Source organism: Pseudomonas sp. R-28-1W-6, assembly GCF_009799925.1.
In the GTDB taxonomy this organism is placed as follows: domain Bacteria; phylum Pseudomonadota; class Gammaproteobacteria; order Pseudomonadales; family Pseudomonadaceae; genus Aquipseudomonas.
Genome location: NZ_WELK01000015.1, coordinates 1 through 57,671, shown reverse-complemented (window position 1 = coordinate 57,671; position 57,671 = coordinate 1). Strand labels below are relative to the sequence as shown.

58 protein-coding genes (1 of these 58 running past the window's edge) are annotated in these 57,671 nt (G+C 53.7%); 4 read left to right on the top strand and 54 right to left on the bottom strand.

From position 1 onward, the window contains the following. The 4 genes in view from F3I62_RS19030 to F3I62_RS19015 are tightly spaced (each overlapping or abutting the next) and all read right to left on the bottom strand, a layout consistent with a single transcriptional unit that may run on beyond the window. Positions 1–525, bottom strand: partial view of a hypothetical protein gene (locus F3I62_RS19030; RefSeq protein WP_160491222.1) — the 5' portion only. It extends 12 nt beyond the left edge of the window; the window shows 525 of its 537 coding nt (coding positions 1–525); its start codon is at positions 523–525; its stop codon lies off the left edge, out of view. Then, complete coding sequence (locus F3I62_RS19025) at positions 512–1,159, bottom strand: hypothetical protein (protein WP_160491221.1); 648 nt, start codon at positions 1,157–1,159, stop codon at positions 512–514. The genes F3I62_RS19030 and F3I62_RS19025 overlap by 14 nt, the downstream gene beginning before the upstream one ends. Beyond that, on the bottom strand, positions 1,159–1,545 hold the full coding sequence (locus tag F3I62_RS19020; RefSeq protein WP_160491220.1) for a hypothetical protein: 387 nt from the start codon (positions 1,543–1,545) through the stop codon (positions 1,159–1,161). The genes F3I62_RS19025 and F3I62_RS19020 overlap by 1 nt, the downstream gene beginning before the upstream one ends. After that, entirely contained in the window at positions 1,532–2,113 is a 582-nt protein-coding gene (locus F3I62_RS19015; RefSeq protein WP_160491219.1) for a hypothetical protein, read from the bottom strand. Before F3I62_RS19015 ends, F3I62_RS19020 begins: the two co-directional genes overlap by 14 nt. Before the next feature lie 113 nt (positions 2,114–2,226). Here F3I62_RS19015 and F3I62_RS19010 point away from each other — a divergent pair, with 113 nt between their 5' ends. Continuing rightward, positions 2,227–2,643 (top strand): hypothetical protein, encoded by a 417-nt coding sequence (locus F3I62_RS19010; RefSeq protein ID WP_160491218.1) that lies wholly within the window; start codon positions 2,227–2,229, stop codon positions 2,641–2,643. A gap of 52 nt (positions 2,644–2,695) precedes the next feature. Here the strand turns inward: F3I62_RS19010 and F3I62_RS19005 are convergent, their stop codons facing one another. Then, positions 2,696–2,941, bottom strand: a complete 246-nt coding sequence (locus F3I62_RS19005) for a hypothetical protein (RefSeq protein ID WP_160491217.1) — start codon at positions 2,939–2,941, stop codon at positions 2,696–2,698. A 61-nt stretch (positions 2,942–3,002) separates the two neighbouring features. Further along, positions 3,003–3,443, bottom strand: a complete 441-nt coding sequence (locus F3I62_RS19000; RefSeq protein WP_160491216.1) for a hypothetical protein — start codon at positions 3,441–3,443, stop codon at positions 3,003–3,005. 95 nt (positions 3,444–3,538) lie between these two features. Between F3I62_RS19000 and F3I62_RS18995 the strand changes: the two genes are divergently transcribed. Continuing rightward, entirely contained in the window at positions 3,539–4,069 is a 531-nt protein-coding gene (locus tag F3I62_RS18995; protein ID WP_160491215.1) for a hypothetical protein, read from the top strand. Between the two features lie 52 nt (positions 4,070–4,121). On the opposite strand, the gene F3I62_RS18990 is transcribed toward F3I62_RS18995, so the two are convergent. The 48 genes from F3I62_RS18990 to F3I62_RS18755 form a co-directional block, all read right to left on the bottom strand. After that, positions 4,122–4,346: a hypothetical protein gene (locus F3I62_RS18990; protein ID WP_160491214.1), complete on the bottom strand. Its 225-nt coding sequence runs from the start codon at positions 4,344–4,346 to the stop codon at positions 4,122–4,124. A gap of 13 nt (positions 4,347–4,359) precedes the next feature. Continuing rightward, positions 4,360–5,280: a hypothetical protein gene (locus tag F3I62_RS18985; RefSeq protein ID WP_160491213.1), complete on the bottom strand. Its 921-nt coding sequence runs from the start codon at positions 5,278–5,280 to the stop codon at positions 4,360–4,362. Positions 5,281–5,356: 76 nt separating this feature from the next. Continuing rightward, positions 5,357–5,905 carry a hypothetical protein gene (locus tag F3I62_RS18980; RefSeq protein ID WP_160491212.1) on the bottom strand — a complete coding sequence of 183 codons (549 nt, stop codon included), beginning with the start codon at positions 5,903–5,905 and terminating at the stop codon, positions 5,357–5,359. Next, positions 5,892–6,185 carry a hypothetical protein gene (locus tag F3I62_RS18975; RefSeq protein WP_160491211.1) on the bottom strand — a complete coding sequence of 98 codons (294 nt, stop codon included), beginning with the start codon at positions 6,183–6,185 and terminating at the stop codon, positions 5,892–5,894. Before F3I62_RS18975 ends, F3I62_RS18980 begins: the two co-directional genes overlap by 14 nt. A gap of 14 nt (positions 6,186–6,199) precedes the next feature. After that, complete coding sequence (locus F3I62_RS18970; RefSeq protein ID WP_160491210.1) at positions 6,200–6,577, bottom strand: hypothetical protein; 378 nt, start codon at positions 6,575–6,577, stop codon at positions 6,200–6,202. 78 nt (positions 6,578–6,655) lie between these two features. After that, complete coding sequence (locus tag F3I62_RS18965; RefSeq protein WP_160491209.1) at positions 6,656–7,147, bottom strand: hypothetical protein; 492 nt, start codon at positions 7,145–7,147, stop codon at positions 6,656–6,658. 24 nt (positions 7,148–7,171) lie between these two features. Further along, positions 7,172–7,663 (bottom strand): hypothetical protein, encoded by a 492-nt coding sequence (locus F3I62_RS18960; RefSeq protein ID WP_160491208.1) that lies wholly within the window; start codon positions 7,661–7,663, stop codon positions 7,172–7,174. Between the two features lie 104 nt (positions 7,664–7,767). Then, positions 7,768–8,586: a DUF4116 domain-containing protein gene (locus tag F3I62_RS18955; RefSeq protein WP_160491207.1), complete on the bottom strand. Its 819-nt coding sequence runs from the start codon at positions 8,584–8,586 to the stop codon at positions 7,768–7,770. Between the two features lie 65 nt (positions 8,587–8,651). Next, positions 8,652–8,936, bottom strand: coding sequence for a hypothetical protein (locus tag F3I62_RS18950; RefSeq protein ID WP_160491206.1), 285 nt, complete (start codon positions 8,934–8,936; stop codon positions 8,652–8,654). Positions 8,937–8,972: 36 nt separating this feature from the next. Next, positions 8,973–9,149 carry a hypothetical protein gene (locus F3I62_RS18945; RefSeq protein ID WP_160491205.1) on the bottom strand — a complete coding sequence of 59 codons (177 nt, stop codon included), beginning with the start codon at positions 9,147–9,149 and terminating at the stop codon, positions 8,973–8,975. 159 nt (positions 9,150–9,308) lie between these two features. Continuing rightward, complete coding sequence (locus tag F3I62_RS18940; protein ID WP_160491204.1) at positions 9,309–9,932, bottom strand: hypothetical protein; 624 nt, start codon at positions 9,930–9,932, stop codon at positions 9,309–9,311. A gap of 77 nt (positions 9,933–10,009) precedes the next feature. After that, positions 10,010–10,537: a hypothetical protein gene (locus F3I62_RS18935; protein ID WP_160491203.1), complete on the bottom strand. Its 528-nt coding sequence runs from the start codon at positions 10,535–10,537 to the stop codon at positions 10,010–10,012. Positions 10,538–10,697: 160 nt separating this feature from the next. Next, positions 10,698–11,681, bottom strand: a complete 984-nt coding sequence (locus F3I62_RS18930) for a hypothetical protein (protein ID WP_160491202.1) — start codon at positions 11,679–11,681, stop codon at positions 10,698–10,700. Positions 11,682–11,879: 198 nt separating this feature from the next. After that, positions 11,880–12,212, bottom strand: coding sequence for a hypothetical protein (locus F3I62_RS18925; protein WP_160491201.1), 333 nt, complete (start codon positions 12,210–12,212; stop codon positions 11,880–11,882). Further along, positions 12,209–12,493 carry a hypothetical protein gene (locus F3I62_RS18920; RefSeq protein WP_160491200.1) on the bottom strand — a complete coding sequence of 95 codons (285 nt, stop codon included), beginning with the start codon at positions 12,491–12,493 and terminating at the stop codon, positions 12,209–12,211. The genes F3I62_RS18925 and F3I62_RS18920 overlap by 4 nt, the downstream gene beginning before the upstream one ends. A 106-nt stretch (positions 12,494–12,599) precedes the next feature. Then, positions 12,600–12,938, bottom strand: coding sequence for a hypothetical protein (locus F3I62_RS18915; RefSeq protein ID WP_160491199.1), 339 nt, complete (start codon positions 12,936–12,938; stop codon positions 12,600–12,602). A 147-nt stretch (positions 12,939–13,085) separates the two neighbouring features. Then, a complete protein-coding gene (locus F3I62_RS18910; RefSeq protein ID WP_160491198.1) occupies positions 13,086–14,945 on the bottom strand; it encodes a hypothetical protein in 1,860 nt (619 codons plus the stop codon). 156 nt (positions 14,946–15,101) lie between these two features. Further along, a complete protein-coding gene (locus F3I62_RS18905) occupies positions 15,102–15,647 on the bottom strand; it encodes a DUF4116 domain-containing protein (RefSeq protein ID WP_160491197.1) in 546 nt (181 codons plus the stop codon). Positions 15,648–15,664: 17 nt separating this feature from the next. Next, positions 15,665–15,979 (bottom strand): hypothetical protein, encoded by a 315-nt coding sequence (locus F3I62_RS18900; RefSeq protein ID WP_160491196.1) that lies wholly within the window; start codon positions 15,977–15,979, stop codon positions 15,665–15,667. Positions 15,980–16,147: 168 nt separating this feature from the next. Then, positions 16,148–16,498: a hypothetical protein gene (locus F3I62_RS18895; RefSeq protein WP_160491195.1), complete on the bottom strand. Its 351-nt coding sequence runs from the start codon at positions 16,496–16,498 to the stop codon at positions 16,148–16,150. Between the two features lie 220 nt (positions 16,499–16,718). Further along, positions 16,719–17,459: a histidine phosphatase family protein gene (locus tag F3I62_RS18890; protein WP_160491194.1), complete on the bottom strand. Its 741-nt coding sequence runs from the start codon at positions 17,457–17,459 to the stop codon at positions 16,719–16,721. Continuing rightward, on the bottom strand, positions 17,452–18,681 hold the full coding sequence (locus tag F3I62_RS18885; protein WP_160491193.1) for a hypothetical protein: 1,230 nt from the start codon (positions 18,679–18,681) through the stop codon (positions 17,452–17,454). Before F3I62_RS18885 ends, F3I62_RS18890 begins: the two co-directional genes overlap by 8 nt. A 1-nt stretch (position 18,682) precedes the next feature. Beyond that, complete coding sequence (locus tag F3I62_RS18880) at positions 18,683–19,927, bottom strand: hypothetical protein (RefSeq protein ID WP_160491192.1); 1,245 nt, start codon at positions 19,925–19,927, stop codon at positions 18,683–18,685. 8 nt (positions 19,928–19,935) lie between these two features. After that, entirely contained in the window at positions 19,936–20,193 is a 258-nt protein-coding gene (locus tag F3I62_RS18875) for a hypothetical protein (RefSeq protein WP_160491191.1), read from the bottom strand. A gap of 9 nt (positions 20,194–20,202) precedes the next feature. Beyond that, a complete protein-coding gene (locus F3I62_RS18870) occupies positions 20,203–21,225 on the bottom strand; it encodes a DUF4116 domain-containing protein (RefSeq protein ID WP_160491190.1) in 1,023 nt (340 codons plus the stop codon). 79 nt (positions 21,226–21,304) lie between these two features. After that, positions 21,305–22,294 carry a DUF4116 domain-containing protein gene (locus F3I62_RS18865; RefSeq protein WP_160491189.1) on the bottom strand — a complete coding sequence of 330 codons (990 nt, stop codon included), beginning with the start codon at positions 22,292–22,294 and terminating at the stop codon, positions 21,305–21,307. Positions 22,295–22,409: 115 nt separating this feature from the next. Next, the gene (locus F3I62_RS18860; RefSeq protein WP_160491188.1) at positions 22,410–24,428 is read right to left on the bottom strand and encodes a DUF4116 domain-containing protein; all 2,019 of its coding nucleotides are present in this window, start codon (positions 24,426–24,428) and stop codon (positions 22,410–22,412) included. 120 nt (positions 24,429–24,548) lie between these two features. Continuing rightward, the gene (locus tag F3I62_RS18855) at positions 24,549–26,126 is read right to left on the bottom strand and encodes a hypothetical protein (protein ID WP_160491187.1); all 1,578 of its coding nucleotides are present in this window, start codon (positions 26,124–26,126) and stop codon (positions 24,549–24,551) included. Between the two features lie 107 nt (positions 26,127–26,233). Further along, positions 26,234–26,419 carry a hypothetical protein gene (locus F3I62_RS18850; protein WP_160491186.1) on the bottom strand — a complete coding sequence of 62 codons (186 nt, stop codon included), beginning with the start codon at positions 26,417–26,419 and terminating at the stop codon, positions 26,234–26,236. A gap of 172 nt (positions 26,420–26,591) precedes the next feature. Beyond that, positions 26,592–26,747 carry a hypothetical protein gene (locus F3I62_RS18845; protein WP_160491185.1) on the bottom strand — a complete coding sequence of 52 codons (156 nt, stop codon included), beginning with the start codon at positions 26,745–26,747 and terminating at the stop codon, positions 26,592–26,594. Between the two features lie 4 nt (positions 26,748–26,751). Then, positions 26,752–27,204 carry a hypothetical protein gene (locus F3I62_RS18840; RefSeq protein ID WP_160491184.1) on the bottom strand — a complete coding sequence of 151 codons (453 nt, stop codon included), beginning with the start codon at positions 27,202–27,204 and terminating at the stop codon, positions 26,752–26,754. Continuing rightward, a complete protein-coding gene (locus F3I62_RS18835; protein ID WP_160491183.1) occupies positions 27,131–27,577 on the bottom strand; it encodes a 3'-5' exoribonuclease in 447 nt (148 codons plus the stop codon). Before F3I62_RS18835 ends, F3I62_RS18840 begins: the two co-directional genes overlap by 74 nt. Next, a complete protein-coding gene (locus F3I62_RS18830; protein WP_160491182.1) occupies positions 27,558–27,935 on the bottom strand; it encodes a hypothetical protein in 378 nt (125 codons plus the stop codon). The genes F3I62_RS18835 and F3I62_RS18830 overlap by 20 nt, the downstream gene beginning before the upstream one ends. Before the next feature lie 591 nt (positions 27,936–28,526). Then, positions 28,527–28,895 (bottom strand): hypothetical protein, encoded by a 369-nt coding sequence (locus tag F3I62_RS18825; RefSeq protein WP_160491181.1) that lies wholly within the window; start codon positions 28,893–28,895, stop codon positions 28,527–28,529. Between the two features lie 126 nt (positions 28,896–29,021). Further along, positions 29,022–30,710, bottom strand: a complete 1,689-nt coding sequence (locus F3I62_RS18820) for a hypothetical protein (RefSeq protein WP_160491180.1) — start codon at positions 30,708–30,710, stop codon at positions 29,022–29,024. A 70-nt stretch (positions 30,711–30,780) separates the two neighbouring features. Continuing rightward, on the bottom strand, positions 30,781–31,230 hold the full coding sequence (locus F3I62_RS18815) for a hypothetical protein (protein WP_160491179.1): 450 nt from the start codon (positions 31,228–31,230) through the stop codon (positions 30,781–30,783). A 16-nt stretch (positions 31,231–31,246) separates the two neighbouring features. Further along, positions 31,247–34,327, bottom strand: coding sequence for a TraM recognition domain-containing protein (locus tag F3I62_RS18810; RefSeq protein WP_160491178.1), 3,081 nt, complete (start codon positions 34,325–34,327; stop codon positions 31,247–31,249). A gap of 12 nt (positions 34,328–34,339) precedes the next feature. Beyond that, positions 34,340–36,856 carry a hypothetical protein gene (locus F3I62_RS18805; protein WP_160491177.1) on the bottom strand — a complete coding sequence of 839 codons (2,517 nt, stop codon included), beginning with the start codon at positions 36,854–36,856 and terminating at the stop codon, positions 34,340–34,342. Between the two features lie 181 nt (positions 36,857–37,037). Continuing rightward, the gene (locus F3I62_RS18800; protein ID WP_160491176.1) at positions 37,038–37,649 is read right to left on the bottom strand and encodes a hypothetical protein; all 612 of its coding nucleotides are present in this window, start codon (positions 37,647–37,649) and stop codon (positions 37,038–37,040) included. 2 nt (positions 37,650–37,651) lie between these two features. Next, entirely contained in the window at positions 37,652–38,401 is a 750-nt protein-coding gene (locus F3I62_RS18795) for a hypothetical protein (protein WP_160491175.1), read from the bottom strand. A gap of 47 nt (positions 38,402–38,448) precedes the next feature. Next, positions 38,449–43,509, bottom strand: a complete 5,061-nt coding sequence (locus F3I62_RS18790; protein WP_160491174.1) for a hypothetical protein — start codon at positions 43,507–43,509, stop codon at positions 38,449–38,451. 97 nt (positions 43,510–43,606) lie between these two features. Further along, complete coding sequence (locus F3I62_RS18785) at positions 43,607–45,403, bottom strand: hypothetical protein (RefSeq protein WP_160491173.1); 1,797 nt, start codon at positions 45,401–45,403, stop codon at positions 43,607–43,609. Positions 45,404–45,428: 25 nt separating this feature from the next. Further along, positions 45,429–46,838, bottom strand: a complete 1,410-nt coding sequence (locus tag F3I62_RS18780; protein ID WP_160491172.1) for a hypothetical protein — start codon at positions 46,836–46,838, stop codon at positions 45,429–45,431. 71 nt (positions 46,839–46,909) lie between these two features. Further along, entirely contained in the window at positions 46,910–47,797 is an 888-nt protein-coding gene (locus F3I62_RS18775; protein WP_160491171.1) for a hypothetical protein, read from the bottom strand. 117 nt (positions 47,798–47,914) lie between these two features. Then, positions 47,915–48,391: a hypothetical protein gene (locus tag F3I62_RS18770; protein WP_160491170.1), complete on the bottom strand. Its 477-nt coding sequence runs from the start codon at positions 48,389–48,391 to the stop codon at positions 47,915–47,917. A gap of 88 nt (positions 48,392–48,479) precedes the next feature. Further along, complete coding sequence (locus F3I62_RS18765; RefSeq protein WP_160491169.1) at positions 48,480–49,877, bottom strand: hypothetical protein; 1,398 nt, start codon at positions 49,875–49,877, stop codon at positions 48,480–48,482. Between the two features lie 497 nt (positions 49,878–50,374). Then, positions 50,375–51,478 (bottom strand): hypothetical protein, encoded by a 1,104-nt coding sequence (locus F3I62_RS18760; RefSeq protein ID WP_160491168.1) that lies wholly within the window; start codon positions 51,476–51,478, stop codon positions 50,375–50,377. A 1-nt stretch (position 51,479) separates the two neighbouring features. Beyond that, a complete protein-coding gene (locus F3I62_RS18755; protein WP_160491167.1) occupies positions 51,480–51,923 on the bottom strand; it encodes a hypothetical protein in 444 nt (147 codons plus the stop codon). Positions 51,924–52,030: 107 nt separating this feature from the next. Between F3I62_RS18755 and F3I62_RS18750 the strand changes: the two genes are divergently transcribed. Beyond that, the gene (locus F3I62_RS18750; RefSeq protein WP_160491166.1) at positions 52,031–54,583 is read left to right on the top strand and encodes a DNA topoisomerase; all 2,553 of its coding nucleotides are present in this window, start codon (positions 52,031–52,033) and stop codon (positions 54,581–54,583) included. 179 nt (positions 54,584–54,762) lie between these two features. Next, on the top strand, positions 54,763–55,080 hold the full coding sequence (locus tag F3I62_RS18745) for a hypothetical protein (protein ID WP_160491165.1): 318 nt from the start codon (positions 54,763–54,765) through the stop codon (positions 55,078–55,080). Positions 55,081–57,671 lie beyond the last annotated feature (2,591 nt).

Genomic DNA, 57,671 nt, shown 5'->3' with positions numbered 1-57,671 from the left:
ATCCGCTTCCAACCAGTGCCTACGCAGTCGTGCTGGCAGCTTATCAAGCGCGTTTTCTGCCCTGGCGCGCAACACCCGCTCTTTTTCTCTGAAGACGTTGTAGCTGTCATTCAGCGTCTCGCTGAAGCTCTCATAGACGTGCCATGTGTGCAGCAGTTGGCGCAATCTGCGGATGTTCATCTCGGGCTCAACAACAGGAACCACCGACCCCGGCAGGATCAGCTCCAGCATTTCCAGGCGGGACTTCCACGGGTCTTCCAGGCCTTTGACCGGCTGCTCATCGCGTGCGGCCTTGATCCTTAGCATCATCGAGCGAGTCGTGATGCCGGCCTGTTTGCCAAGCGGGTGTCTTTTGTCCAGGCGCTCGATCATGCGCAGGACAACCATGTCCTCCCGCGTTGTGTCGTTTTTATCGAGTCGGTTGATCACATAGAAGCGCAGGCGCTCGCGGATGTGCAGGTTGTCCCTGGCATCCTTCCTGAGCCCGCGCAGTGCGGCGAGAGAGCTTCCTTCAATCACGACCATTTTTCTCCAGGTCTTTCATGAGCGCCTTTCGGTACTCAGGATCATTGAGCAGTAGGTTGTTCAGGTGAGGAATGTCAGTGGGGCAATCGCCACGCTTCGCACACTGTGCGGCTATCGCCTCGAAGCTGTGCCCCAGCCCTCGATCCTGGCTGAGTCGAAGCTCCTGACCCCACCAGATATCAGCCCCGTCAGACTGCTCTTGGTCAGCATGCGACAGCGCCAGGAAGTAGGCCCCCACAAAGGCCTCCGCATGGGTGTTGCGCAGGGCCTCGACTGGGGGTTCATCCCCGCCATGGGTTTTCTGGTACTGCATAGCCAGGGTGACCAGCTGATTCAGGCTGGCGTACAGCACGGGTGCGTGGTTGCAGTGCACGAGCTCGTGCATCATCGTCTGCTCGTAGAACGCTTCTGCTGACGCATAGCGGTACTGCTGATAGTCACGCTCAACCAGTGCCTTGTTGATCTCGATGCTGCATGTGCCACGCCCCATGGCCATGCCTTCCGGAGAGATGCGGATCGAGCCGTAGGCCCCCTCCCCAGCACCTTCTCCGATAGAGATATCCATCCCCGCAGCCCCGCCCAGCACCTGGCCAAACGGCAGCAGGCAGGCGATCAACAGGGCTGCGCGCCGCATTACTCAGCCACTCCGACTTGGGCTTCCAGGTGCACCTGGCAGACGACATACATCCGACCAGCAATCACCGATCTGCTCGCTTTCGCTGAGCAGACGCGGCAAGTTTGTGTCGACTCCAGCACGAGACTCTCGACGATCCGGATCACCTGGTCGTCATCGTCGGCGGACAAGAACACCTTCATCTGCCCGCCCTTTTCGTTGACACCAAAGATCTTGGCCACCGGCTTCCCACTGGCCTGACTGTGCTCTTCAAGCAGCACGCACAAGCGATTCAGCAGCGGAAACCAGCCAGCCGGGATGCTGAGACGAAATGGCGTCAGATCAGCCAGGACGCCGGGATGGGCATCCTGGATCAGACGGAAGTGCTTGAGGTCACTGAGGGACACGGGTGAACACTCCCGCAGCGACTTCCTTGCCTTCGGGGGTGTACTCGTGATCCGAGATGCGCAGCGTGCCGTCATCTTGCGGCGCTACGCGCAGAAAGCCTTCGCCGCACACGCCACGGTAGCCGGGCCAGTCAGGGAATTTGCGATAGATCACCGTGCCATCTTGCAGTGTTGTGATGTACGCAAAGCCCATGGCGCAGGTGTTTTGCACCGCCATGATGTTCAGCTCGCCTTCTTTCAGGCGGGATTTTTTGGTGCTGCCGCTGATGTAGATATTGGCAGCGCGCTTGGTGTGCGTGCTGTCGTTGTTTTCCATCACGCCCTGCCACTTGCCCTTCATCGCAGGAAAAATCGACCCTTCGGGCAATGCCTGGAAGTTGGTGCCCAGATTCAGCGAAACGGCGCGACCAAGCCCGGCAGTGCGATACGGGCTAAAGCCCATGAAGTCACGGGCCATCCCCGTAGTTTGCTGGCCGCTCATGCCCTGGTAACGCAAGCCATCGCCGGTACAGCCGGCGACGGAGAGGGCGATGCTGCCGAGGATGAGGGCTTTCTTGAGTGCGTTCATGGGCTTCTCCTGTGCGCCTGACTGCCAGGCCAATTGAGCGAGAGTATATGAGATATACATTGCAATGGCAAGCGGCTATACTTTTCTCAAACAGGTAGTCAGGAGCATGAATCATGCTGAAAAAGATGGTGTGGGTTGGGGTGTTGGGGTTGGTAGCGAGCGCACTGGCTCAAGCGGAAAGCTGTGACCAGGTGTGCCAGCTGGGGAGTACCCTGGTGAAGCGTTCGACCCCTGTAGATCACATGGGCATTCGGCTGGGTGAGGTGTCTCTGTCGGGCCATCAGCTGCTCGTGCAAGCCCTGGTCTATGGCGATGAGAGTGATGCGGCGTACCGCGAGATCATGGGCAATCCGCAGCAGAATGCAGCTTCGCAACGGATGACGCGTGACGAAGTGGTCAAGGTGGTTTGCAGCTCCCCGCTCTATCGCGACTTTCTGAAGGCCGGTGGCGTTGTGCGTCACGAGATCAAGCTTCAGCGCGACGGCGTGATCTTCTATCAAAACGTAATGCGCGAGTGCCCGAATGCTTGACCAGGACGCAATGAAAAAGCCCCGCAGTGCGGGGCTTTTTTGTAGCTATCGACTAGAAAAGTTGGGTGATGAGGTGAACCGCCAGGCCGCAACAGACTAATCGAGCGGCTTCAGCGGCATATCCCAGCCAGCGAGTGACTTTGCAGTAGGCCTCGGCAGCTTCAATCGCCAGGGGCATGTGGTCTTCGGGGATCTTCGGGGACAGCAGGACGCCCTGTTCGCGATCAAAGTTCGCCAGGCCCATCTCCTGCATCACATTGAAGAGCGCGATAGCGCAGACGTAGTAGCGAATTTTCATGGCAGGGCGTCCTTTTCAAGCTGAGTGAAGGGCCAACACCAGGTCGGCCCGCTGGATCGAATCAGGCGCTCGGGCACTCATCGATCTCGATCTCGAAATACTGCTCCTGGGTCTTCTCGTAGTTGATCTCGTAGCTGATCGAACCACCGACCTTCAGGAACTCACGGAACGCCGGGATCGAGCAGTTCATCAGGGTGACGCCCATGAGCATGTCGCGCTTCATCTGCTTGTCGAGCTCGGGATTCTCGACGATGGCCTGGCTGAATTTCTCGATGTTCGGCCCAGTCAGGTGCATGGTCACGTTGACATCTGGGCCATCGGCCACGGCACCGGCCAAGGCCACTGCATCGTTGTAGCGAGTGCCAGTCTTGGCCAGCTCATTGAGCTTGTCGGCCATCATGTCAGCGGTTTTACAGGCTTGGGTTTCGCACTTCGACGGTGCAAAAGTCGAGCAGCCGGTCATGGCAATCAGGGCACTTACGATCAGGGTTTTCTTCAGCATGGCGAGCCTCGCGCTAAGTGATTCCGGTGTTTTCCGGTTGACGTGAGAATGTATATCTCATATTATATCCTTCGTCAACTACCCGGAGATACACGATGGACATCGCGAAGTACGCTCAAGACCTGGAAGACCTGATCGCCCGCCTCCCCGGCTTCATCCGCGACCAGCAGGATGAGCTGCGTTCAACGGGTCGTGATGCTGGGCGAGCAGAGCGGAGCCTGAAGTTCTCCAGCGACCTGAAGGCCCTGAACAACAACCCGTTCGTTTCAGGGCTCTTCCCGTTTGTGATTTTTGGTCAGGACGGCGAAGAGTCTCTGACTGAGGCCCAGATCGAGGGTTTGCTGGACGATGCCCGCAGTTACGGCGTGTCGGATCACGTGATGATCGTTCATCGTCACCAGCACTCCCTAGTCGTTTTCGACTACGCCGCTGAGCCCTACATGCGACCCTCTGTCGAGCTTCGCGGGCTGGTTTTCACGAACATGGGCGGTGATGGCCTTGTAATGAAAGACCTGGTGCTGCTCGGTCTTTTTTCGGCGCCAGAGCTTACGCTGCGCTCTTACGCTAAAGACGCAGAAAAGTTCATCAGCGCACGCCAAGGCCAGAGCCAGAGTCAGGGCCAGTAAGCGACCGTCCATGAAAAAGCCCCGCACTGCGGGGCTTTTCTTTGCCTGGTGTTTAGCTCAGCGATGAGAGCACGCGCTGAAGCGGGCTGGCCGTGATCGCATCGAGCATCATTGGCCTGATGTCGACCGGCTCCACACCCTCTACGCCACGCTCAGCAAAGTACCGGCAGACGTCTTCGTCGGTGACGTAGCCCTGCCCTGCCAGCCTCTGCCTCTTCTCCTGATACACCTGCTCTGCCTGCTCATTCCAGGCCCATTCACGGCGTGCACGGTACATATAGATCCCTCCATTATTTGGCACGAGCGAAGTTCGGCGATTTCTTGGTGATCGCTATGGCATCCATCACGACAGCGCGCATGACAGCGGGATCGCTGGATAACTGGGCATTGAGCTGCTCCAGGTTTGCCGAGCAATCACCCGGCTTGGCACAGCGCTTGGCGATAGCCGCGAAGCTACCGGCATAACCCCGCCACTTGCTCTCCTTCAGCTCGCTCTTCCAACCGTCGAGAGAGATTTCGTCCAGCAGCACGCTTTGACCAGGCTGCTGGGCATTGGTCAGGTAGTAGGCCCCGACAAACGACTCCATAAAGACAATGCTGGAGAGACCCAATAACTTCTCACGATTGCCAACAAAGTCCTGCTCATCAATGAGCCGATTGATCACAGCATTGAAGCGGTTTTCCATCTTGTGCAGTGCCGCCGCTTGACCGCAATGAATGGTCTCGTGAGTGATGACCATAAACCTGTGTCGTTGCACACCTAAATTGCGCAGTCCGGCTGACTTGTCCAAGTTGGTGGGATTGAGATTGATCGCGCACAGATTAATTTTGTTGACCAGGCTGCTTTGAACGTAGCCGTTCAGTATTCCGCCTTCGCTGTGGCCAGGCCCGCCCCACCGATATTTATCACTCAGGTAGAAGCGCAGATCCTCTCGATCCGGGTCTTTTAGCTCTGCTGGGAATGCAGGTCGCCCCTCTTCTCGATGCACCAGGTAGATCAGCTGCCCAGGTGCAATCAGGCTTAGCTGCTCAGAGACGAAGTGCAGGATGGAATCCTCTTTGAAGAGATTTTCCTGCTTGAAGCGAACAGGGGGTTTGGGCTTGACAGGATCAGATGTCCAGACCATCAGCACCAGGCAGGAGATTAGAACCCCGATAGCAACAAGGGCCCATTTCAGGCCCAGTTTTACCCACCGCACAACGCTGTCCATTTGACCGCTCCACTGACGTTCCGTTACTCGAATATAACGGAGATATACATTTTGTCAAGGGCGATAAAAAGGCAGGCTACATCTCCAACTGCTCCTCCCGATGACGGGATGGCTTGACTGGTTTGGCGTGCTTCTTGAGCTCAGGCTCGGGGAAGTCGCCGTCCAGGATGCCCACCGGCTGGTCTTCCCTGCCGGGAATGCAGATGAAAACGAAGCGGTTGTCCCAACCTGTCAGAGGATTGCTTTTGCCCTCATGGTCATACGTTGCAGTTAGCTGCTCAATCGGCACACCGTGCCTGGTCGAGTACCATTTCAGCAGATCCGCCTCGCTCTTGAGAAACAGGCGGCAGGCGAAGTCCTTGGAGAAGTCGCCGCTGATGAAGGGCATGAAGGCTACCAGGCGCTCACCGTCTTTCTCATGAGTGTGCTTTGGCTTGCACTCAGACATGATCAGGCAAGCCTGCAAATGGGTCTGGTTGTTTGGCGCATGGCCATGCTCCATGAGTACCCTCCATATCTCTTTCAAGACCTCCTGATCATCTTCAGGCCGAACAGCGCTATTGCGAGCCTGCTCATAGATGTCGCGCTCCATGCCCGTCACATCCGCCACTTTAGGGGTTCGCATGGCGAGCACTCCGGTTTTTGCGGATATTCAGAATGATGTACGCAGGGATCATGAAAAAGAACATGGGGAAACCGCCAAGCAGAATTAATCGAACGAGCGGTAGGCTTTCTGCACTCCCCAACATAACCAGCTGGACTATCCAGTCAGCACAAAGGGCTATTGTGCCAATGAAGTTATTATTCGTATCACGGTCATAGGCTGTAGTTACCAATACAATCCAGGCAACCAGAATCGCCAAGAGAATTGGCTGGTTTGCAGCAATCTTCATCAAAATTTTCATGGTGTTACCCCGCATTAGGCGTCCAGATCTTTTTCCAGACGGGCTCTTGTGATTCGCTGCTCCAGGCGCTCGATATTGGCTTTCACCTCTTCATCGCTGCGCTTGTCGCCCAAGTCCAGCAAGTTCTCCTTGCCGGTCATCAGGGCATTCAGCGTGCCCTGGTAATTCAGCCCCTTCTCCTGGGCCTCGAACAGCAGCTTCTGCTCAAGATCCGGGCCTTCACCGATCAGGCCGTACAGCAGATCGATCAGGGTGTTTTCCCGTTCTCGCATCGTGGCATCAGCTTTGCGGGACTCCCTGGCGAAAATCCCTACCACCTTCCGATCTTCCTGCCGGATGCGCGAGTAATCCGCATCTGATATTTCGTACAGGCCATTTTCCTCGTCGCTCATCGTGAAGCTCCAATCTGGTGGTGGATTCCTCTAGCCTCCAATATAGGGTGAAATATACATCTGTCAAGCGGTGTTTTATCAGCGCTCAAATGACATGAGCCTTAGCTTTGGACGCCCTTCGTTCATCCGTGAGCGAGGGATTTCAACCAAGTCGAGAGCCGCCATTCTCTTGACCAGATCGGGATTGGCGTCAAATAGCTCATCCGGAGTCACGATCCTTCTTTTGATAAAGGCGTATGCTGACTCAACAGGTAGAGAGGAAACCCTGCCCATAAACTCATCGGGCTTTTCTTGCTTCAATTCGCGATAGCTTTTGAATGTTGAGTCATAGAGTGCATCCCAATCGAAGTTTTTGAATTCACTATTCACCCTGAATGCCTCTTCGCTTGAAACGCAAATGTCGAAGTTATCATGATGCGGCGAGGATCTGAACTCCAGCTCACCCTTAACCTTAAATAGCTCTTTGGTCACATCCAAAAGAAGGCCGTACCCATTAAAGTGGGCTATCAGTCTGGCAAATTCCCCACTGAATTGAAGCGATGTTTTGACAAGATCATTGGTTGTACTCATTTTATTCACCTATTTTTTATTATTTTAGCAAGCAATGGATACAGCAGATTCTTTGCGCAGTGCTGCGCGCTGTTTAGCGAAGCTTTGGAATTCAATCGCCATCAGATCGTTTCGAGTGAAAGACGTTTTCTGAAAGGCATCTGCCTCATCAATGAAGCCACGACCAACCAGAAACCCCACAATTCGATAATCCTTGATCTCTTCCATGCGCTCATTAAAGAAATCAATGTCTTTTCTTCTGTAGAAGTCCGCGATGTCAAAAATGCTGACTTCCAGATTCTTTTTAAATTCTTTGTTTTTGACGAGGTTGCTAACCGAGAAGATCGAGCTACCCCGAGTAAAGACATCGAATGAGCAGCCGTCTCTAGACAAGCCCAGGCTGATTTCATCCCGGATGTCGTAAAGCTGAGATATGACCTTATTTAATCCTTCTTCGCCAAGAAAGATCATCCCGAAGCCGATAAGGCTGGGATCAAGATTCGCTTGGATTCGGCGGAGTGAATATTCTTTGGACATAACTACTACCTCGTATATTTTTATTATACGAATGGAGTAGTAGCTATTTCATCTTGACAATAAAGGCTTTTTTGTTGGACTTGGCTGAATATTACCAAATACTCTTAATTGTCAATGCAATCAGCCTTTCCTCGACGTTTAAGTGCCCTCTCCTTTTCCTCAAACTTCATTTCAATGAGTTTTGGAGTCAGGAATTTATCCGGAATAAAAACGACAACGGATGGGTGCCCTGCCACGGCCTTTTGTGCAAGCTCTGGGTAGATCAGCCGGTCAGGTATGGAGGTGATTGAGAAGGGCTGAATCTCAACGATCCGCTCCAGCATCTCTCTATCCATCAGCTCGTGCGGCACATGCAACACGTTCGCAGCGTGGAGCTCAACGGCACGCAAGCAGACCTCGCGCGTCCTGACCTCGACGGGCATGTGCTGGAGTGAATCCAGGACGGTCATCAGTGCGGTCTCGCAGACCCTGAAGCTGTAGTGCTCCACCGGCAGCTCGCGCAGCAGCTGCTCGATCACGCGCAGGGCAGTGAACCTTGAACTCAGGATGTCCCGCTCTTCGTGGTCACCTGTATCGCGGTGAATGCGCGCAGACCAGTCTGGCTTGTGGGCAACGCCTTCATTTAGCCCCACCCGCCAGCAGATAGCTTCTTCGATAAGCCCGGCGATGTTCACGCCGTAAGCTTCGACCTTCGGGGGCCAAGCAATGAGGTGAGTCAGGAGAGAAGTGGCATAAGGCAACAGAGGATCTTCAACCGGAGCACCTTCAGGCACGTCGATATCGAGTTCACCCATATCAACGTCCAGGCGAAAACGCTTAAGCCCTGGCGAGGCTTCCAGGGCTAGTACAGCGGGGCTGATGCCGTGTTCGGAGAGGCACGCCAGGGCAATCTGGCGATAGCGCCCTTGCTCGATCTCTATCATGTTCCCTCCTCGTTTGATCGTTGATCATAGCGAGGATGGAGAGCGTCGTCAGGGCTTGCTTGGGGTCACGCCTTGGCAAGCTTTGAAACCAGGCTGGAGAGATCCATTGCCACGGCTTTGATGATTTTGAATCCAACAACTGTTGCCGTTCCCGCCAAGATCATCGTGAGCAAGGCGTACTCACTGGTGGCCCCGTGCAACCAGTAGGTAGCCATACTGCCGGCAAACAGCTGCAAGGTGATCACGCCACTGGTTCCAAGTTTGTCCTCAAGGACTTCGCCAAGGGTTTTCTCGGGTTCGCTGATGAAGAGGCGTTCATCCAGGTAATCAAGTTTGTTTGAGTTGTTCATGGTATTTGTCCAGGTTGGAGGTATTTGTTTTGGGACTTACTTGCGAGCCTTTTTCTTTTCCAAGGGCTTTGCAGCCTTGTTCTCCACGGCCAGCAACAGGGCCTTGAAGAATTCAAGGTGCTTTAGCCTTTCTTCTTTGCTCAGCAGAGCGTATGCGGAAAACTCGTCATCAGACTCATTCGCTTCATTGATTTCGATTTGATCGTTATACATTTTATTTGGCCTTAATTGTTCGTTTCTATTTATATTCTGACAATCATCCTTACACCGATCAATCTTACGAATTAAGTATTTTTGGGTATATTTTGAGGCTAATTACACAGGCATAAAAAAGCCCCGGACTTCGGGGCTTTTTTGACTTGGTGGCTGAAGTCACATTGGGGAAGGATCATCAGGATTATGGTATTTCATTGCGACACCATTTCTTGTATATTTTTTTGGCGACTGATTAATCGATAAACGATTGTCACGGCTATTCTTGACTGAGATGTCGCCTAACTTTTTCTTGCACTCATCACCAAGGAATCTTGATTCCGAAAACTTAAGAAACCCAGCCATACTTGGATTGCTGGTAGCAATATCAATCACAATCGCACCCCACACCTCACTGGGAATGTAATTGCGAATAGATTCATTGCTTTGAGCTTTGGTGTCATCGCCAATAAGAGGAGCGAGATTCAAAAGGATAGCTCTCTTGGCTTCCTCAATGAGTGCTCCAGTAAAGATCCGCAGGCTTTCATCGTGATGGCCGCCATTTTCAATTTTTAGGTCAATGCCTATCTCACCCATGTCATATTCAAGCATTGTTCTTCCAAGCTGCGGCTTGTATGTGCTGCAAAAAGCATCAACCAATTCGGGGCTGGCTTTTCTGGAAAGATTCTCTTTAAATTCATTTACTGAATTCGCTATGCGAGCCCTTAAACTTTTTACGAGATCCTTTGTGGATTGATGTTCTTCCGCCTTTTTGGCAGTGTGTATTTCAGCCGTGTCGTTCATGGTAATTCCTCATTGGTTTTATTTTACTTTTAGGTCATTAGTCTAGCACTAGAGCAATTATTTAAAACTCGCAATCTTTAATCCAGGCAGTAGTCATAATAAATATTGTCTAGCCTTTGTTGGCATTTTTCCCCAAGAAGGCTTGAAAAGGATAGATATCTGGAGATGCTTGGCACTTTTTTAGCCATGCCGACAACAGTCTCTACCAATACCTCGTGAGGAATGTAGTTGCATACAAACTCAGGATGCTTAACCAGATCCACATCATTAATAACAGATATGAATTCTAGGATGATATGCATTTCTGCGCATAAGATAAGTGACCTGGCAAACGCATCCAAGTCCCCGTTGTGGTGGCAACCAGTTGCAGCTTCCAAGTCAACTCCCATCTCGCCCATATCATATTCAAGCATCGCCCTCTTTAACCGATCTGTCTTGATGTTAACAAACACATCAACAGCTTTTTGGCTGATATCGCCATCAAGCACTTTGTTGAACTCGCTCGTTAGCGCATTTACTTCCTTTTCATAATTTTTACCGCTCGCCACCATGTTGGATCGAATCAAATCTAGTATCGGTGAGAAATAAGTTCGATTGCCACTCATGGTCTTCTCCAGAATTATTTTTGTTTTCGTATTCTTTTATTCTGGCAACCATCCTTGCACTGATCAATCTTACGAATTAAGTATTTTTGGGTATATTTGCTTTTTAATTAGCGGCAATAAAAAAGCCCCGTTTCCGGGGCTATTCATCAGCACAAGATTTTTACATCTCTGAAAGCTCGCCTGCTGCTAACTGTGCATTAAGAAGCACGTTTTTCATTTTTCTTAGCAGCATGGACATTTCATCATCAGCGCTTTTGGTTGTATTTATAAAATGTTCAACCACAGCAATTGGCTCTTTCAGGTCATCATACGTCTTGCTAGCTTCCTCGCCTCTTTTGCAAGAGTCTTCGTGATTCAAGATAAAGTTATACCCTACCATTGGATCAAGAGAATCCACTGTGGTTTTAAATGCTTCGACCTTTGAAATTGCTTTATAAATGGCATCATTCGAAATGCTCTCGCAAGCCTCAACAAGCCTTCTTGTCAAGTTCGGATCAGATTTAACCGATGCAATTCTTTCGGCCTCGTTGCAAATATCCTTGCTAACTGCCTCCATAACGGAATTGAGTGACCTTAGCGACTCTATTGCCTCGCGATTCAGATCTATGAGCATGCCATTGACCTTTGCTTTTTCAGAGGCTTTGCTGATAAATCCATCAACAGTGGCCTTTGTCTTTTCTACAGCGGTATTGGCCTTTTTGATTTCAGGAAGTGTTTCAGTGATTTGATCCAAGCAGGCCTTCATTTCGCTGGAGATAATATCTTCCATGCTGTTAGTAATTTCACGCCCAATTGTTTCCCACTTGCAGGCGTAGTCATCAGCAATGCTTTCAGCCCGCTGCTTGATGGCAATGGCCCTGTAGTAGATGTCCGGAAGCATTTCTTTGATCAGGCTGAGCGCTGTATGCTCAATGCTGTAGCGTGCGATGCAAGCGTCACGATTTACGCCTGGGCGATCAGCAATTTCAGCAAAATGAGCCACAATCTCAGAGGAGATTCGTTCAACTGCGTTCATTCCGATGTTTCTGACACCGGATTCACGCAGGCCAACCTCAGAAGTTTTTTTCAGTTGCTTGTTTTCATCCATGGACTTCAGGATGTCCAGGATCAGATCTTCGCTTAACTCAGGAACTTGGTTTTTCATGGTGAGATACCTTTTTTGTTGTTTTGATGTTTTCATTATCTCAACAAGTTGAAGCGTAATAAACTTACCAATTAAGTGAAATCGGTTATACTTAATCAAATCAAACTAAATTTGATTGATTGTCAATAATTAAAGATTGGAAAACGGCTGGAAATAAAAAAGCCCCGCAGTGCGGGGCTTTCTCATGCTGGGATCTGATCACTCCGGGATCAAGCCATTTTGTTTGAGTCGGGCCTGGATGCCAGTGATCTTCTCCATCCAGTGCCATGCAAGAGCAATGATGGATGGGAGCACAACAGTCATAACTATGTGAGCATCTTTTGTGTGCTCCCCGGTTCCTGCAAAAAACAGGAAATCAGAGACGGCCTTCATTCCGTTCCAGACCGCGAAAACAAGCTGAGTCGTAAAGCCATCACGACCTCCGATCAGCGCCAGAATCACCGCCAAGCCAAATGCAGATAGGTAAAACAGCGGATTGGCCATGAAAAGCACACAGCGGCGGATCTTCAGGTAAGCGTGAATGCCATTCATGATTGAGCTCCTTGAATGAAATCGTTGCGCTCAAGCCAGGACTTGAGGCCGGTAACTGTTTCTACGCCCCACCAGGTCGCCGCGATGAATGACGGCAGCAGGAAGGTCAGTATCAGGTGGACATCCTTCTGCTCAGGCCCTGTGCCAGCGAGGAACACGGCACTGGTGAAGTCCTTCATCAGGCCCCAGATCCCAACAACGGCTGCTTCAATCAGGCCTCCCTGGTCAGACAGGGCAAATCCAGTCACGTAGAAGATGACGTAGAAGATGGGGCTGGCCATGAAAAGCACACAGCTCCTTACCTTCAAATATGCACTGATAGCGCCGTTCATGATCATTCCCCTTGAATTGGCTTTATGAATTTCTGGTTGCGTCGAGTAATCACAGTCAGATGAGATTGTTTCGCTTCAGCAAATAACGAATCCCAGTGATCCACTCCATGCCCCACCAGGCCAATACAGTCAGGCTTGGCCACGTAAGAACGAAAATCAGCATCAGATCCGGCTGCTCTCGACCAGCGCCAAGCATTAGCCAGTTAATGAAATCCGGAATCATCTTGACGGCATTAACAGTTGCAATGCTGATCGCGCTTTTCGCACCTGGGAGCGCAATAAGCGCAAAAATGGTTCCAAAAAAAATGACATAGAAGATTGGTCGAGCCATAAAAAACACGACCTTCCGCACCATCAGGTACGCCATAACAACTTTCATCGCCGAGTCTTTCATGATCGTGCTTCTCCGCAGGGCTCCGTGACCATCTACAGTCACCATACGTTGAAATATACATTTCTTTTCTGGCTTGTCAAGTCAGCTTCAGGTTGCAGACAAAGAAAAGCCCCGCAGGTGCGGGGCTTTGGGGGTTACAGCTGCTGGTTACATCCGAATGCCACGGCGCTCTGGTTCTTCCTCGTGGCGCTCGCGCTCGACTTCCTGCTTGGGTTCGTCACGCTCGAAGGTGATGCTCTCGCGGGCTTCCAGGATCTTGTCATCCAAGGCTTGGTTGAGCTCGCTGGCAGAGCTGTAGCTACCCTGAAAATACATAGTGCTCACGTTGCCGGCACTCTCGCCCTTGTAGAGGGTGAAGCTGTCGCCCCAATTTTCAAACTCAACTTTCTTATCAAGTAGCTCGCCAAGTTCCTGGGCCTTGCGCTCGGCCATTTCGACGCCCATTGGCGGGGTCATGCCTTCGGTCAGCTTGCCGACTTTCTCGGACAGCACTTCAACCTGGGCTTCGCTCAGCTTGTCGTATCCGTGGCTGCTGCTGTCGAGTTTGAGAGTTTCGCTGTCCAGACCAACGCTGCCGGGCTCGCCCTGGTTGTCGAAAGTCACGAAGTGCGCCTGGGTGCCTTCGATCATCTCGTGATCGATCTCGACGTTGCTCAGGCCGACTTCCTGGAGCTTGAAGCTGTCGACCTCGTTGCTGATCATCTCCTGATTCTCGGCGACATAGGTTTCTGCCAGCGACATGCCCGCTTCGCTCGGCTCCTGATCAACATGGGTAAGGCTTTCCGGGTCACCAGCCTTCATCGTGAAATCTACACCGACTTCACGGTACGGGTCTTCAACGCTGAAATTGACGGTCAGATCGCCGGCTTCGTTGCGCGAGACATCAAGGGTGTTGTCGATGGCCAGATCAGCAAAGGTGCGATCCGCAATGGCTTCGTACTGCTCAGGGATCTCACTGAGCATCTGGGTGGCATGCTCTTCCCAATTGTCTCGAAGTTCGTGAACCAACTGGGCCATGTCGGACGGATCAATCGGCTGACCAGCGATCAGTGCCTCACAGTTGTTGTCGACGCTTACGGTGCAGTCATAGAAATCACGCAGGGTTTCTACAGACTCATAGCCATTGCTTGAATCAGTCTGAATGCCGAACTCCAGTTTCAGCCCACCAGGACTTTCCATCTCAACAGTCGCTGTGCGCTCCATGCCGGACATCCAGCTGCTGTCACCGGGGGTCGATTGGGACATAGCTTCATCCAGAGGATGACCTGCAAAGGTTTCGGTGACCTCAACCTCCCAGTTGATCTCAGCTAGCATCCCCATCTGGTGTTTGGACATTTCACTGACATCCAGCTCGCCGGATTTCAGCTGTTCGTGCAGCTTGAAAGCCTCCTCATTGCCATTTGCAAACTCATTAACCATGGACTCAAAAGAGGCTCGCTCATCCATTGCGTCAGCGACTGCCCGCTGGATATCGCTCATGTCGTTATAGTCAACACCAGGATTTTTGATTTCATTGTCGATGTACATGAGCGCACTTTCGCCACCATTTTTGATCGCTTCTGAATAAACCTCTGCGGTACGGAATTCCTCTGGCACTACCTGAATGCTCATTGGCTGAACGGTAACCATCGCGACCGCTACTTTTTCAGTGATGGCATTCTTGTCTATCCCCATCGGGTAAGAAATTTCACCACCAAGGATTGCCAGAGAAAGCGTATCCCCCATCTTTCCTGCGACATCCACTCCGAAATATTCATCCTTTGGCGGATAACTATGAGTGGCCTCTTCAATCAAGGCCCCTGCATACGCCTTCATCCGCCCCGCTTCATCACCAGGCGCGCTTTCAGCCAGCTGTCTGGCCACGGACGACTGGAAGCTGATCTCCCCCATGTCGTGTTCGAGCGCCATGCGCTTGAGCTGACCAGGGTGACTCTCGACCAAGGCGTCCGGAGTGATGCCATGACGAGAGAGCTCAGTCTTTGCCATTTCTTGATAGTTGAAAGCCATAGTGTGCTGCTCCTCGGATCAGGCATGCACCACGCACGCCAGCGATACCGTAAATACTACTGGAAATATACAGTCGGTCAAGGCGATTGCAGACAAAAAAAGCCCCGCAGTGCGGGGCTCTGGCTGGCTCAATTCCTTTCCTGTCCGACCTCTGCTCTACAGCAACTGCTGGCGGATCTCGTCAGGGACGTACTGCATCGCGTTGATGTCGTTCAGGACGGCCTCAGAGCACACCTGGTGCGTGCGTAAGTCGTCTGGGATGCGTTGCAGGCTTGTGCCGTCTTGGCGCACGGCCAGCAGCGCCAGGCGCTCGGTAATGAGGGGTTCTGGGGCGTACTGGATCGCGAAGCCGGACTGCTCCAGGGCTTTCTCGATCAGCGCCTCGGTCTTCATCTCGTCGGGCACGTAACACAGATCTGTCCACGAGCTGTGCACGGCCTGTTGGTTCAGCTGGGCTTGAAGGGCTTCGGGTAGGGGGTAGTTCTCCAGGAGCTTGCGCGCATGGCCAGGGGTGGCACCCCATGCCCAATACTCGGCATAGCGGAGCAGGCATTCTGGGGTGGTGCCAGGGGATGGCTGGTACTCATCGCAAGCGACCTCGCCCATATCGACCGCGAGCATGAAGCGGCGTAAGGACGGGAGATGGTCGCGTACCAGGGTGGCGGCGATGTGGTCTATGGTAGAGAAGATGTTGTTGGCCATGGCTGGGTTCCTTGAGGCTAAACGCCCATATCTTGGCCAAGAGCCTTTCGCTTGATCTTGGCGGCAAGGCCTGGGGAGCAGCGGAGTTCTTTGCCCTTCTTGTATTTTTCAGCCTGGCTATTAGTAATTCGGCTTTTGATGTCGCTGCCTATCTGCACTGACGGTTCACCAAGATCAATAAAGCGATTTGATGTGCGGGCACGTGCAAGCATCTCCTGGATGCCAATGACAATAATTTCATCGCCATTAATATCAGCGGGCAGATCTATTGTTGAAATATCAACTGAAAGTAACCCCTTGAACAGCATCCCATCGATCAATTGAAATTTCATCTCCTACACCCCGCTGCTAGCTTTTACATTTCGCCAGGCTTCCAGAGCCTCGCTAGATACTACACATGAAATATACATTTGTAAATCCATAAAACTGACATAGCCGCCCTACCCCACCAGGCACAAAAAAGCCCCGCAGTTGCGAGGCCCTGTGCCGCCCTTCCCGGCTCAGCTATGCAGCCAGCTGACCTTTGACTTCAAGCTTGCTGCCGCGCTGCGGTAGCGCGACGCAGTTTGTCGCGAGAGCGTGTGAGAATTGAGGGCTTCCCGTGCCATCTCCAGAAAGGTGTCGTCCTCCGCGCAGTCATCGAGCACGGCTAGGACTACTGGATGATCGACAGCGATGGATCGTCCGCCGTTCTGGAGCGAAGCAAGCATGCGTTCCGCAAACGTGGCGATGCTCTCGGGATCGTGGGCGGTGTCTTCGAACACATCCCTGGCGTTGTCGGGGTCTGCCAGGAACTCCAGGCGGTGCTCCAGTATCTCCGCTTCATGCTTCGTGAGCTTCAGGATCGACATCACTTGGACTCTTCGAGATCGGTGCCGCACGCGTCGCACCAGTAGCCTTCAGCCCAGTGGTTGCGGTACTTGCCGGAGTGGCATGGGCCCTCCTGGTCAGGCACGAAGTAGACTTCCTGCTCGCCGCAAGCCGGGCATTCCAGGTGCGGGGCAGAGAGCATGATGGGGTCGTCGATTGGCCCGCTCGAAGAGGGACTGCTTGTTGCGATGCGAAGACTGATCAATTTGCCCACCCATTTTCTTTGCCGCTCACTTTTCGCCAGTGAGGGGCATCCAGTAGCCAGTGCTCGCTCTCGGCGTTGCCCAGGTGCATCTCCCTCAGCAGCGAGGGGAACGCCCGCATATCACTTTCAACCTGCTGATAGCCGCGCTTGTCCATGTACCTTGCATCCCACGTCGCGTGACCGTCAACGCAGTAGATCCGCGTGAGCTCTATGTGCGTCCTGAGCAAGTGCTGGCCATGGCCGAACACTGCGATTCGCTGAAACCCCGCCAGGCCCTCGGTCAGTGTGACCGCAAAGCGATTAACCCTCCCCACGAAGTCGATGAAGCTCTCACAGCGGGGCTTGTTGCCAGCAAGGGCATCAAGGGCGTCAAAGCCATCGTCGTATGACTCGACGTTGCCAGCGGCCCAGTACGCCTCCACCCATGCCTTGCGCTCAGCGGCGGTAGTGCCTTGGCAGCGCACGGGATCGAGGTAAGTGAATTCCTGGATATCCATATCCAGCACTGGCACACCGGGAAAGCGCTGCATGGTCGGCATCGCGGTCATGACTGCCCGGCGCATCGGAGAGTGGATGATCAGATCCGGTGGCTCTCGGAATGACTCAGCGACATCGGCAGCTTGCTGACGACCGAGCTCAGTCAGGTCGATCAGGTAGGGATCGTCGGTGGGATGGCCAGCATTTGCACTGCTTTCCCCATGCCGAATCAGGCGCACATATTTATTCACTTCAGACACCTAAGTCGCCCTCCAGCAGCCGGCGCTTCACTTCAGGCTCCAGCCTGCCAATCTGCTCACCGCTGAGTCGTTTGATCTTCGCCAGACGCTTCACAGCGGTATAGCCATGGCACTGCTCAAGGGCCCAATCGTACAACTCTGGTTGAGCCTGGAAGATCGCCTGCGTCAGTCGTTCGGTGACGGCACTGCCGTGATCCAGGTACTGCTGAACAAGTCCCTTCTGGCCCTCCTCTGGCAGCCTGGTGGCCACCTGCTTGATCCGCTTCAGTGCTGGATGAGGGACACCGTAATGGCAGAGCTGAGAGAGCAAATCGAGACCATCTTCAAGGTTCGGGCAGCGATCAAGCCAGGCATGGCTGCGGGAGCCATCGAGCAGCAGATGCTTCGCATCGAGCACATCAGGATCAATGGCACTCAGGTAGTCCAGGACGAAGCCTGAAAGTTCTTGCTCGCGCCGCTCGCCACCTTTCCCGACTAGGGGGTTGCCGGAATGGCCGTTGATCACTGACTTGTCTGCCGAGAACCCTTCATGGGCAAACTGCTTGAGCATCGGAGATCCGAGAAAGCGGCTCGCATCGGCACCTACAACGGGCCATAGCTCCGGGTAGCCGATCAGGAAATTGTCCAGGTAGCGATCAAAAAGCGGTTGCTCGCGTGATGGGTGCACATCAAGGGCAAGCACGGCTTTCCATAGCTCCTGTTGCAGCTGCTCAAGCACGACAGCAGGCTTGTGACCCAGCGCAATCGAGAAGGGGCCATCGCGCATCACTAGATCGTGGATCGGATAGCGTGGATCGCCCTTTCTCACCCGTCTCCAGCTCGGCAGCCGACCGTATTGGTCAAGCCTGCCCTGGAGATAGCTACTGCGGGAGTTATTGCGTCTCTCGCGCAGCAGGGCCGTGAAATGGCCTTCGATATCGGCTTTGGGGTGGACTGCTTTCAGGTACGGGATCTGGGCGTTATCGAGCAGGATGCTGACGAAGTTATCCAGCTGATCTTCGTCGAGATCCCCGGCCAGATGGCGCTCAAGATTGAGTATAAAGAAGGCCCCGTAGAACGCAGGGAAACACTGGGTGTCGATCAGGCCATCACGCAGAAACAACATGCGGTTGCGCGGCTTTTCGAACCAATACGTCATCCTGATGTTGTGCTCGACAGCATCGATCAGTGGGGCTTTATCGAGGCGGGCACGGATGATGGGGTTGATGGGGAGCTGAGCCATGTCAGATCCCCAAGTCGCCTTCGAGCAGCAGTCGCCTGTTCTTCGGAGAAAGCTTCAGCAGCTGCTCATCACTGGGCCACTTGAGGTCTGCCAGGCGATGAATGGCGTCGAATTTCTTCACCAGGGCGAAAGCCTGGTCATAAGCCTCCGGGGCGGTGTCGACAATGGCCTGAGCCATCTCGACCGGGATGGCATTGGCGTCTTTCGCGTAGCACAGCAGCGCCGCACGCTTGCCTGCTTCAGACAGCTTCCCTACGACACCTTCAATGCGCTCCAGGGCCGGGTGCACGACACCGTAGGAAAGCAGGCGCTCAATGATCGGAAGCCCCTCTTCGAGGTTAGGACAGCGATCCAACCAAGCGGCGCTCCGTGTTCCTTCGCGCAACAGGTGCCGGGCATCGAGCACATCAGGGTCGATATCGGTCAGGTAGTCCAGTGTGAACTCAACCAGCTCACGCGGGATCTGTCCGCCAGGGCGACGAATCAGCGACTTCCCTGCCTGACTCTCAACAACGGCCTTGTCGACGCACATGCCACGCCAAGCTGACATGTGGATCATTGGCTCGCCGAGAAAATGGTAAGGCTCGACGTTTTCCTGCCCCCACAGATCAGGGTATGCAATCAGGAAGTAGTGCAGAAAGCCGGTGCGAATATGCGGGCAGCGCTCTGGCGTAATGTCGAGCGCATTCAGGCTCTCATCAATGACACTCTTAAGGTGCTTCAGCACAAGACCTTTCGACTGACCCAGCGCAATGGCCATCGGCGCGATCTTCGTGGCATGCGTCACGAGCACGCCCTTGAGCATCTCGAAAAACTCGGTATTGCGGGGATGCAGGGGCTCGGGGTCACGCTTCTGATCGATCAGCTCCCTGAGCTCCGGATCTGTCGTCTTTTCGAAGCGATCACGCGCCAGGTGCTGGATCATGCCGTCGATATCGAGCTGGGGATGGATCACTTTCAGGTGCGCAACACGCAAGTGCTTGAGCGCTTCAGCCAAGAGCTTGTCGGCCTGCTCATCAGTCAGCAGGCCGGCATCAAAACGCAGGTAGTTCAGGATGAAAGCTGAACACGCCAGGGGCATGAAAGCACGATCCTGATAGAGCCCATCAACCAGTGGCAGGCGAGTATCTTGCCGCTGATTGCCCTCACTGCCGACCACGTCTTTGACGATCACGGATGTCGGATTGGCCAGCTCTTTCTCGATGGCCTCGCGCACTCTCGGGTTGATCGGCAGCTTGATGTCCATGCTCACTCCTACAGGCCCAAATCGCCCATCAGCGCTTCACGTCGAAGCTCGTTTCCCATGCTCTGTGAGCACCGAATCACAACGCCCTGCTGAATCTTCTTTTCCTGAGCAACCTTGCAGGCTTCCAGGCACTCGACTGCCGTCTTCTGCCCGTACATCCCTGGCCTCACCTGACGCTTGCGCATGCATTCATCGAGATACGCTTGAGTGAATGGCCTTTCAGCAGAGCCGTCAGGCATTGGCTCACAGGCGAAGTCATCGAGCACGAAGTCTGCCTAGACAAAGTGCTTGGCAGCCGGATTGATCGCAACCGCCACATCAATCAGCTCCCTGGTCTTCAGGTGCCGGGGGATGAGCGGAAAGATATTCACGTCAGCCTTCACCATTTCGATCATCAGGTCATTGATCTTCTCGGATCGCAGCTCTGGTGGCACCAGGGTCACGCACTGCAAATCGCTCTTGATGGCCTGAATCAGAATGGTCTCGGTACGCATGCTTGGCGGCAGCTCTTGAACCCACGCAGCAGGGCTTTCGCCCGTGTGCAGGTTTTGCAAAAGCTCGATGGCATCCTCAAGCATCCCTTCAGGGACATACTTGATTGCAAGGGCATCCATCCTCACCGCGCCCATCACGAGCTCATGGGTCTTCAGGTCACTGGGCACAAACTCCAGTGCAGCACCCGAGTTCTTCAGGGCCTCTTCGCAGAGCCGGCTGTTGCGAAGCAAGGGGTCGATGAATTTCAGCGCCCGGCCCGAAGTCTGGATAGCAGCCGTCACGACAACAGGGCTTGGCTCAGGGATGAACTCAAGCGCCATACCATCACTGCGAACCGCTGCAAGCAGCAGGTTTTCGCCATGCAGGCGATGGGGAATGTGGCGAAGCGCCAGACCGTTTTCCTTCACGGCTTCCAGGGCCAGCGAGTAATCAATCCAGTCCTCGTTAACGAACTCAATCTGGAGTCCGTTATTGCGAACGTCGATGCACTGGCGGCGGAAGTACAGTTCTGGCAGGAAGCCGCCAGCGCTGATCATTTCTTTTTCGACAGCAGGGTTGCAGTAGTTGACCAGCGCCTTGGCGCAGTTCACAAGGCGCTGCTCGTGAGGCACTTCAATCATCTTGTCCCCGACGCGAACGCTGGCAGGGCATGAGAATCTGGGGAGGGAACACTCCTCCATGTCCAGCTCAAGAATGAGTCGGTTAAGCAGCCCGCGATGCTCATTGATCAGCAGGCCCGCAAGCGACTCCGGCGTGTCTTTGATGAATGTGCCGCTGTCAGCGAAAGGGGATTGCTCGTTCATCAAGATGGCCTCTTAGATATGATTTCTACCTGAAATATACATTTAGAAAACGATATCGTCAAGGCCAAATCCCTGGTCTTCAGCCATCAATGCCCTCTGCGAACATCTTGGCTAGCTCAGCAATGAATGCCACGGCCAGATCACGACCACCCACCATCTCAACGACGCCATCGCGGAATTCATCGCTGTTGAAAATCACCAGTGGTACGAACTGGGCTGCCTCGACATCTTTCTTCACCGCAGCCAGGCAGACCTTCAGGGTTCGCCATTCCCGGTTGATGCAACCCAGTGCCACACCCATGTTGGATACAGCACGAAGACACAGGTCTTCCGTCAGCAGCGATTGAGGCACAAAGCGGATCGCGGTTGCGTCCTGGTCAATTGCAGCCTCCAGCAAGGCCGGGGTTTTCTCGCTTTCCGGCACGGAGCGGAGGGCCCCGCCAGCACGCATAACAGCGGTCATGCAGACATGCTTGGTGCGCTTTTCCATCGGGACATCGGCCAGGGCATAGCCATTGTTTGCAACCGCTGCGAAGCACAGCGCGTCGGTCACCAACTCACGGTCGACAAACTGAAGCGCCAGGCCGTTTTGGGTCACGGCAGCCGTGACAATGTTGGTGTCTTGAAGCTTTTGCGGGATTCTCATCAGGCTCAGGCCATCCATCCGCACAATCGCCACGCTGAGCTCTGGCGTAAGCTGCGTGTAGGGGATTCGCTCGATAGCCCAGTTGCCCTTGGCGACGTAATTCATATTCAGCCGCTCCTGAATATCCATCGGGAACAGCACGGACTGGTAGTCCTCGATAGCGCTTCTCACCCACGCTTCGGCGAAAGCCCTATCCATGCGATCTTCCGGCACATCAAGCGCCTGCTCGATGGCCTCGCTCAGGCGGATCTCGCCACCATTTACCGACCGGATGAACTGGTTAAGTTCGCTACGGTATTTGAGAACAAGAACGGTCACCATGGCGCGCATCGAGACCACTCGGCCACCCAGAAATGCCTGATCAATCAGATCCTGGAGCAGGATGTCCAGATTGATGCCCATGGCTTGGAATTTGTCGCTCATCTAAAGAATCCTTCTCACAACAGTATCTGGACTATAACAGCAAATATACATTAGTCAAACAGCCGTGAGCCAATCACCCACAAGAAAAACCCCGGCAGGTGCCGGGGCTCTTCTCTCAGACGCTAATCCGCTGCTTCTGCTTTTCCTTCTCTGGCTCGATCTTGGGCTCATCAGGCTCCTGCTTAATGACGTCCTCTTTGATCGAGTAATTCTCTCGCGGAGCATCGACCTTTTCCGAGCGCTCGCGCTCGTGATTAATGGCTTTATCCAGGCTGGAATTCAAGTCTGCCATGCCGCTGGCGGACAGGATCTCTTTCGAGTCGCCCTCGCCAATATGAATCTCGTAGCCGCTGCTGGACTCAACAATATCAACGGTCTCGTTCTTCAGCTCGGCCAGCTCTTTCGCCTTGCGCTCAGCATTCGACATGTCCGCGCTCGGCGTAATGCCATCCTCTTTCACCTGGAGTGCGACCATCTCTTCCAGGTGTTGATGCTCGGGCATGATGGGCTTCAGGGTTTCGGGGTTGAGGGGAATGTCCAACACCCTTCCTGACTCACCCATCTGGATGCTGGCCACCGGCTCATAGCCCTGAGATCCGGAAATGGTCAGCGACTTTACCGACTCCCCGTCAACGCCTTGGGCTTTTGCGTCATCCAGTGCTATGCCGTCGCGCAGTGCATCCAGCTTGTCAGAAACCCCCTGAACTTCGCTTGTCACCAGCTCCTTCAGCGGCGAGTCCTCCATCACCATTACCTGGACAACCGTCATGCTGTGCTCTTTCACATTGCCATCGAGATCCACGGCATTGAAGTCGATGTAGACCTCGCCCTTGTCGACCCGCAGCGTGAAGTCTTCGAGGTAGTCAGCCTCCATCGGATTGAAGTCGTCGAACTGATCCTCCATCAGGCTTGTCTCGCGATAGCCCACCATCTCCTCGTCAATGCGCGGATCTACAGGCTGTGGGATCGGTTCGAAGTGGTGATCCTCAGCGCGCAGCGAAACCTCGTGCAGCACGTCAGGGATGTCATCACCGGGTACGAATGCCATGGCCTGCTCGTTCTGCAAAACCGCTTCAACCTGGAGCTCCAGGCTCTGCTGCTCGGCAGGGATGTACTGAAGCAACAGACCGTCCTCAGAGACCGCATTCAGGCGCTCGGCAGGGCTGGCAGCAGCCAGCTCATCGCGCTTCTGGCGAAAGTTCTCCATCTTGACCAGGTCTTCAGCCATCTCAGTGCGCAGCGATGTCTGCTCAGCATCAGTGAGGAACAAGGGGCGGTCAGCCGGGAATGCTTTAGCGAAAGTGTTTTTAACCTCTTCCAGGGCCTGGTTTACCTTGTCCTCCTTCACCTTCATTGCCCGTGACTCCAGCGAGTCGTCATAGCGATGAGCCCAGCCATTCGTTTCGGCATTGGAGTTCAAGAAATCCCGCTCAATCTCGGTCTTTGGCTCGTAGAGATGAGCGTTTTCGCTGTTCACGTCGAGGAAGCTTTTTGGCGCCTCGATCTCACTGAGATCTGCGGTAGGTGCCTTGGTCTCTTGCGACTCACCAGAGATAGGCGATTTGAAGCCACGCAGAGCCTCTCTGACACTACCTTTGAGATCAGCCAGGAACTGTTCAGTAACAGCACCCTTCAGCTGGTCGTGCACATACGCCATGGCACTCGGATTCTGCTTGTATGCCGCGACCTGGAGATCCAGTGTCTGCTCACTTCCGGGCACAAATGAGAGTGCGATTCCATTGTTGGACACCGCTGTCATCATCAGATCGTGCGAGCGCTCTTCAGGGGTCAGGTACTGGAGAAGCAGGCCGTTCTTCGACAAGACCTGATTATCGATCTCTTTCTGGAAGGTATCAGGCAGGTTCTTCGGACGAGGGGTGTCGGCGTGGAGACCTTCATTCCACCAGTGAATGGCGGAATCGATCATGGCTTTCGCATGAGCTGGGCCGACGACCTCTTCGAAGCTACCTTGGGGCATTTCACGCCCCCTCAGATCGACCATACCCATGTCTGCCTCAAGCATGAAACGCCTGACAGCGTCCGGACGCTCATCAAAAAGACGACTGGCCAGATCCTGGATCTCGTGATCCTCGAAGTAGCGCATCATGAAAGGGTCGTCTTCGTACTCATCCATTTAGAGAACTCCCGCCAGTATTGAATAGCACAATACGCAGAAATATACATTCTGTCAAGGCTGGCAATGAACAAGAAAAAGCCCCGACTAGCGGGGCTTTTGTGGTTCAGGTCAGAGGGATTAGATCCGGATGGCTTTGCGCTCAGGCTCCATCGGCATCTTGTTCTCGTCAGAGATGCGATCCCGAACCTGGCCGATCTTCTCATCGAGAGCCCGGTTGAGCTCCGTCAGGCCCTTGTAGCTGCCGGACGCCTTTTTCGGGTAGGGGTCGCCGGGCATGCCTTCATACGTCACGATCTTCCCACCTTCCAGCGAGACCCGGATTTCCTTGTCAGTCAGTGCGCCAAGCTCACTGGCCTTCATCTTGGCCATGTAGAGCCCAAGAGGAGGATTCATATCGGCGGTCGCCTTGCCGACATGCTCGGACAGCACTTCAACCTGGGCTTCATTCAGCTTGTCGTAGCCGGGGCTCGTGCTGTCGAGCTTCAGAGTCTCGCTGTCCAGGCCAACGTAGCCATTTTCGCCCTGGTTCTGGAAGGTCACGAAGTAGTCACCATCGGCGCTATCCACTTCGACATTGCTCAGACCCACCTCCTTGAGCTTGAAGCTGTCGATCTCTTCGCTGATCTTCTGCTGGTTGTCTGCGACATAGGTTTGCGCAATGGAAACCGCAGCTTCGCTCATGTCCTCGCCCAGGGGCTCCAGGTTGCCATTCTCCACAGTGAAGTTGGCCGATGCGTTCTGGTAGGGATCATTCACGCTGAAGCTAACAACAAGCTCTCCAGTGGCGTTGCGGCCCACATCCAGAGTCTGGTCGATGGCCATGTCCGAGAAGGTGCGATCTGCAATGGGCTCATACTCCATCGGCAGCTGGCCAACCTCTTGAAGCGCCTGGCTCTCCCACTGATCGCGCAGGACATCAGCCAGCTGAGACATGTCGGACGGATTGACCGGCTTGCCGCCAATGGAGGCTTCGCTACTGTCACCAAAGCCCACGTTGCAGTCGTAGAGATCACGCAGCGTTTCGACGGAGCCGTACCCATTGCTTGGTTCGGTTTGAACGTCGAACGCCATCTTCAGGCCACCCGCGCTTTCCATCTCGACTGTTGCAGTGCGATTCATAGAGGAAACCCAGGCGCTGTCGCTCGGGCTGTAGTGCTCGAAAGCCTCGCTGAGCGAACCGCCGTCATAGCCCTCGGTCACCTTGGTCTGGAAGTTGATGTCCTTCATCAGCTCCATCTGCTTTGCAGTCATGTCTTCCAGGGCGAGGTCGCCCGACTTCAGTTGCTCGTGAACCTGGAACGCCTGCTCATTGCCATTGGCAATGCGCTCGATCTTCACCTGCTGCGCAACCTCGCCAAGCCCATTGGCCAGCGATTCAGCCAGGGCGGTTTGAGAAACCGGATAACCGCCGCTCTCGTACTTCACGCTGAACACGTGAGCAGCGTCTGCGCCGTTGTTGCGATCACCGATCTTGTGACCCGCATCGGCCTCGTATGCATAGACCTTGAAGCGACCGGACTCGCCGGCTGAGGGGCCTTTGGTATCGAGCACGTAGCCCTGCCCCTCGATCTCGGCCTTCGCCTGGGCGATTGCGTTGACGGCTTCAGTGGCGCGGGAGGTGCTGTTGGCCTTGATCGTCAGGCTGCCGATAGTGACTTCGGGCTGTTCTTTTTCGGTTTCTTTTTCGGTTGCCATGTGGCTCTCCTCGGGATCAGGCATGCACCACGCACACCAGTGATACGAAAGATGTTATATGAAATATACAGTCTGTAAAGGGCAAAAAAAATGAGACGCGCGGCCACTTACTTGGCGGTTGCAGGCGAAATAATGCCCTTCAGCTGCTCGGACATTCGATCCAGCTCAGGCCCTTGCTCTATCGGGCATGGCTGGAAATCGCCACCGCAAAACCCCTTATTGAGAAAGACTGAAGCGGCTGCCAGAGCCAGGATCAGGGCACAGCCGACCGCACGAATGATGGCAGGCTTCATTTCTGGCTCCGCTCCTGGACTATCGCATCAACCAGGGACGGGCGAACGCTCTTCTGCCCAGGGCGGCGAGACTTCTCCAACTCTTCCTGAAGCGCTTTGGCCTTGAGCGGGTCGACGCGGAAAGCTGATGCTGAGATGAGGGATCGGAAGTTGACCATCTGAAAAATCCTTCTTATTTGGAGACTTGCCCAAGTCCAGTTTCAGGTTGAACAGGGCAAGGACTGAGTTCAGCTCCGCAGGGATTGAGCCCCTGGATAACAACAGCAGCCAGGACAAGCACTGCCATCAGAGATGCAGCAATGGCCTTTCCAACACGTTCAATGGTCATGAAGCTATCCCTGAAAAACGTACAAAAGCCCGTCATCCCCTCGGTACACCGAAGTGCCGTGGAATGCCTTGCAGGCTTGCGTTAGTTGCTCGCCCAGTGCTTTGGGAAGGTCACCATCCCAATAGCCGGCGCCATGGCCGCAGCGGGTGAGGTAGAAGTCATGAGCCGCAGCATCGAGGCCATAGACCTCAACGGCTTGCTCCAGAATCGCAGCGTTTTGCCCTATGAACAGTCGGCAGTCGCGCTCGATCTCGATCATGGAGTCTTCGCTGAGATCATCAGCATTCAGCTCAGCGGGCTCGTCTTCTTCGTCGCGCCCGAAGTACAGCAGGGCGCTGGTGTAGTGCCTGATGAACTCAGCAATCAGCGTCATCAATCCGGCCTCAGCCGAAGTGGCGAGCTGCATACTTCGAGGCCAGCCGCTGAGCATCGAGCAGGGCGTGGTGAGGGTTTTCATCCCCCTCCTCGTCCGCAACCAAATACCGAAGGTCAGTCAGGCCGGAAACGTTCTTGATCGGGCACTGGCTGCCCAGTACCTGACGGAGCTGAGGGAAGTCGTAAATCGGTGCATCGCTCATCAGCTCAAAAGGCTGGTGAGCCTCAAGAAAGTCCAGCAGCAGGTCACTGGCCTGCGCGTAAGTAAGGCTAGGCCCGGTCAGCTGCGGCAGAACCTGCTTGGTCACAAACTCACTGCAATCCCAGAGCTCCCAGCCGTCCAGCTCGACGTAGCAGCTGTCTCCGGACGCCACATCTACCAGGGCAATCGAGATCGGCTTGGCGTCTTCTTCATCGAGCGAAGTGAACTCTGTATCAACTACGATCTTGTGCATGAAACAACTCCCGGCCAAAAAACAGAACACGTCCGAAGGTGATAAACACGCCAACCGCAAAGACAATGGTCATCGGGAAAATGACCAGCAAGAGCGTGGAGTACCACGGCAGCGGCATCAGAAAGGAACCTTCAGCCAGCAGCCAGGTGCCGTAGCAGAGCAGAGCCGACAGCCCCATCATCACGACATAGAAGATCAAACTGGCCAGGCACTTCACTTTCTGTAGCATAAACACCCCCGATTTACCTTGTATTCTACTGTGAAATATACATTTTGTCAATGGGGAGTTGGGTGCAAAAAAAGACCCGCCGAAGCGGGTCACATAAGGGTCATCTGCCTCTACGACCAGCCTTTCCACTAAGAAGCTCCCCAGCGGCTGAAAGAGCATTCCAAGGGGAGGCAAACAAGGAAATCACAAGCACAACCAGGATCTCTGGCAGGGTTAGGAGAAGGAACAGACTCCTGGCCTGATCCAAATTAGCCAGGGCGAACTTGAATCCAGCCCAGAAATCCTGAATAAAAATCGCAGAGAAGACGGTCGCGCCCGACCAGAAACAGATTCTGATAAGCGCCCAAAGCATTGATACTGGTGATTTGTCCATCATTGCCCGCTCCGCTGAAATTAGACACCAATATACCTCTAATATACGTTGTGTCAATGGGTTTTCGCGGACAAAAAAAAGACCCGCCGAAGCGGGTCAGTCAGGTCAGCTACATGTCGTCTGAGCGGGGATCTGGCGACCTCCTGTCCGAGGGAGATCGCCTGTGCTACCCGCATTGCCTTTCGGCAACTCGCACATTCTGAGTCAAATACATCAGTGCTATGGCGCCCGACCTGGTCAAGCCATCAGGTCAGTGAGCAAGACCTGACCAAGCCGGGCTAACACTTAAATATCAAACCTCATTGACCTCTAATATACATATAAGCATAAGAAATGAAAAGCCTTTTTTAGACAATCGAGGCAAGAATTCCCGTGAAGTGCCCCTGGTAGCCCTGATGGTCGTGCTCATAGGGGTGCGGGAGCTGGCCAAGGAAGTAGGTGTAGGCCGCTAGCTCGACCGGCATGCTGATCAGATCGGCATCACCGATCAGCGGCTTGAACTTGGTGAAGGCAAGAATTCGCTCGTCCTTGCTCATCTCGCCAGTCTCGGACTGACCAGAGAAAAGCACGCCTCGCGAAAAGCGGATCGCCTCCGTTTCGCCGGCACGGCGGATTTCGAAGATGGTGACCTGGTGCTCTCGGGGAACATAGGCAAAGCCGAGCATGACAGCGCCCGTCTCCCTGGTTTCTTGCAGTGCTTTTTCAAACGAAATCATGGTTATACCCTTACACAAAAGCCCGCCTGGTGGCGGGCTTGATGCTACTTGTTGAAGCGCTTCGTGTTGATGCTTTTGGTTGCCTTGGCATCATCATCAGGGGGTGCATCACTCCCCTTCCCTGCGCTAGTTCCGCTTGTGCTTGATGTCGGGCCGTTCGTTGGGTTGTTCGAGCCTTTCTAACCTCGCTTTTTCGATATCCTGAACCTGCTCATCGGCCTTGTTCACCATCTCTGGCGAGATGCCGCTAGGACTCACCGGGCTGTGCTTGTTCTTGGCCTCGCCATCGCTGACGACCTCGAACTTCTCCTTTTGGCTTTCCTGCTTCTGCTCCTGCTTCGGGCCGAACTCTTTGTTCAGGTACTCGTCAGCACTCTTGACGTTCTGGCGCAGCTCGTCGGACTTCAGAGCAGCCTTTTCCTGAAGTGCCTTGTCGCCCGTGAACTTCGCCATTTGCTCTACACGATCCCAGCTCTGACGTTGGAAGTCGGCTTCGTTACGCTGGAACTCACCCATCTTGCGCTCGCCCTGGGCGGAGGCATGGTTGATCTTGTTGGCCATCTCTTCCTGCTGCTTCTGAACAGCGGTGAACGACTCCATCTCACTGGGAGAGGCGCCATTCTTGGGCTTCTTGCCCACCAGGTCACCGAACTCCTCGTGGCTTTTCTCCAGCTCCTTGCTGTACTTGGCAACGTCATTCTCGTGCTGACGGATTTCCTTCACCAGCTCGCGCTGCTTGCGCTCATGGTTATGCCAGTTGTCCTGCACCTCGCCCAGCTTCTGGTCGGAGCTTGGGCGCATGACATGACGACCGTCCATGTCACCCTTGCTCTCTTTCGGCAGGCCTTCAGCAAGAGCATTGCTCACAGCGTTCGGGTCGACCTTCTGCTTGGCAGGTTCCTCGAACTCGCCAGCAGCAGGCTGCTGGGCCGGGGTCTCGATCTGCCCTGCCGGCTGAGTAGCCGGTGTTTCGATCTCACCAGGCTTGTGCAGGCCGTGCTTCTGCTCTTCGGTGGCCAGGCGCTGGTTCAGCTCGCCGGTTTGCTTCAGGGTGTCTTCGAACATCTGGCCGTTGGGCAGGGACTTTCCGTCTTCGCCCTTCAGGTGGGAATTGTCCCACTCGATCTGCTCGATCTTGCCCTGGTGCTGCTCCAGGCTGTTGCTGATCTCGGCCAACTGCGCCTGAGACTGCTTTTGCAGGTCTTCCTGGATCTTCTGCTGCTGCTCATCGAGCAGCTTGTTCTGCTGATCCACGGTCTGCTCGAAGCCGTTGGCCTTGGCGTCGAAGAGCTTGGCCTGAATCTCGAAATCCCTGGAGTTCTTTTCCTGTTGAACCTTGAACTCTTCAGCGGATTTCTTCAGCGCTTCCTGATGCTCAAGCATGGTGGCCTGCATCAGGTCATCATCGGCATGCTCAGGGTTCTGCATCTCTGTGGACAGGCGAAGCTGCTCCCGCTGATTCTCCTCCATTTGCTTGTTCAGCAACTGGGAGTCCTCGGCCAGCTTGGCGCACTGCTCAGCGCTTTTGCGCATGTCCTCCTGGTACTTCTCCAGGGGATTGGCTTCATCGCCGCCGAGCTTGGGAGCATTCAGCTCCTCGGCGCGCTTGCGGATCTCTTCCGCCTGCTGCTCGCTCTGCTTCAGGGATTCCTGCTGACGCTCCATGGTCTCGCGCATCTTGTCCTGATCCTTTTGGATCTGCTCAGCGCGGGCCTGGTTGTCGTCGTCCAGCTGCTTCTTGAGGGCGGCCTGGGCAGCCTCAGCTGCCTTGCGCTCCTCTTCCTGCTTTTTGATCAGTTCTTCTTGGGTATCCATGGGGCTCTCCAGTTGCCAGCTACCTGTTTACTACCTGAAATATACACTAGAAATTCATTGGGTCAACAGGTTAGCCGCCAGATGCCGCCTTGGAGGCCATGGCGCCTGCAATCAGCTTCAAAATATAAACAGCCAGGACAAACGGGTATGTAGCGACAATCAAAATAATCGGATTTAAGTTTAGCTTTGCAAGCTCAATGATTGCAGCACCATGAATTTTTAGCATGGTTTCTGGAATCACCAGCAAGGCCCCGAAATTCATTTTAGAAACCTCCCTGACAATATCAAGGGTGTCATCTAAAAGCCCCTTAAAAACAAAACTAGAACCATCATGCAAATAGATAGCCCCAACAAAATACATCAGCAACAATGATGTCATTGTGTTTTTTGAGAGGAGATAAAGCGTATTAACCACAGGTGAAAGGATTCCATCCCGGAAAACCCGAAGAGAGACCAGCCCAAATAGCTGGTCGGAAATCTTTTCAACTCGGCTCTGCTCAAATTTAAGATTTGTTTTCATTGGTCATTCTGCCTTATTAGGCAGCCTCCTCATTATTGCGCTGCTTGGCGATTTCTTCGTGGATATGGCGGCGCTCAGCCTGCCACTCGTGATTCTGCTTAACTTCGAAATAGTCAATCAGGGTGCCAGAGTAGGACTGGAAGTAAGCGGTCGCGTGGTTACGGCTGCGCATCACACGTTCTTTGCTAACCAGAACCTCATCTTTATCCATCTGGCCGTCACGGGCCTTCTCTTCGAGACTGATGTACTTATCGTGCAGGGACAAAGCGATTTCCTTCGCAACAGGCTTGTTCTGCGGGCCAGACATTGGGTTTACCGCAGCCTCGCTTGCACGCAAGCTGAACTCCTGGTCATCCAGAATACTTTTCCGCACCGCCTCAAATTGCTTGTGGGAAAGCGTGTCCTTTTGCCTTGGGATAAATATGCTGGAACCATCTACAATGCCAATTCCACCGGCATTCTTGGCGAATTTTTCCTTAGCGTACCCAGCGTCAATCTCAGATGGGAATGAGCCATACTTCTTGGACTCAAGATCCTCCTCCATCATCATAAAACGCTGAAGCTCAAGCTGCTGCTGGGACTCGAAATAGCCGCTATTGACTGGCGCATAATAACGGCGAGAGCTGCCAGCGATATCTTCCAGCAACTGGATCATTTCCTTGTCTTCGGTATGAAGAGCGATCTTGTTGCGCATGTTGCCGATCATGGTTGTGGTGGATTCCTGACCGATAAACTGCTTGATGCTGGACAGGAATTGGAAGGCAACCATGCCGATAACACCTTTCGAGCGGTTTTTTGCCCAATAGGCTTCATCACCCACAGGGAAGTTCTTGCCACCCTTGATCACCAGCTCTTGGAATTCGTCCGCGATAAAGAATGTAGGTGTTGCCTGCGGATTCATTGTGGGTGAATCTTCACCAAGAATTTCATAGCTGTCATTGCTCGGCGCTTTATTCATCAGCTCCACCATGGTGGATGCGTCTGGAATGACGGGGCCTTCCTCGAAGTTCTCGTTGCGCATCTTGGCAAAGAGGTTGGCTTTTGCGCCAAAGCCTTTCTTGGAAATAGACAGTGCACGCTGAACCGACTCAACGGCAGCTTTTGCACTGGATTTGAGCGTGGCGAGTTTGTCGTTGTAGGTCTTGTAAGCGATCTCACGATCAGTCGAGATCATCTTGAAGCGAGCAGCCAGGGCGGACAGCGCAAAGCTGGCACCCATACCACCCTGCTCTGCCGACACGCTGATGCACACCAGCTTGCCCTTGTAGGCGCCATCGACGTCAACGTAGCGAAGCTGATTGCCCTCGGCATCAAACACGTCGAGGTAGCGCGGATTGCCTTGCGCGTCACGCATGATCTTGCCAGTGCCAGGCTCGCGCATGAGGATGTTGTCACGACCCTCGAAGAAGCGCGTTTTAATGCCAGGGTGTGACATCAAACCACCCAGGTTCTTCTGCACAGTCGCGCGAAGGTTGGCCTTGGTTTCTTTTTCGATATCGCGCCACTGAACGCGGAAATACTCGACAGCGTCCTGAGCCGCCTTGCTGTAGTAGCTGGCGTTCAAACCATCTTTCTTCACCTGCTCCAGGAGCTCGATAATCATCAGCTCCATGGAGTTTTCGACAGTCAGCATCTCGTACAGGCGCTCGATGCAGTAGATCGAGCGGAATTCGCGCGCAGTGAATCTGCTACCAACGGCAGAACGGTCATAGGCATCGAGCAGCACAGCCATGTGGGTCGACACAATGGCGAACATGCCTTCGTAGAAGGCACTGCCGCCACCACCCTTCGCGTTGCCCTCTACCGTACTCATGATCGAGTTGATCAGAGCCGGCAGCATCTGCGGAGAAACGCCCTTAGTCAGGTGAACGCCGTACTGACCAACGTCTGTACCGATGACGATAACGTCGCCCTCGGAGAGGCCTTCCTGGATCGCAATCTCTTTGATGTCCACCCACAAGACGCCCTTGGCATCGGTCACATACATACCGAACTGACCAATCGTGCCGTTTTTGCGGTGGATAAACAGCTGGCGAATAGCTGGACTGATAAGAGCTGACGTTTTTCCGCTGCCGGTGCCTCCCAGCATGCAGAGGTTCATATAGAGGTCAGCCACCGCAACTTCAACTGGGGTGCCGCGCTCCAGTCCATTCTGAACGCCCGAATTTCTGAACTCGCCTGTCGATGTGCCAAAACTGATGGTTGGCAGCTTCATGCTCTTGTAGCGACGAGATTCAGCAATGCGCTTTCTCAGGACATATAAATAGCCATTCAGCTCGCCCATCTTGTTATTAAAGGCGACATGGAAGTCCTTGGTCGGCAAGTCCATACCAAGGCTTTTAACCAGGCCGGAAAGGTAGTTTGAGATATGAGCCCTGGCGAAAATCGGCTTGCTGCGGCTAGCAATGGCCGGAACAAGCAGATAAGAGGACGTGAAAGCAACCGCCGCAAAAAAGGCAGCACCAAAATACGAGATAATGCGTTTGGCTTGAAGCGTGGTTTCTGTCGCAGCAGCAGAAAAGGTATCGGCAATAATGCTGGCATCTTTTGCCTTGGATAAATCCAGCATTTCCAGGTTGGCGCCCAAAACTGCCATCATGCACATTGCAGAAGCAATCAAACCAATTGCTGTAGCCGTACCATAGGCAAACAATTTACTTGCGCGATGGGCATAAATAAGGCTATCTGCAAAGTCATCGTCATTAAGATGGCAATATGCGTTTTCTGCCATATCTTTGCCGTCAAGGCGACGACCGTAGAAATACGGCTGTACAGCAAGAACGCGCTCCTCAATCACTTCATTAAAGAGCGGATTGGCTTTTTCAATCAGGCGCTGACGCTCCGCCTCTGCGGTTTCTCCGTCCTTACCAATGGCATCAATGACCTGGATAATTTCTTCCACGTCTTTCTGCTTTTGGGTGACAGGAACCGACTTGACGAAATGGTCAACGCCAAGAATAAACGCGTCCCCAGAAAAGCTAACAAGGCTAACCATCAGCCGCAGTGGATTAAGCTCGCCAAATGCAGAGCCACCCTGATCACCTAATACTTCCCGACCAATATGGCTTTCACGGTTTTCGAAAGAACGAATCTTCATGCTCAATTCTCCTTAATGCTTTTCGCTGCGAACTCTGCTTTCGATTATCTCCAGCAGTGGCGAGTAATCTAGTCCACCAAAAATCGCCTTTGATACCGCTGCCTCAAACTCCCCGTAGCTAATTCGACGAAGATTGACGTCATTGCTGACGGCTCGCTCATGCAGGTATCCGATAATCTGATCAAGCGCTATTTTCCCGTTATAGAAATCAGCAATCTTGATCTTGAGTATCGCCTCATCCATCTCGGATTTTTGGTCGCCCAGGGAGTCAATTACCGACTCAATATCAAATTCGTCAATGCCGCTGCTTATTTCGATCTGATCGCGAATAGCCGACCCGATCACCAACTTGGCCTCTTCCTCTGAAACCCCAGGCTTAATGCCAGCAGCCATCAGGCTGTCGTAAGTAATAGTGACGGCCTGGTCAAAAAAGACAGCCCTTTGACTGCCGCCGTTTTCTGAGTACCTGTAAAAATCAATCGGCAGATTTTTCTTGAAGGGGGCGGCTCGGTCTTCACTGGAGACGAGACCCTTTTCTATAACTGCGTCGGCCAGCTTTGCCTTGTCCAGCCAGTGCCCAGACAGAAGGGTTTTATTGACTTGCGCGGTCACCATGGCGGCGCGCAGCTCTCGATTCAGACTGGCAACAACGTCCTCTTTCTTCACCATAATGCGAGTTGCAGCCCCACGCGCAATGGCATCAAGCAGATCGCTCAGCTCGGCATCCGGAATGCCCAACTCTTCATCAGTCAGTCGACTGGCAAGATCCGACACCGTCATCTTGATATCAGACATTTCGAATTTTTCTGCGAGCACTGGGGGAATGCCCAGGCAGCCAGAGCATGGGATTTGCCCAAACCCCTCTTTCTTGCCTGTGTCGTAAGCCATGACCAGGCTGCGGGAAATCCCGTAGCCACTCTTCTCGATTGCGCTGATCAGGTAAGGCGTAGCCGGGGAATCCAGCTCGTATGCCACCACCGGCTCTGCCTGGCACTGCCCTTCCAGACGATGAGCCAGAAACTCCTTCAGGCTGACCACCGGAATCGAGGGGGGAAGGCCGAGGCCATCACTCCAGATGGTCAGATCATCAGGACTCAGCAGCGCACTGGATGGCGTGGTCTGAGCGAAGCGCTCGAAGTACGCGGCAGACTCGCTGGCACTCAGAGCATCACCCTTATCCAGCTTCTGGCAGACCGCATCAGCGTCAGCACCACCTGGCTTTGCCGTTAGCTCCGGAATGGCAGAGGCCAGAAGCCCGGTCATGCTTTTCTGCGCATTGGCAGCGTACAACTCACGAACCAGGCGCTCAGCCGGGTTGGCCGGATTCTGAATCAGCGCAAACAGGCGGTTGGAGACCTGAGTATTCCGCCAGCCGAGTGGAGAGCGAATCAGCAGGTTGACCAGGACAAAGGATTCATCAGCCTGAGTCGACGAATTCTTCGGCCTGAAGACCATGACCGGGGATGCGACGCACGGGCTATCGCTGGCACCTACGAAGGAAAGAAGCTGTTCAAAGCTACCTGCCACATGGCCACGGGGCGGTACTGCCACCTGCCCTGTCTTGATCCAGGCATCGACCATGGTACGAAGGGCGCCAATGGCCTCTTGCTCGGCCATAGAGCCGGCATAGAGCAGCGGGGATGGGCTACCGCCCACGCCGTTGAAGCTGTTGCTGTTCGCAATCTTGGTGCAACTTTCCTCGGATATCCGAACGCCCTGCTGCAAGAAGACATTCACGACATCCTGATCCACCTCAGCCTTGCCCAACTGCGCCGCAATCCCCTTGGACAGTGCGGACACACCATCCCAGGTATTCCCAGAAGTCAGCTCGCCATAGCGGCGCACATGCTGAGCCACATAGCTCGAAGCATCATTGACGTATTCAGGTTCTGCTGCGACGGACTGACCGACCGGGAGATGAGCGTACATGGCGTGGTTCACGACCATCTCGCTCAGCTTTACCTTGTCCTCGACGTTGCTGTCGGTCATGGTCGCTTCGGCGAACATCGACGAAGCGAAGTAGAACGAGTAGCCAAGGACAATGGTTGCGGCAGTAATCCCACCAATCAGGCTCGACAGTGCAGCCTTCGGGTTTTGACCGTCAGCCTCGGTGATGCGCCGATAGCGGATCTTGCTGATCGGATTGAAAAGGTGGTTGTAGGTCACGCCGGCAAAGCACAGCATCCGCTCAAGGCTCCAATGCCCGTGATTAAGCGGAACCCGGATCTCACCTGCGTTGATCTTCTGGCGAGCCTCGGGAATGCTGATCTCGCCATAGGGCGACTTCCACTTGAAGTCATCCAGGGCAAACCCTTTCTCCTTCAGGTAGGCCTCGATGTCGCGCTTCTCGCGGTAAAACAGCACGATGGTAGTGCCGTCTGCCTTGAGCAGATCCATGATGGATTGGCCATTGGCATTCACGAAACGGCTGTTGACCGGAGTGAACTCGGTCGTTGTGAAAGTCTCGCTCCAGGTGTCGAGCTTCTTGACGATTTCCAGATTGCTCAGGTCTTCATTGATGTTGTTCATGCGCGCTCTCGAAGGTCTAACACAAATGTATATTTCCGATTATAACTGGCAAATACCTTGTGTCAACTGAATTGGTATCCAGAGGCGATCAAGGTTTGTCAGGATGGGAATGTGCAGGGGATGGAAGGGCTTTGGATGCAAAAAGGCCCGCGCGTGGCGGGCCTTTATGGCGCGGTGGTGACTACCACTCGACGAAGCTGATAGCGGCCAGCATGGCGTAGTCGATCTGGTGGAGATCGTAGCGTTCGCCCTGGATCTCAATGCCCTTGTCGTAGGCACTGAACTCAGAAAAATTGGCAGGGTTTTCGATCAGGATCTCGCCGGCCAGGGGTGGGCAATCCACCGTGACATATCCCCCTTTCGGGGAAGGTAGGCGAACATTCTTCTTGGCAAAGAGGATGTTGAACAGTGCGCCATCTTGGCGGCGGCGCTGCGGCCTGAGCGCCGAAATCTTGGCTTCATTGCTGTAGATCGAGATGGGGAGCTGCCTGACCTGCTTGTAGTCCTTGCTCTTTGCGCCCAGTACCTTCTCGACATAGCCGACGTTCTCGAAGGTCATTCGACGATCACGCACCAGGGCCCGGAAAATATCAGGCTCAACCGCTTTCATGTAGGCAATGGAGATCAGCCCGTTGGCTCGACCAATCACCAGAAGCTCGGCGGTCTCCACGCACAGGGAGGCAGCATGCGGGATGGTGGGATGAGCCGAACGCATGACAACCGAAAAGTCCCGCTCCAGGAACTCGGACTTTTCGTTGGACATGATGGCCAGCTCGTCGAGGAAATCGCTCATTTCTACGGCTTCTTCAGCTTCGGCGTCACGGCCATTGAATGGGTGCAGGCAAGATCCACAAAGTCCTCATCCACAAGCGATATTTCAAAATCGCCGATAGTGATCCTGGACTTCATGTAGTAGGTCTCGAACCCCATTTTGGAGTCGTCGGTTGGCTCACTCATCACCGACCAGGTGAAGCCAGTCACCTCATCGAACGTCAGGTATTTGGACGCTGCATCCAGCTCGACGCACAGCTCACCGCAAATGCCGTTGGTGAGCTCGATGCCGAACTTAAAGCCCTTCTCGGAGATGCTGCCCTCGAACAGACGCAGATCCTTGATGGCCACATCTGCATCCAGCATCTGGCAGTCGATGACGTAGGACTTGCCATCGGACAAGCCCTTGGTGGTCAGGTACTCATCCACAACCGAAACCTCGCCACGCGAGAGAATCCCGTCAATCAGAAGCTCACGGCTTTTGATCGGGATCACCGACTCGACGATCTTGGTGGTCAAGCCTTTGAAGTAGACGTTGCCCTTGGGGTCGTGCCCCATCACGGTAAGAACGCCCTTGCGCGACAAGTAGCAGGCGCTATGGGCCCGCAGGATGTTCATGTTGATGATCTCGACGTAGCGACCGCGATCAACGTGGCTGTGCTCCACGACTCCGGACATATCCAGCAGATCCCGAGTGAATTCGAGTGTCTTTTTGATGTAGGCAGCAGCCTCCCGGTACTCCTGGCTGCTCACCTCTTGGTTTTCGTTGCTCATGATCCTGACCCTTTCTTGTAATTGTATATTAGATGTTAGTCATGTGTTTATGCAAGCTGTGCAAGCACATCTTCACGAATACGTTCGCTCTCCAGCTCTTCCCGCACGTCCTCGATGCTCAGCTCGCCGTAGAGCTCGCCATCGAGCTCGTAAGTAATGCGGCCCTTGTCATGCCCTTCCTGGATGAGCTTGAACTCGGCATCGATCTCTTTGCGCAGGTCAGCCACCAGCTTTCCACCGACCTTGACGTTGTCCAGGAAAAGCTTGAGAGCAGCTTCCATCCCTGCCAGGCCACCCAGGTGATTGCGGGCATAGCCCTGCTCTGAGTAAGAAGCTCCAGCCTCACGCGCTGACATAACACCCCTCTTGAATGCTGGGTCGTAGAAGGAAGTCAGCGTGCCTTCAGCATCGGATACGAAGCGGTTGGACTTCATGGCCAGCTTGGGTGACAGCACAATAGGCGTGGACGACAGGTTCTCGTAGTCAGGCTTGCCTTCAGCGTCTGTGCCAACTGGGTACAGTCGAGATGAGTTGGCAAACATGCCGCAGATCCGGTTTGAGTTTTTGTCAGTGCCCATTTCGAACTCAGCCAATCGGTCAATCAGCACGGGTGGCGAGGCGATAATGCCTGCACGATCTCCAATGCTGCCGGTCTGCTGGACGATGGTCATCAGGGCGGCGCGTTCCAGCTTTTTCTTCAGAGAGATACCGGCAACGCGGCAGTCAAGCAGGTTGTACTCGTCATCGCAGAACATCACGACTTTCTTGCCGAGGTAGAAGACGTTGCTGGCACGTACCAGATCGCCTTTTTTCCACTTGCCTGGAACCGCATACTCCTTCTCGACAATCTTGGGCTCAATGTCCCACTGGCCGAGGTCATCGCCCATTTCAAGGGTTGGCTTGCACTGCAACAGCCTCAAGAGTGCGCGATGTGGATTGCCAGAGCACTGGTACATGACAAAGACATTGCCCTCTTCATTTTTCATGGCAGTGGCGCCCACTGAATTCAGGTTCCTGATTACCATGTCTGCATCCAGGCCGGCTGCCACCGTCTTGAAGACCACCTCTTTGTCGTGACTGTCTTCAGTGCTGAAAATGTCGTACCGGCAAGACGCAAAGCGCTCGATAAAATCAGCCTGATCCTTGACGGCTTTGATCAGTAAAGCTTCAGGGATTTCGTCTGAGGAGCATGGGATGATCAGGTGCAGCGAGTCGGTATCGAAGTACGCGACTTCAAAGCCAAGATCGTATGCCGCGCGCAGGGCCATATGGAGCTTCACGCGACCCTTGGCAGGAATCGAAATCGCAAAGGCACGGTTCGCATGCGAGGCGGTAACCTCGATGGTCGACATGATGTAGCGCACTACGCGACGACCATCATCCATGCGCAGATTAACTGCCTGGAAACTGCGGAAGTGGTTGGCCGCGAACTCCGCAAAGATGTGACGGTAAATGTCGAGGTCGGCCTTCAGGCCGGCACGAGCACTGACCAGTCGATCCTCAATGACCTTCCACAGTTCGGACAGCGAGGTGATCCGTGGATGGCCCTGATTGAAGACGTCAGTGCGCTCAAGCAGCATCTCGCCGACATGGCGGAATGCGGCCTTTTTGCGCAGAAGCCTGATGGTGTCTTCGGCGTCATCATCCACCTTCAGGCGGTTAGAGAGGATCACCTCCTCCATCGACCTGACCGCCTCGATATCCGGAAGGATCAGCTCATTGAGGATGCTCAGGTAGAAGCGCAGATCGTTCCAGGAATAACGCGCCGAAAGCTCGCGAAGAATCGAAACTGCGCGACCCAGATCTGATTCAGGCGAAGCATTTGCAATGGCCTCTTCGCCCTTGGTGCGCCTGATGGCATCCAGGTAACGAACAAAGACCTCGCGATCAGCCAGGCTGACCCCGTCCATTGGGAGCTTCTGACTAACTGCACTCAGGGCATCGGTGACCTCTGCATACTTCGCCTCAAAAATCTGTAGGCAACCAGGGAGCTCAGCCTTCTCGCTGCCTTCTGGCTCACCATTCCTTTGGCGTTCTTCTTCCCTTTCTTTTTCCGCCGCCTTGAAGTCGGCGATGAAGCGATCAAGGCGCTTAATAACAGTGCGGGTAAAACCATCAACAGGGCCCCAGGAATCGTCCTGAGTCGAAAGCGTGGTTACCGCATTGAGGCAGGCAACTAGGTCGTCGCTGTTGAATTCAACAGTAGGCTTGACGTTCTGCGCCTGGACACCGAAGCCACCTGCGTTCATGAAGGTTTTGATCATCAGGGAGCGAAGTTTCAGCTCCAGGATCTTGGCTTCAGTACGGTCTTTCTCGACCGGGTTTTGAACAGTCAGGCTTTCCAGGTTGCGCAGCTTCGCATCAAGAGCCTTGAGCTCTTTCTTGCACTTGTGGCGAGCCTTCCAGGCCATGTCGATGTAGTCATGGAAGCAGCTCATGGGCTCACCAAAGGTGTAGGGAACACCCATTTCGGAGATGCCAACACCAACACCCAGAATCGGCGCATGGCAGGAGCGAGACAGGTCGATCTCGACCAGGCTGTCATCAACGGTTGGCTGGCTCAGGAAATACTGAAGCTCTTCGGCAGTGAAGTAGCCCCACAGGCGACCGTCTTTCCAGTCCGGGTAGCAGACGCGACCATCGTGGTCACTGCCGGTCAGCGTGACAGGCAGGGCGCCGACTTTGCGCATTACCTTACAGAGTGAGCGGGGCAGCTTGGCGTAGAAAATGCCGCCGCGAGCCTGAAGCACCATCAATGCATTCTGGCGACCCAACACAACATCGATCTCTCTTTCCAACTCGACCGTAACGGTTCTGCCGGTGTCAGAAACCGTGATGCCTGGAAATTGGGTCAGAGGGCTGAAGTCGTAATGCTTCAAACCCTTCTTGGTCTTGTCTGCTTTGATGGCGTCCAGGACATCTACGATCTGATCGCGCAGCGAGGCATCGACATAACCATTTTCGTCAGCGTCGGGTAGGAAGAGCTCTGGAACCTTATTGAAGACGGCTTTGCTGTAGAAGCTGAACTTCTTCTTCTGGCGAGCTTTGACCGACAAGCCTGAATTTCTCATCCAGCCTGTCGATCCAGTATCCATCAGGCGAGGATCAACATAACCAAGAATGGCGTTGTAATAAGCCTGCTTACCGAAATAGTCCTTCTCGGGGAAGCGAAGTCTTACGCCATCACGCATGACGCTCGGGTACATCGAGTTCGCATCGACAACCACGATGACAGTGCCGGTCGGATTCTTCGGGCAAATGACATCGTTTCGACCACCGTACTGCGCATAAAAGCAATAGCGGTTGGCTTTTTCGCTGATGTACCAGGTCTGCATCTGAACGGTAACGCCAGTGCTTTCCATCAGACCATCAAAGCGAACAGTCACTTCACACTCAAATTCAACCTTGCCGGTTTCCTCGTTTTTCGTCTCAATGCCAATGCGATAGGCGTTTTCCTTTTTGTCAAAAATGGCAACGCGAGGAAGATTGTCTCGACTATCATCTTCAGCCTGATCACCTTTCATGCTCTTTTTCGGGATAACTCCCGTACGCATAAAATACTCAGAATCGGCTGCATTCAAAATCCAGTGACCGCGATGGTTTGCGATCGCCAGCGTAAAGTCGACAGGGTGGGCGTACTTGCGAACTGGGTAAGGCAACAGAAAGCCTTCACGCAGATCCTCAAACTGGATCTCGCCTTTTTCATTCCTGACGTAGAGGTCAGCCGTAATGCCGCAAATTTGCCCCTGGGCACCGATCTGGGCGATGGTCTGATAGGCACTGGGACTACGAATGCCGAATTCGCCACATACCGAATAGCAGGCGTTCAATGCATTCGCCAGCATCAGGACGTCATGCTTGCCATAGCGGATAGCGTCCGCCGACTCAAATGATTTCCAGTGGGTAATCGCATTAACCAGGCGATCAGAAAACAGGTGGCCGCGAGGGTGTTTCTTGGTGACGATGGGGCACGAGGTGTAAACCTCAACGCCTTCGTCGTTTACGAAATAGTTGGTGATCCAGTAGCCATTAGGGAGTAACTCATATTTGTGTGAGTTGTCAATGTACTTCAAAAGATCGGCTTGAGTAATGTCACCATAACCCTGCTCATGCAGCCATTCCAGGGTGTTGGTAAACATGAATGGCGTGTTATCTTTTTTGAGATCATAGGTCGCAAAGGCGCCAAGATTAACTGCCATGAGCGCCATGGAATCAATCATTTCAAAGCGAAAAGTGCCATTCTTGCCAAGGTTCACTTCAAACGTAATCTTGGAGCAGCTACCAAACTTGGTGATTTCAGCCGAAACGAAATAATCGACTTCGTTATGGCGGTAGGTAAAGTAAGCGCCATCCTCACCCTTTTTGATATTCAGGTGCTTAGAAGTGCAGATGCCGTCAAAACCATCAAGGTTATGCGCAAAAATATGAATAGTTCCGCCACCCAGATTATTTTCAACGCAGAACTGAAGAATGTTGAAGCACCTGGAGAACATTTCATGGTGCATCTGAGAGATGGTTTTTACTCGAACAACCTCGCTCTCTTCACTGACAGGAATCGGGGAATGGTTGTTGTTTCTAATCTGGTACAGAGTGCCCGACTGAACAGCTGTTGGATTCAGACCCATGGCCTCGTAGTCGATAACCATAGTTGCAATGGCTGGCTTTCTGATTTTGTGCGCAGAAACCATGTTGGGCCCGGACAGCAAGGGCGCTGGGGTGTAGAGGGCAGCAGTACCGCCCGCATCAATCTTATGGCCGCATGAATTCTTGCTTTGCACGTAAGTGCCGGTGGCAGCATCTAGCTCAAAGGGGTAGTCGGTCGAGAAGTCCATCACCTCGTCGCGCTCACGCGAACAGGCTGAGCTCATGCGAATGGCTTTGGACAGACCATCTCCCTTTGGATTGACCTCCGGGCTCTCATCCTCATTGGTGCGATGAACACGCTGAGCCATGCGCTCGCGGCGAGCCTCACGCGTGTTGGCCCTGCTGTAAAGCCTGGCAGCCTCCTTCTTCGACTTTTCCTCGTTGCCAGGCACCAGGCTCTCCTCGTAGGAGATCCTGTGCAATTTGCCACGGGGTTTTTTCGGGGTGGATGCTTGAGGGGCCATCTTCTGTTCCAAATGTATATTTGCTCTACATTTTCAGTATTGCAAATACCAAATTAGTTTGCAAGCCCCGAAGGACTTACAAACTAAGCGGTTTCGGTTAGATTTTCGGCCCCTTCTTGTCAGGGTCGTCAGCTGGCTTCGGCGCCTCTGGTTTGGCGGTCGACTCCTGCTTGATGACCTCCTTCCGGAGGGCGACCCCTCTTTCAGCCAGGTGCCGATCAATGCTCTCCATCCGTGATGAGTCAGGCGATTTCTTGGCCTTGAGCACGTTGCCGGATTGCTGGGCACCCAGCTGGTCGCGGAGGGCCAGATCCTGCTTAACGGTGCCCTTGCCCCTTGCCTCGGCCTTTCCAAGCCTTACCGCCAGCCCCTGATCCAGCACTTTTGCCTGCTTAACCTGCTGCTTGGCCGCACTCACGCTCAGGCCAAACTCGCTCAGGGACTGATTGATGATCTTCAGCGATGGCAGCTTGTTACCGGCCTGCAAAATTGCCGTGGCAGCAACAGCCTGACCCATCATTCGATCATCAAAATTCGTCCTGGCGCGACTTGAGGTCGTGCCAGAGCTATTGGGCATCTGGCCGCGCTGGTAGGTGGCCAGCTTGGTCGCCAGGCCCTCAACCCCAGCCAGAAGGCTTTGACGTGCCGTAGCTGCGCTATTCAGATAGCTGGAGAGCTGCTTGCCAATGGCATCACTGCCCGAGAGTCGGGTCAGGAAGTCTTTGGTCGAACTGAATTCACCCACATTCTTGCGAGCACTCTCAATAGCCTTGAGCGCGGCCTTCACATCCTCTGCTGTCGCATGGATACGACCATTCTTGGCGGCAATGGCCGCAGCAGCCGATGGAACCAGACCCTTCGAAACAAGGTTATCCAGGCGTTTTGAAACCCAAGCTGGGTATGCATCGCGAATGGCTTTTAGCTGATCCTGCATGGGTTTCTTAGGATCAAACCGAACGGTTCTGCCGTACTGGCTGTAGGTCTTCTGACCAGCAAGAGAACGATCCACCATAGCTTCGTGAATCACCTTGCTGGTGGCATCGATGAAATAATTCTGACACTTAATCAATTCCCTTTCGTGCTTGATCGAAAGGCGTGCTTGATCTAATGCGTATTTCTGGCATGCATAGGCGATCTTTTTCAGGTCGCTGTAGCTGGCGTCGTATTTTCCAGACTCAACCCTTTTCTCAAAATAATCGCCCAGGCGATGATTGAGGGCCGAAATGTAAATAGTCTTGAGTCGAGAATGAATGCCTGGATGAGCGGCGCACTCATAAGCAGCATTGATCTCATCTTGCTTAATAGCGCCTGACTTGATGCCTCGACTAATATCGTCATAGGTAAGGTTCTTATTGGAAAAACGCTTGAGCGAATCCATATCAAGGAGCTTGAGAGAAAGTTCCTCATCAAGAACGTTCATTAGACGAACAGAAATCTCAGACATGCTGCGAGGGTAGGCCTCTGAGCCAATAGACTGAAAGAATCTATCCTTGTATTCTTCGTTGTGATTCTTGTTGTCGTCGTTTTGCGAAAACACCTTCCAAAACCTATTGAATGGATCAATGGAGTTAGGGTCTTTCCATGCGCCATTAACATCCTTTCGCAAAAGCAGATTTCTGAGTGGCATGTCATCAGGAAATGCCGGCGAGTGCTCAGACTTTGTGCGCGTCCGAGAGTATTTATCCGGCAGGACTGAATCGCTGGAGACGCCAACCTTATCTAAATAGGGATTGCCAGTTCGCTTGCCAGTTCCACTGTCACCTTCAATGTCACCGTGGATTTTTTCGGATTCGCGAACAAAGAACTGACGAAGATCAGCTGACTCAATATCATTGAGCTCAGAAAGGATTTCAGTTCTTGACTGGAATAATGGGTTACTTATTGGCTTTGCCATGATGATTTACCTTTTATTGTTATTGTTATTCAGGCGTAATTAACGATGCATTATTCCTTGCATAATAATTATCCAGTGCCACTGGCAGCGCTTCCCCAATGGCGGCCACTACAGCATCCATAAAGGTTCCATTCAGGTTTTTGATCTGATTGGAAAACTGAAGAGCCAGAACATCGCCGGCATTCTGAACAAGGTTGGTGCTCAGTTCATTACTGATGTTGTGAATAGAGCCAAGGCTGTCATGAAGCTTGATAGCCTTATCAATGGCCGGGCCAGTTTTCTTTGAGAGCTCTTCAAAGCCCTTCTTTAGGTCACCGAGAAGGCCCACGAAATCAGCAAGCGAAGTCTCCCTGGCGCCCTCAAGAGTCTTGACGGTGTCAGTAAGCTCCGAAAGGTATTCTGGGAGTGCATCATGGGCCAAACCAATAGCCTCATGCGCTTTCAGGATGGCATCCACTTGGGTGGAGTATTTTTTGGCCATATCAACAAGCTCGACGCTGGTAAAGCGACGCTCAATTGCATCCATGGCCGGATTGACCATATCCATGATCCGGGGCTGTAGCAGATCAATGGTGTTGTTTACGGTTGCGCTGACAGCGCTGCTCACCAGCGTTTTTGCCGTAATTGAGATCGAGCGCATATTGCCAATAGCCTCGTTCGAGGCGTCGATCAACTGGCCATGCAAATCACCCAGGCTGATGATTGCATTTGATGCTTTCTCAATACGAGAAAAATGCGCCTTAAACTGATTGGTTTGGGCAAGAAGCTTTTCATCAAGCATTGTCTCAAAGAGTTCAGGCTGATTGCCCAGCAGCTCGATGATGATGGAAAGACTGCCCTGGAGATTGCCAATGCCGTCTGCAATCTCAGCAATGGGTGCCAGCTGGCTCTCAATCGACTGGTATGAGGCAGCGAGGGACTCGGTATTTTTGGCAATGAGGGCCTGATTCTCGTCGAGACTTTTAACGTAACCCTCAAGGCTCTCAATCGCAGCACGAATCGCCACAATCTCAGCATGGATTTCATCCAGCTGGGCGCGAACCCCCGGAATGGCCTCATCGACGATGACGTCGACCTTGCCGATCAGGCCAGCAACCTGATCCTGAGTGGCTGCTTTGCCGCAGGATTCTTCGAGCGCCTTAAGGCGAGCTTCATACCCATCGGCGGTAGCCTTTAGCCCTTCGATGGTGCCGCTCAAGCCGTTGACGATGTTCGTAAGGCCGGAAAAGCTCTCGATCAGACCAGCAACCCATGCGGGTGCGGACGTGTCGTTCGACTTTTCAACCAGCTGGGTAACGACACCATTGAGGTTTTTGACTTGGCTGGCAAGCTCGCTAATAGCTGAAAAATCAGCTGAATTGTCGGGTGAAGGCACTCTGCCTTCTGAACGAGCTTGATCTTGCCCGCCCTTTGGCTTATTTTTTCTATCGTTCATGTCACTGATCCTGATAATGAATGCTTTTTGTGAACCCCGTGAGGCGGACACCTCTCGGGGTTTTTCTTTTTTTAGTTATTGGTTTTTCCGACGCCACCTTCATGGAGGCGCTTCATCAGCTCGGCGTGCTTAGCCTTTGCATCGGACAATGCGCTGGCTTTCGCAGGTGCGGCTTCAATCGGCTCAAACTCAACAGCCGACTCATCTTCCTCTTCAGCCTCTTCGGTCTCTTCGGTCTCATCAGCCTTGCCAGCCTCTTCGTGCTGTTCAGTGCTGGTCTCGACCGCATCCACCAGATCCAATTGCTTGTGGGCATCGCCCTCTGGCTCGCTTTCCATCTCCACTTCGGGCTGGGCATCGATCTCAGCTTCCTGAGTCGATTCAGCCACCAGCTCCTGCTCTGGCTTCAAAGCAGGCTCCTCATCCTGGACAACCTCTTCCACGCTCTCGCCAAAAGCAGCCTTGATAGCTTCGGCGGCCTCTTGTGCGGCATCCACGGAAACCACAGGGGCTGCCTTGGCTGTGGCTGCAACCACCGGGGCGGCAGAGTCGGACTCAAGGCCCTTGGGCTCATCGACAGGCATTGCAGCATCAGCCAGACCCATCAACAGATTGGTCAGCTCGGACAGGGAGGCTACAGTGCTGAGATCGATCTCCACGACCTGGCGCATCATCTCGTCGTCATTGAAAAATTCCAGCATGAGCCCGGACTTCATCTGATCGAACGTAAGGAACGGAATTCGAAGCGTGGTGTCGCCACTGCGCAACTTGTCGATCAGCAGGCCATACAGCAACCAGTTAGGAGCAAAAGCCTTCATGTCATCTTTTTTGTTGATGCTCAGATCTTTGCCAGGGGCGTAGTACCGATAGCGGATAATGTCGTGAATGCAGTTCACGATCCGACTGTTCTTAAGGGTGAGTCGTCTGGTGACGAACTCGTCGCGGTTGTGGTTGGACATGGTTTCTGACCCTTTCTAGTTTTTTAGCGTGTCGCTATATTCTTAGTAAACCAGTTTGGTATCTCAATGTAAAGTGGCTTGTATGCAAAATGTATATTTACAATTCAGGAAAATCGGTTAGGTTTCCGGAAGGCCCCGATTTTCGCGGTTTCTGAGGTAAAAACTGGCTAGCGACAGCATGGCATCCATGGGGCGACAGTCGTCTTTCCCAGGTTTGCTAAGTACAGAATCAAGCAAGGGTCTGGCTTCCAGCCATTCTTGTGCCTCTTCCTTGTTCAGCCCGATCTTGGCGCTCTTTCCGCGCTTTCCATTGGGCTGCATGACAGGTTCAAGCGGGAGATCTGAGTGCGCTCGGTAAAAGCGCAGGATCGCCAGGAAAATCTCGGTAAAGCTGAGATGACCCTCACGAAGCTTTGCTTCTTTGCACAGGCCGTCTTCTTGAAGCTTGGCATCAGCCTGGCTTAGTAGCTCCATGTCACCCGGCTTCGGGTAGATCCAGAGCTCAAGGGCCTTGCGGGGGTTTTCGGACTTCCGTGGCCCCCGCTTTCCTTGACGAACCAAAGTCGGTTCCTGCTGATTAATCGCTTCGGTCATTGCCGAGTCTCCATGGCGCGCTGGTAGCGTTATATACCAATTTAGTATCAAAGGGGAATACCAATTTTGTATCCCCTTTGCGGGGTGGTTAGATGACCACCTCATCAATCAGATCGGTCACGAAATACGGGCCACCGTCGCCGGATGGTTGAGCCATCAAGCCAATGGATTTGGCGTGCTTGTAGATCATGAGCATCTTGCTGTTTGCCATCGAAACATCTGCCAACTCGGGGATGTCCTTGGTGGGGATCTTCCTGTCCCTTGGGTAGGTCTTCATGAACACCAGCAGCGCCCTGTAATAGTCCCGGTACTGGCTGCTGACTTCAGCAACTATCGAATCAGCAGTCAGGCTATTTGAGGGGGCGGGCTCCAAAGACGACTCGGCGAGTGCTTCGGCGTCAACACCAGGCGCTTGCAGCACTACCGGATCAGCCTCGACAGACACCAGATCTGCCATTCGCTCATCGCGCGCAGCTGGAGCAGCGCAAGCAACTGAGCGAAGGGGCTCCAGGGGCTCTTCAGGCTGCTCTACGGCCACCACAGGGGCGGCAGGTGCCAATACAGGACTCTGAGCAGCTACAGGCGGCTCTGAGGGCGTGGCAAGGGGGCGTCGAACCTCTTCAGCTGAAGCTGGATTCTGCTTGGCAGTTGAGCGCAGATCGGAGAGACGAGTAGGGCTCTCATGAACAGACCCCATCGTGCTGACAAGCCCACCCAGCTTGATCAGGATCGCGCCGAACAAGGCCAGGTACAGGGCATTTTCCTCAGACAGCATTTTTGAGGTGCTTCCGGCTTTGGATGAAGCCAGCATCTCATTCTTCGTCTGATCAACCTCCGAGATGATTTCACGCTTGCGCTGATCGCGGCGCTGTTGCTCTGCAAGAATGAAATCGTTCTTCATCTTCTGGGCAGACATCAGCTTGTCCTGGAGGCTGCCGATCTCAACGGAAAACTTATGGCCGTTCGTGGTGCTCCCCTGGCGAACAGATTCCTTGGCGTTGGCTTCGACAGAGCGAATCGAGGACTCAATCGAAGGAATTCCAAAATCTGGAGATTCGATAGGGGCTTCCAGCGCACGGTACTCAGCAACAAGGCGATCAATCTTTTCCTTGCGATTTTCCTGGGCGGTTGTTTGCTCTACCTCATCACTCTTAACCACACCGGAAAATGAGGTGTAAATGAAATTCCAGTGGATGCCGACAACAAACAACTGCCCACCGCAAACAAGAGCAAGAGCAAAAACAAGTTTCACAAAGCTCTTATTCCGATAGTAGGCAGAAATCTTTTTAACAGCATTCCAACACGCGGCTTCAACAAGAATCATGGCGAAGACATAAATAGCCGTGAGACCTGGATTCCCCTTTTCCTTGAAGTGGGCAATGGTAAACAGGGAGATGATGACGCAGCTAACAAAGAAGAAAAGGCCGGACAGCCATTTATCTATCGTTGTCTGGTTTTGCCCGTGGGCATTGAGTGATGTGTTCATGGTGATGATCTCGCAATGATTTGATGGTTTCTTTTGGCTCTTCTTGGTTTCTGGCGAGGAAACCATCCTTTGACACAGACTATTCCTTGAAATATACATTGTCAACTCGCTGGTTCCAGCGGTTTCCGCCGATGCCGTAACCTATTGATTTACAAGGGTTCTGGCTTGATTCTGGCGCAGAAACAGGTGGTCACCCGCTGTCGAGTAAGGCGCATCCGAACGGGCGAATCTGGCGAGGTCGGTGGCGCAGAAACCGAACGGAACCAGATGGTTTCCGGGTCGCGGAAACAGAAACAGCCGCTGAGAAATGGTTTCTCTGGAACTGGATAAGCAAAAACAGAACTACCCCGCCGCAATAATTGACGGCAGGGTTTTCTGTTTCTATTGATTGGTTTTGAAGAGAGTGGAACATAGCTTTCTCTATTTGGGATAATTTCTTAATTCAATTATCACGAATGAATGAAAGCTATATCAAGTTTACAACTAAGCGGTTTTGGTTATAGAGGGATGTTTTTAGGGATTCGCCTGATTTTAATCGAGCTTGGAATATCGCCAAGCTCATCATTCAATCGAATTGCAGGGCGCTTGGCTTTATAGGCATCAATTACCGAGCGACTGAAATAACGTGAAAAACCACGGCTATAATGCTCAGCATAAGCAGCACAGACTTTAACGCCACGAATCTCGCGTGGAACTTTTTCCACGAGATCTGGTTTTTTCATAACAACCATGGCGGCAACATCTTCAGTCAGCATTTCAACCGGAACAATTGAAATAAGCTCCGGATGATGCTCAAGCAGCGCAGAAAAAAGCTTCTTGGTCATAAGCTGCCGGGGGAGCATCAGCAAAAGCGAGGGCATCATGGACACGGCGGTGATGACAATGTCGTCATCCAGGTAGCACCCCTCACAGGCGACCAGGGTTAGCAGGAAGCTGGGCTCAGACTTTACAGCCTCAAGCAGAATCTCACGATCCAGCATGTCCAGCGGAACATGGCGCAACGCGAAATGCGGGTTGCCAATCATCGCCAGCCTGACGATCTCGCGCGTCATCAAAAAGCTAGGGATAAGCTCTATAACCTCCGGAAAAGAACGAACCGCATCGACACAGGACTCATAAGTACAAGACCTGATATCAACCATCCCAAGCGCCAATGCGGCCTTAGAAATGGCAACTGCAAGTGCTTTCGCGCCAACGAACTTATGGGATATCTCTGAAAGAACAAAGGGGTTGTCCATGATCGCCTGATCAATTGCATCAGGCGTCTTATAAAAGCCGGGGTGACTCGAAAAAGGGATGTTCAGATGGGAGACAGCAAGGATGTATTCGACGCCAGCTTCAGAATTCACCCCCCTGAGATTCAGACTGTCACCGTAAACGTTAACAACGTCATGCTCTGAATCGCAGATCTGCTCGGCGATATCCTCAGCCGTTAGAACGCCCGAGTACCTGGTCGCAAAAGAATGCAGCCTGCGCTTATAGAGGCGCTTTCGAACATCGCGAAGCAGGCTTCTTGCGCAGAGCGGATCGCCAGCAAAGCTAGCGTAATTAGCAACAACCTCAGAAAAATCAACCAGCTGGCCAGCTACACCGCTTCGCATATCAAAACCCCATTTCAACAATGGACTTGCCGCTCAGCAGCGACTTGAGGACGCCAACAGCAGAGTCTGGCGGTAGAGAAATCCGATCACGGCCATCAATCCAGAGGTCGCAGCCAATAGCATCAGAGCCAGACCTGAAGCTCATCAGAACGCCTTCGAAATAGAAGCGGGCACTCTCCCTTTCTTCACCTGGCCCACCTACAAGAAAGGCGTGAGAGACCAGGTAGGGGCGCTCATGGGCATCGGGGCGGTTGGAGCGACGAAGCGAGTGAAACGACATGCTCGACGCATCCAGGGCGTGAAAAAGACCAAGCTCATAGCCCGGTCGAGTGCTGCCAGCAGAGAGGTGCTCATCGAGCTGCGTGATGGCCTCATCAATGCCACTGCTCGCAATGAACAGGGGTAGGCCTGCGGCTGTAGAGGCGATGGGGGCGTGTAGTCTCATGGTCACTCCTAAATCCTGAAACACATACTACACCAGAAATATACATTGCACAATCGCCCATCAGGTGACAGTATTGATACGTCGAAAATACATTCTTGGAGAGCGACGTGACGACACTGATCATCACTGAAAAGCGGGACGTGGCCGAAAGCATGGCCAAGGCCATGGGCTGGAGCCGCAGCGGCGGGGCTTACACCGGAATGCTGCATGGCAAGCCGGTGAAAGCGGTTTGGGCGCGTGGCCACCTGCTGCAACATGAAACCCCTGACGACATCAATCCGGGGCTTGGATGGGACAACCCGTACGCCCTGGAGCAACTGCCTCGGCAAGTCAAAGTCGTTCCCATCAAGGAAGAAGACGACAATCGCACTGGCTCAATCAAAGAGCTCCTGGAAAATATCAAGCAAGGCCTAAAAGGGGCCAGCAACGTCATCCTCGCTACGGACGCCGACCGCGAAGGCGAATACATCGGATGGCTGATCCTGGAGCACTTCAACTGCCAACTGCCGGTGCAGCGCTGCTGGCTGGCAGCAGGTATGGATGAGCGCTCGATCAAGCAGGCACTTGGCTCTCTACTCCCGGCTTACGAGAAAAAGCCTCTGGCACGCGCTGCTGAAGCGCGAGCTCGAAGCGACTGGTCGTACATGTACCTGGTGAGGGCCATGACCCATTACGGGCGCAAAGGCCACATGGGCAAAGTGCTGGGGACGGGGTCAAAGCGTGAGAGCGTGGTCTCTGTTGGTCGCGTCCAATCGGCGGCGCTCTTCATGATCTACAAGCGCGAGATGGAGATCCGTAACTTCCAGGCCCGCACCTTCTATGGCGTCTCTGCCAATTTCTCTGTCCTGTCGAACCTAGTTGGTGCTGAATACAGCCCGAAGATCACGCAAGTGCTGATCGATGCCAACCAGGTGCAGGGCATCAGCTGGGAGCCGCAAGGCTTGCAGGGTGAGGGCAAGCTGGATCGCCCGCTGTTCCTCGATCACGACGCGGTGAAGGCGTTCGAGGGGCGCCTGATGGGCTCAGCCAGTGCCGCCAAGGTCTCTGACTACAGCGAGGGCCGGCGTGAGCAGCATCCGCCGATCACCTATGACCTGGTCGAAGCAAAGTCGGCGCTGGCAGCAGAATGCAAGGTCACAGGTGACATCGCCCAGGCCGCAATCGAAGATCTTTACGAGCAGGGCTTTATCTCCTACCCGCGCACAGCTCACGGCGAGCTGCCGATGAACCTCTATGAGCCTGAAGAGCGTGATACCAGGCTCAATGTCGTGGCAGGCATCCCGGCGCTCTCTGTCGCAGCAAAGCGCGCTGTAGCCATCCACACTGGGGCTGACAGCCAATACAAGGCATTCCGCCCCAAAGTCTTCGTCAGCAAGAAGCTGGAGCACTATGGCCTCATCCCGTCGACTCGCGAAGTGGACGACCAGGTGCTGGCTGGCATGCAGCCGAAAAAGAAGGGCAAGCACACCGGAGCTCACATGCGTGCGGCGTATCTGCTGATCGCCACCCGCTATGTCCAGGCCATGCTGCCGCCCGCTGTACTGGCCACCCAGAAGGTGACCTTCTCGGTGCCGGTCGAGGATCTACTGAAGCAGCCAGAATCGATCTTCGTGGCCAAGGCAGAGCGCACACTCGATCCGGGCTGGCGGGCCATCATGAATGTCGGTGCAGATAAAACCGCAGAACTGCCCAAGCTAAATAACGGTCAGTCGGCAACGGTTGAGTCGGTCGAAATCCGTGAGGGCAAGACAAAAGCACCAGGGCGTTACTCTGAGCAGAACATTGAAAAAGCCCTGCAAAAAGCAGCACGCGAGATCGATGATCCGAAGATGCGCGCTTATCTGTCCGACGGCGAAAACAAACCTGAAGGCATTGGTACGCCAGCAACGCGCAAGGACATCATCCCGACGCTAAAGACTCGCGGCTACATCCGCGCAGACAAGTCAGCGCAGTTCTACTTGGAAGACAAAGGCCAGGAGTTCATCGAGTTCCAGATGAAGCATGGCCACGACTGGCTGTACCGGATCGAAACCACCGCGCAATGGGAAGGGCGTCTTGCAGATCTGGCGCTGCTTTCGGATGACGAAGAAGCCAAGAAAAAGCGGGACAGCTTTATTGAGGAAACCGTCCGCACGATTGAGAACTACATTGTCTGGATCAATTCCGAATTCGGAAACAAGACGGCAGTTCGGGAATCTGTTTCCGGCCCTTCAGTGGTAACACCAAAAATGAAGGAAATCATCAAAAGCATCGCAGAACGCAAGGGGCTGACCTTGCCGCGCGGAACCCTGTCGGAACCAGAAAAGGCGAAAGCGTTTCTGAGTGAACACATTGGGAAACAGGATGAGAAACGAGCAGAAACGACTGGAACCCTTGCCCCAACCGAGGCGCAGCTCAATCTGGCAAGGAAACTGGCGCAGGCTTCCGGCAAGGAACCCAGCCCCGAGGAACTCGCTGATCGCCGGAAACTGTCGGCCTACATCGATAAGCACAAGTCCGCTAACGACTCCGCCAGCGACTCAGCACCAACGGAAAAAATGATCAGCTTTGCTAAAAGCATTGCGTCTAAGCTGGCGGAAAAAGACAAGCCAAAAGATAACGTTTTTACAAGCAAGAAGGCATGCAAGGCATTCCTGGACAAGCACGCAAGTAGAAAATAATCATCGAACAAACAGCCCCGCACTGCGGGGCTTTTTTTATTGCCCGCAGAATTGTTTATCAAATATAACCAAAAATACTTAATTTGTAAGATTGATCCATGTAAGGATCATTGTCAAACTATAAACATAAGGATGAAAAAACAATATCAATATATGGAGCACAACAAAGGTGCTAAATCATGTCGTACATTTCAAAGTCCGTGGAACAAAACATTTCTGAGCTTAATGGTAACTATGCAGCCATCCATGATGAGCTTAAGCAACTAAGGGAAGTTGTCGCTGAATATCAGGTTATCTTTCAAATCCTCAGTAAGCTTTCGGAATCATCATCAATCGATATTTCCGAAATAAAGTCGGATATTTCCATGTTAAAAGAGTTAATCTTTATCGAAAAGGAAGGGATTAACAAAGTCGGAAGTTCCATAGTAAAAAGCGAAACAATCGGTGCTGGTGATGAAAAGAAATCCATCACAATAAATCTCAGCATCAACGGCTAAAGCTAAAAAGCCATGAGGCCGAGGCGCCATTTCTAACGGTGGCGCCAAAGCCGGTAACGCAAAAACCCCTCCAGCAGTACCCAAAGCCCTCAGCTTCCCTTCCTGTCCAACCTCGCTCTTGATCTTGTGAGAGCACCCAGCCCGATCAAGGCCCCTCCAGCTCCAGCACCTGGATAAAAGCCGGGAGCATCGCCACTCTTCGCGAAAGGGCGAAGCCCTGGAGCGGCTTAATGGCATCCGTCATCCCCAGCAGCATCTTGGAAAGCCGCCGTAACCGGCAGAAAGCTATCACCCGCACCGAATCTATAGGATCACGCTAATCGTGGTGTCATCCTGGTCATGAGCGAAGCGAATGACCGAGCAGGGAAATCCACCTGAAGCCGAAGGCGTAATGGTGGGTTTCACTGCGAGACCCCGGAGGTGGCGGGCAACCCCCGCCCCGCCGTCTGTCCGTCCCACCCTGCGTTGTGTTTGCTCACAAACACGGCTTCAGTTTGGTATCAAAAAATTGGCAGGGTGTCTGGGCTGAAGGTTTTGCGCCAAGGGGTTGGCGAGGCTTCTTTTGGGGGCAAACGCCTGGCCCTGACGGGTGGGGAGCGCAGCGAGCTGAACAGGTACACCACGCCCGACTCCATGGATGGAGGAGGTAGAGCGAAGCACGATGCCAGAGCCGAGGGGAGCGGTTGGGGGAGCGCTTCTTTTGGGGTCAAACAAACGGGCAGCGCAGCTGACCGATGGGATCGGGGAGGGAACCGACCTGAGCCCGTAGAGCACTGGCGGGAGCGACAGTGCTCCGAGCACCACGAGTCGGTCGACCGCTGCTGAGGGAACCGCGACGCAGTCGGCGGGAACCGAGGAAGGGAGGCCGGGGAGGGGCGCGAGTGCTTTGGGGGGATTGCTTGGGGCGGCTTCTTTTGTGGTCAAACAAGCTGGGGGCGCGGAGCGGCCCTCTGGGGTTGGGGAGCAGGGCGACCCGAGACCATAGAGGGATCGGGGAGTGCAACGACCTGAGCCCGTAGAGCACTGGCGGGAGCGACAGTGCTCCGACCGTCACGAGCTGGCCGACCGCGACTGACGACTGCATGGATGCAGGAGGTAGAGCGACGCAGGATGCCAAAGCCGAGGGAACCGCGACGAAGTCTGCGGGAACCGAGGAAGGGAGTGCCAGGGAGGGGCGGGAGATCTTCGACGGTAGACAGGGCCTTCGGGGTTCGAGGGTCATCATCAGTTCCACCCAGTTCCGGCATCTCTCCATCACCCAGTTCCAGGTCAGGAAACCAGTTCCGATCACGGTTCCCGTTTTCGACCGATTTCTGACAACCACACCCAACACGGTTCCGCTGGTGTGCTGGGACTGGAACCAGCACTGGAACCGTTTCTGGTTCTGGTTTCCAGCGGAACCCGGAAATTAAGGCAAGAGCCAGGAAGCCGGGGCAGGCCCCAACCGAACCACTGGCCACCACACCTTTCTACCCCGGAGGGGTGGCTTCGCCATCTTGGGATTCTGGCCATCAGTAGTGTCGGGGTGGGGAAGAGCTGGATCTGGTGTTCGGGTTGGACGAGACCGACCGAGAAGTTTAGCGAAGGCCGGGGTGATCAACTCGCCATCCTCGGCGGGGCTTCAGGGGTTAGCGGATCGAGGTCGGCACCTGGAGGAACCCAGCAACCAAGTGGACACCGCAAACAACCTGACCAGGTGATGATCGGACTGTCACCGGATGGACGACCAAGGGGAGGGTCGGCCAGAGGGGGCGACCGGGGAGAGAGGGGATGAGGGGCGGAGGGAGGGGAGCGAAGGCGGTCGGGTGGATGGAGCTGCCCACGACCACCAGGAATAGGTGAGCCAAGAGTAGGACTGCCATGGTCGGGGAGTTGAGCTACCCGAGACCCGGCACTCGACCAGGACTCAGCGAGTCCGGTAGACGCTCGAAGATCCAGGTCGGGTAAGGAAGGCGCTTGATCACCCAGGGGGCCAGACCCCGGATCTGAAGATCGGCCACTTGGGCTTAGGGGGCTACGCCACCAGGGGATCGGGGAGGGAACCGACCTGAGACCGCAGAGCACTGGCGGGAGCGACAGTGCTCCGACCACCTGGAGTCGGTCGACCCGGCAGCGAAACGGGAACGGAGGGGAAGGCGAAGCCGGACACGAAGAGAGAGTGGAGCAGGGGAGATCGAGGAGGGTGGGAGCAGTGAAGAGTGGGGCTTGGGGCTTGGAATATAAACCAGGTACACACACAGTCCACTACCAACATCAACAGCCAGAACACACCAGAGACACCACAGATATACGTCCAGATGAACGTAGAAATTAAGAGCCCACACACCCTTCACCCCACACTCACCACCCCACCCTCATTCTTCACTCACACCCACCATTCACCTTAACCACTCCATTAAACTTCATATCCTAAACCATATCCTCAACCCCATTAACCAACATTACACCCATCATATCCTGTAAAGCATGACAAACCACATCATACAACACAATATCCCAAACCACATGACATAACCCAGCATGATTCATGACATGAAACTCCATGATCCAAGACACACACCAGAACACACACCCTCACCCTCCTATATGCC

Bases quoted from the DNA above. Each gene is read 5' to 3' on its own strand.
- F3I62_RS19025 (WP_160491221.1), bottom strand. From the start codon at position 1,159: ATGCGGCGCGCAGCCCTGTTGATCGCCTGCCTGCTGCCGTTTGGCCAG.
- F3I62_RS18795 (WP_160491175.1), bottom strand. From the start codon at position 38,401: ATGAGCAACGAAAACCAAGAGGTGAGCAGCCAGGAGTACCGGGAGGCT.
- F3I62_RS18950 (WP_160491206.1), bottom strand. From the start codon at position 8,936: ATGAACAACTCAAACAAACTTGATTACCTGGATGAACGCCTCTTCATC.
- F3I62_RS18865 (WP_160491189.1), bottom strand. From the start codon at position 22,294: ATGAGCGACAAATTCCAAGCCATGGGCATCAATCTGGACATCCTGCTC.
- F3I62_RS18785 (WP_160491173.1), bottom strand. From the start codon at position 45,403: ATGGCAAAGCCAATAAGTAACCCATTATTCCAGTCAAGAACTGAAATC.
- F3I62_RS18945 (WP_160491205.1), bottom strand. From the start codon at position 9,149: ATGTATAACGATCAAATCGAAATCAATGAAGCGAATGAGTCTGATGAC.
- F3I62_RS18985 (WP_160491213.1), bottom strand. From the start codon at position 5,280: ATGGACAGCGTTGTGCGGTGGGTAAAACTGGGCCTGAAATGGGCCCTT.
- F3I62_RS18935 (WP_160491203.1), bottom strand. From the start codon at position 10,537: ATGAGTGGCAATCGAACTTATTTCTCACCGATACTAGATTTGATTCGA.
- F3I62_RS18895 (WP_160491195.1), bottom strand. From the start codon at position 16,498: ATGTCGATCCTGAAGCTCACGAAGCATGAAGCGGAGATACTGGAGCAC.
- F3I62_RS18805 (WP_160491177.1), bottom strand. From the start codon at position 36,856: ATGAACAACATCAATGAAGACCTGAGCAATCTGGAAATCGTCAAGAAG.
- F3I62_RS18810 (WP_160491178.1), bottom strand. From the start codon at position 34,327: ATGAAGATTCGTTCTTTCGAAAACCGTGAAAGCCATATTGGTCGGGAA.
- F3I62_RS18835 (WP_160491183.1), bottom strand. From the start codon at position 27,577: ATGCACAAGATCGTAGTTGATACAGAGTTCACTTCGCTCGATGAAGAA.
- F3I62_RS18845 (WP_160491185.1), bottom strand. From the start codon at position 26,747: ATGACCATTGAACGTGTTGGAAAGGCCATTGCTGCATCTCTGATGGCA.
- F3I62_RS18930 (WP_160491202.1), bottom strand. From the start codon at position 11,681: ATGAAAAACCAAGTTCCTGAGTTAAGCGAAGATCTGATCCTGGACATC.
- F3I62_RS18960 (WP_160491208.1), bottom strand. From the start codon at position 7,663: ATGTCCAAAGAATATTCACTCCGCCGAATCCAAGCGAATCTTGATCCC.
- F3I62_RS18755 (WP_160491167.1), bottom strand. From the start codon at position 51,923: ATGAGACTACACGCCCCCATCGCCTCTACAGCCGCAGGCCTACCCCTG.
- F3I62_RS18880 (WP_160491192.1), bottom strand. From the start codon at position 19,927: ATGGACATCAAGCTGCCGATCAACCCGAGAGTGCGCGAGGCCATCGAG.
- F3I62_RS18840 (WP_160491184.1), bottom strand. From the start codon at position 27,204: ATGAAAACCCTCACCACGCCCTGCTCGATGCTCAGCGGCTGGCCTCGA.
- F3I62_RS18910 (WP_160491198.1), bottom strand. From the start codon at position 14,945: ATGGCTTTCAACTATCAAGAAATGGCAAAGACTGAGCTCTCTCGTCAT.
- F3I62_RS18850 (WP_160491186.1), bottom strand. From the start codon at position 26,419: ATGAAGCCTGCCATCATTCGTGCGGTCGGCTGTGCCCTGATCCTGGCT.
- F3I62_RS18905 (WP_160491197.1), bottom strand. From the start codon at position 15,647: ATGGCCAACAACATCTTCTCTACCATAGACCACATCGCCGCCACCCTG.
- F3I62_RS18815 (WP_160491179.1), bottom strand. From the start codon at position 31,230: ATGAAAACAAATCTTAAATTTGAGCAGAGCCGAGTTGAAAAGATTTCC.
- F3I62_RS18780 (WP_160491172.1), bottom strand. From the start codon at position 46,838: ATGAACGATAGAAAAAATAAGCCAAAGGGCGGGCAAGATCAAGCTCGT.
- F3I62_RS18955 (WP_160491207.1), bottom strand. From the start codon at position 8,586: ATGATAGAGATCGAGCAAGGGCGCTATCGCCAGATTGCCCTGGCGTGC.
- F3I62_RS18825 (WP_160491181.1), bottom strand. From the start codon at position 28,895: ATGATTTCGTTTGAAAAAGCACTGCAAGAAACCAGGGAGACGGGCGCT.
- F3I62_RS18975 (WP_160491211.1), bottom strand. From the start codon at position 6,185: ATGAAAATTTTGATGAAGATTGCTGCAAACCAGCCAATTCTCTTGGCG.
- F3I62_RS18770 (WP_160491170.1), bottom strand. From the start codon at position 48,391: ATGACCGAAGCGATTAATCAGCAGGAACCGACTTTGGTTCGTCAAGGA.
- F3I62_RS19005 (WP_160491217.1), bottom strand. From the start codon at position 2,941: ATGAAAATTCGCTACTACGTCTGCGCTATCGCGCTCTTCAATGTGATG.
- F3I62_RS18940 (WP_160491204.1), bottom strand. From the start codon at position 9,932: ATGAACGACACGGCTGAAATACACACTGCCAAAAAGGCGGAAGAACAT.
- F3I62_RS18860 (WP_160491188.1), bottom strand. From the start codon at position 24,428: ATGGATGAGTACGAAGACGACCCTTTCATGATGCGCTACTTCGAGGAT.
- F3I62_RS19000 (WP_160491216.1), bottom strand. From the start codon at position 3,443: ATGCTGAAGAAAACCCTGATCGTAAGTGCCCTGATTGCCATGACCGGC.
- F3I62_RS18775 (WP_160491171.1), bottom strand. From the start codon at position 47,797: ATGTCCAACCACAACCGCGACGAGTTCGTCACCAGACGACTCACCCTT.
- F3I62_RS18980 (WP_160491212.1), bottom strand. From the start codon at position 5,905: ATGCGAACCCCTAAAGTGGCGGATGTGACGGGCATGGAGCGCGACATC.
- F3I62_RS18900 (WP_160491196.1), bottom strand. From the start codon at position 15,979: ATGAAATTTCAATTGATCGATGGGATGCTGTTCAAGGGGTTACTTTCA.
- F3I62_RS18870 (WP_160491190.1), bottom strand. From the start codon at position 21,225: ATGAACGAGCAATCCCCTTTCGCTGACAGCGGCACATTCATCAAAGAC.
- F3I62_RS18800 (WP_160491176.1), bottom strand. From the start codon at position 37,649: ATGAGCGATTTCCTCGACGAGCTGGCCATCATGTCCAACGAAAAGTCC.
- F3I62_RS18965 (WP_160491209.1), bottom strand. From the start codon at position 7,147: ATGAGTACAACCAATGATCTTGTCAAAACATCGCTTCAATTCAGTGGG.
- F3I62_RS18790 (WP_160491174.1), bottom strand. From the start codon at position 43,509: ATGGCCCCTCAAGCATCCACCCCGAAAAAACCCCGTGGCAAATTGCAC.
- F3I62_RS18920 (WP_160491200.1), bottom strand. From the start codon at position 12,493: ATGGCCAGCCCCATCTTCTACGTCATCTTCTACGTGACTGGATTTGCC.
- F3I62_RS18885 (WP_160491193.1), bottom strand. From the start codon at position 18,681: ATGGCTCAGCTCCCCATCAACCCCATCATCCGTGCCCGCCTCGATAAA.
- F3I62_RS18745 (WP_160491165.1), top strand. From the start codon at position 54,763: ATGTCGTACATTTCAAAGTCCGTGGAACAAAACATTTCTGAGCTTAAT.
- F3I62_RS18855 (WP_160491187.1), bottom strand. From the start codon at position 26,126: ATGGCAACCGAAAAAGAAACCGAAAAAGAACAGCCCGAAGTCACTATC.
- F3I62_RS19015 (WP_160491219.1), bottom strand. From the start codon at position 2,113: ATGAACGCACTCAAGAAAGCCCTCATCCTCGGCAGCATCGCCCTCTCC.
- F3I62_RS19010 (WP_160491218.1), top strand. From the start codon at position 2,227: ATGCTGAAAAAGATGGTGTGGGTTGGGGTGTTGGGGTTGGTAGCGAGC.
- F3I62_RS18760 (WP_160491168.1), bottom strand. From the start codon at position 51,478: ATGCGAAGCGGTGTAGCTGGCCAGCTGGTTGATTTTTCTGAGGTTGTT.
- F3I62_RS18995 (WP_160491215.1), top strand. From the start codon at position 3,539: ATGGACATCGCGAAGTACGCTCAAGACCTGGAAGACCTGATCGCCCGC.
- F3I62_RS18915 (WP_160491199.1), bottom strand. From the start codon at position 12,938: ATGAAAGACTCGGCGATGAAAGTTGTTATGGCGTACCTGATGGTGCGG.
- F3I62_RS18970 (WP_160491210.1), bottom strand. From the start codon at position 6,577: ATGAGCGACGAGGAAAATGGCCTGTACGAAATATCAGATGCGGATTAC.
- F3I62_RS18925 (WP_160491201.1), bottom strand. From the start codon at position 12,212: ATGAATGGCATTCACGCTTACCTGAAGATCCGCCGCTGTGTGCTTTTC.
- F3I62_RS18820 (WP_160491180.1), bottom strand. From the start codon at position 30,710: ATGGATACCCAAGAAGAACTGATCAAAAAGCAGGAAGAGGAGCGCAAG.
- F3I62_RS18990 (WP_160491214.1), bottom strand. From the start codon at position 4,346: ATGTACCGTGCACGCCGTGAATGGGCCTGGAATGAGCAGGCAGAGCAG.
- F3I62_RS18765 (WP_160491169.1), bottom strand. From the start codon at position 49,877: ATGAACACATCACTCAATGCCCACGGGCAAAACCAGACAACGATAGAT.